Source organism: Mannheimia haemolytica (assembly GCF_004342115.1).
Lineage (GTDB): Bacteria > Pseudomonadota > Gammaproteobacteria > Enterobacterales > Pasteurellaceae > Mannheimia > Mannheimia haemolytica.
Genome location: NZ_SMAC01000007.1, coordinates 1 through 56,818, shown reverse-complemented (window position 1 = coordinate 56,818; position 56,818 = coordinate 1). Strand labels below are relative to the sequence as shown.

At 41.3% G+C, this 56,818-nt stretch carries 58 protein-coding genes and 10 tRNA genes (1 of these 68 cut by a window edge); 33 read left to right on the top strand and 35 right to left on the bottom strand.

Annotated features, from left to right (window positions below):
* The 3 genes from EDC41_RS03605 to EDC41_RS03595 form a co-directional block, all read left to right on the top strand.
* Positions 1-456, top strand: the 3' portion of a protein-coding gene (locus EDC41_RS03605; RefSeq protein WP_006252559.1) for an MIP/aquaporin family protein. Its footprint begins 330 nt before the window's first position; only the last 456 of its 786 coding nucleotides appear in the window; its start codon lies beyond the left edge, outside the window; the stop codon is at positions 454-456.
* A gap of 3 nt (positions 457-459) precedes the next feature.
* Positions 460-1,971, top strand: a complete 1,512-nt coding sequence (gene glpK, locus EDC41_RS03600; protein WP_006252560.1) for a glycerol kinase GlpK — start codon at positions 460-462, stop codon at positions 1,969-1,971.
* Positions 1,972-2,122: 151 nt separating this feature from the next.
* The gene (locus EDC41_RS03595; protein WP_006250820.1) at positions 2,123-2,665 is read left to right on the top strand and encodes a carboxymuconolactone decarboxylase family protein; all 543 of its coding nucleotides are present in this window, start codon (positions 2,123-2,125) and stop codon (positions 2,663-2,665) included.
* A gap of 110 nt (positions 2,666-2,775) precedes the next feature.
* Here the strand turns inward: EDC41_RS03595 and EDC41_RS03590 are convergent, their stop codons facing one another.
* From EDC41_RS03590 to EDC41_RS03555, 8 genes are all read right to left on the bottom strand, one after another.
* Entirely contained in the window at positions 2,776-3,834 is a 1,059-nt protein-coding gene (locus EDC41_RS03590) for an acyl-CoA dehydrogenase family protein (RefSeq protein WP_006250819.1), read from the bottom strand.
* A 154-nt stretch (positions 3,835-3,988) separates the two neighbouring features.
* The gene (locus tag EDC41_RS03585) at positions 3,989-4,732 is read right to left on the bottom strand and encodes an ABC transporter permease (protein ID WP_006248026.1); all 744 of its coding nucleotides are present in this window, start codon (positions 4,730-4,732) and stop codon (positions 3,989-3,991) included.
* A 16-nt stretch (positions 4,733-4,748) separates the two neighbouring features.
* Positions 4,749-5,915, bottom strand: coding sequence for an ABC transporter substrate-binding protein (locus EDC41_RS03580; protein ID WP_006252561.1), 1,167 nt, complete (start codon positions 5,913-5,915; stop codon positions 4,749-4,751).
* A 10-nt stretch (positions 5,916-5,925) separates the two neighbouring features.
* Entirely contained in the window at positions 5,926-6,717 is a 792-nt protein-coding gene (locus tag EDC41_RS03575) for an ABC transporter ATP-binding protein (protein WP_006252562.1), read from the bottom strand.
* A 194-nt stretch (positions 6,718-6,911) separates the two neighbouring features.
* Entirely contained in the window at positions 6,912-8,348 is a 1,437-nt protein-coding gene (locus EDC41_RS03570; RefSeq protein WP_006248025.1) for an HlyD family type I secretion periplasmic adaptor subunit, read from the bottom strand.
* 11 nt (positions 8,349-8,359) lie between these two features.
* Positions 8,360-10,486: a type I secretion system permease/ATPase gene (locus EDC41_RS03565; RefSeq protein ID WP_020831006.1), complete on the bottom strand. Its 2,127-nt coding sequence runs from the start codon at positions 10,484-10,486 to the stop codon at positions 8,360-8,362.
* A 74-nt stretch (positions 10,487-10,560) separates the two neighbouring features.
* Positions 10,561-13,422, bottom strand: a complete 2,862-nt coding sequence (locus EDC41_RS03560) for an RTX family hemolysin (RefSeq protein ID WP_061888577.1) — start codon at positions 13,420-13,422, stop codon at positions 10,561-10,563.
* 15 nt (positions 13,423-13,437) lie between these two features.
* Positions 13,438-13,941, bottom strand: a complete 504-nt coding sequence (locus tag EDC41_RS03555) for a toxin-activating lysine-acyltransferase (RefSeq protein WP_041447980.1) — start codon at positions 13,939-13,941, stop codon at positions 13,438-13,440.
* Positions 13,942-14,337: 396 nt separating this feature from the next.
* Between EDC41_RS03555 and EDC41_RS03550 the strand changes: the two genes are divergently transcribed.
* Complete coding sequence (locus EDC41_RS03550; protein WP_020831009.1) at positions 14,338-15,054, top strand: arginine ABC transporter substrate-binding protein; 717 nt, start codon at positions 14,338-14,340, stop codon at positions 15,052-15,054.
* Between the two features lie 59 nt (positions 15,055-15,113).
* Here EDC41_RS03550 and EDC41_RS03545 read toward each other — a convergent pair whose 3' ends face one another.
* The 6 genes from EDC41_RS03545 to gloA2 all read right to left on the bottom strand — a co-directional run bounded on the left by EDC41_RS03545 (position 15,114) and on the right by gloA2 (position 20,018).
* Complete coding sequence (locus tag EDC41_RS03545) at positions 15,114-15,992, bottom strand: VirK/YbjX family protein (protein ID WP_020831010.1); 879 nt, start codon at positions 15,990-15,992, stop codon at positions 15,114-15,116.
* Positions 15,993-16,067: 75 nt separating this feature from the next.
* Positions 16,068-17,393: an HslU--HslV peptidase ATPase subunit gene (hslU, locus tag EDC41_RS03540; RefSeq protein ID WP_172459177.1), complete on the bottom strand. Its 1,326-nt coding sequence runs from the start codon at positions 17,391-17,393 to the stop codon at positions 16,068-16,070.
* A gap of 51 nt (positions 17,394-17,444) precedes the next feature.
* Positions 17,445-17,966, bottom strand: coding sequence for an ATP-dependent protease subunit HslV (gene hslV, locus EDC41_RS03535; protein ID WP_006250810.1), 522 nt, complete (start codon positions 17,964-17,966; stop codon positions 17,445-17,447).
* A 60-nt stretch (positions 17,967-18,026) separates the two neighbouring features.
* Positions 18,027-18,740, bottom strand: coding sequence for a DNA/RNA nuclease SfsA (sfsA, locus tag EDC41_RS03530; RefSeq protein ID WP_006250809.1), 714 nt, complete (start codon positions 18,738-18,740; stop codon positions 18,027-18,029).
* Positions 18,741-18,755: 15 nt separating this feature from the next.
* Positions 18,756-19,625 (bottom strand): DMT family transporter, encoded by an 870-nt coding sequence (locus tag EDC41_RS03525; RefSeq protein ID WP_006250808.1) that lies wholly within the window; start codon positions 19,623-19,625, stop codon positions 18,756-18,758.
* Positions 19,626-20,018: an SMU1112c/YaeR family gloxylase I-like metalloprotein gene (gene gloA2 / locus EDC41_RS03520; protein WP_006250807.1), complete on the bottom strand. Its 393-nt coding sequence runs from the start codon at positions 20,016-20,018 to the stop codon at positions 19,626-19,628.
* 83 nt (positions 20,019-20,101) lie between these two features.
* Between gloA2 and mutY the strand changes: the two genes are divergently transcribed.
* The 8 genes from mutY (at position 20,102) to ffh (ending at position 24,976) form a co-directional block, all read left to right on the top strand.
* The gene (gene mutY / locus EDC41_RS03515; RefSeq protein WP_006252565.1) at positions 20,102-21,247 is read left to right on the top strand and encodes an A/G-specific adenine glycosylase; all 1,146 of its coding nucleotides are present in this window, start codon (positions 20,102-20,104) and stop codon (positions 21,245-21,247) included.
* Positions 21,248-21,250: 3 nt separating this feature from the next.
* Positions 21,251-21,520 carry an oxidative damage protection protein gene (locus EDC41_RS03510; RefSeq protein ID WP_006248012.1) on the top strand — a complete coding sequence of 90 codons (270 nt, stop codon included), beginning with the start codon at positions 21,251-21,253 and terminating at the stop codon, positions 21,518-21,520.
* 16 nt (positions 21,521-21,536) lie between these two features.
* A complete protein-coding gene (gene mltC / locus EDC41_RS03505; protein ID WP_006250805.1) occupies positions 21,537-22,628 on the top strand; it encodes a membrane-bound lytic murein transglycosylase MltC in 1,092 nt (363 codons plus the stop codon).
* Positions 22,629-22,765: 137 nt separating this feature from the next.
* Positions 22,766-22,841 (top strand) — tRNA-Phe (locus EDC41_RS03500).
* A 5-nt stretch (positions 22,842-22,846) separates the two neighbouring features.
* Positions 22,847-22,922 (top strand) — tRNA-Asn (locus EDC41_RS03495).
* Between the two features lie 170 nt (positions 22,923-23,092).
* Positions 23,093-23,168, top strand: a tRNA-Phe gene (locus tag EDC41_RS03490).
* Between the two features lie 5 nt (positions 23,169-23,173).
* A tRNA-Asn gene (locus EDC41_RS03485) sits at positions 23,174-23,249 on the top strand.
* Between the two features lie 335 nt (positions 23,250-23,584).
* Positions 23,585-24,976 (top strand): signal recognition particle protein, encoded by a 1,392-nt coding sequence (gene ffh, locus EDC41_RS03480; protein WP_020831011.1) that lies wholly within the window; start codon positions 23,585-23,587, stop codon positions 24,974-24,976.
* A 139-nt stretch (positions 24,977-25,115) separates the two neighbouring features.
* Here the strand turns inward: ffh and EDC41_RS03475 are convergent, their stop codons facing one another.
* A complete protein-coding gene (locus tag EDC41_RS03475; RefSeq protein WP_006249959.1) occupies positions 25,116-25,874 on the bottom strand; it encodes a DeoR/GlpR family DNA-binding transcription regulator in 759 nt (252 codons plus the stop codon).
* A gap of 173 nt (positions 25,875-26,047) precedes the next feature.
* Here EDC41_RS03475 and ltnD point away from each other — a divergent pair, with 173 nt between their 5' ends.
* The 9 genes from ltnD (at position 26,048) to EDC41_RS03430 (ending at position 35,709) form a co-directional block, all read left to right on the top strand.
* Positions 26,048-26,953, top strand: a complete 906-nt coding sequence (gene ltnD / locus EDC41_RS03470; RefSeq protein ID WP_006252566.1) for an L-threonate dehydrogenase — start codon at positions 26,048-26,050, stop codon at positions 26,951-26,953.
* Entirely contained in the window at positions 26,953-28,194 is a 1,242-nt protein-coding gene (otnK, locus tag EDC41_RS03465) for a 3-oxo-tetronate kinase (RefSeq protein WP_115262460.1), read from the top strand. The genes ltnD and otnK overlap by 1 nt, the downstream gene beginning before the upstream one ends.
* Complete coding sequence (gene otnC / locus EDC41_RS03460) at positions 28,191-28,823, top strand: 3-oxo-tetronate 4-phosphate decarboxylase (RefSeq protein WP_006252568.1); 633 nt, start codon at positions 28,191-28,193, stop codon at positions 28,821-28,823. The genes otnK and otnC overlap by 4 nt, the downstream gene beginning before the upstream one ends.
* Position 28,824: 1 nt before the next feature.
* Positions 28,825-29,601 carry a 2-oxo-tetronate isomerase gene (otnI, locus tag EDC41_RS03455; RefSeq protein WP_006252569.1) on the top strand — a complete coding sequence of 259 codons (777 nt, stop codon included), beginning with the start codon at positions 28,825-28,827 and terminating at the stop codon, positions 29,599-29,601.
* A 52-nt stretch (positions 29,602-29,653) separates the two neighbouring features.
* The gene (locus tag EDC41_RS03450) at positions 29,654-31,012 is read left to right on the top strand and encodes a GntT/GntP/DsdX family permease (protein WP_006252570.1); all 1,359 of its coding nucleotides are present in this window, start codon (positions 29,654-29,656) and stop codon (positions 31,010-31,012) included.
* Positions 31,013-31,073: 61 nt separating this feature from the next.
* On the top strand, positions 31,074-32,414 hold the full coding sequence (locus EDC41_RS03445) for a carboxylesterase family protein (protein ID WP_006252571.1): 1,341 nt from the start codon (positions 31,074-31,076) through the stop codon (positions 32,412-32,414).
* Between the two features lie 11 nt (positions 32,415-32,425).
* Positions 32,426-33,115, top strand: a complete 690-nt coding sequence (locus EDC41_RS03440; RefSeq protein ID WP_006250798.1) for a cyclase family protein — start codon at positions 32,426-32,428, stop codon at positions 33,113-33,115.
* 156 nt (positions 33,116-33,271) lie between these two features.
* Positions 33,272-35,089 (top strand): heme anaerobic degradation radical SAM methyltransferase ChuW/HutW, encoded by a 1,818-nt coding sequence (hutW, locus tag EDC41_RS03435; protein ID WP_020831012.1) that lies wholly within the window; start codon positions 33,272-33,274, stop codon positions 35,087-35,089.
* 2 nt (positions 35,090-35,091) lie between these two features.
* A complete protein-coding gene (locus EDC41_RS03430) occupies positions 35,092-35,709 on the top strand; it encodes an NAD(P)H-binding protein (protein WP_006249968.1) in 618 nt (205 codons plus the stop codon).
* 83 nt (positions 35,710-35,792) lie between these two features.
* On the opposite strand, the gene EDC41_RS03425 is transcribed toward EDC41_RS03430, so the two are convergent.
* Complete coding sequence (locus EDC41_RS03425) at positions 35,793-36,404, bottom strand: pentahemic C cytochrome (RefSeq protein ID WP_006249969.1); 612 nt, start codon at positions 36,402-36,404, stop codon at positions 35,793-35,795.
* A 194-nt stretch (positions 36,405-36,598) separates the two neighbouring features.
* On the opposite strand from EDC41_RS03425, the gene glyQ reads away from it, so the two are divergent.
* The 5 genes from glyQ to glyS all read left to right on the top strand — a co-directional run bounded on the left by glyQ (position 36,599) and on the right by glyS (position 41,841).
* Complete coding sequence (glyQ, locus tag EDC41_RS03420) at positions 36,599-37,507, top strand: glycine--tRNA ligase subunit alpha (RefSeq protein ID WP_006249971.1); 909 nt, start codon at positions 36,599-36,601, stop codon at positions 37,505-37,507.
* 79 nt (positions 37,508-37,586) lie between these two features.
* Entirely contained in the window at positions 37,587-37,847 is a 261-nt protein-coding gene (locus EDC41_RS03415) for a hypothetical protein (RefSeq protein ID WP_006249972.1), read from the top strand.
* A gap of 42 nt (positions 37,848-37,889) precedes the next feature.
* The gene (locus EDC41_RS03410; RefSeq protein WP_006252573.1) at positions 37,890-38,924 is read left to right on the top strand and encodes a PDDEXK nuclease domain-containing protein; all 1,035 of its coding nucleotides are present in this window, start codon (positions 37,890-37,892) and stop codon (positions 38,922-38,924) included.
* Positions 38,925-39,301: 377 nt separating this feature from the next.
* Positions 39,302-39,766: a hypothetical protein gene (locus EDC41_RS03405; RefSeq protein ID WP_006249974.1), complete on the top strand. Its 465-nt coding sequence runs from the start codon at positions 39,302-39,304 to the stop codon at positions 39,764-39,766.
* An 8-nt stretch (positions 39,767-39,774) separates the two neighbouring features.
* Positions 39,775-41,841 carry a glycine--tRNA ligase subunit beta gene (glyS, locus tag EDC41_RS03400; protein ID WP_006249975.1) on the top strand — a complete coding sequence of 689 codons (2,067 nt, stop codon included), beginning with the start codon at positions 39,775-39,777 and terminating at the stop codon, positions 41,839-41,841.
* Positions 41,842-41,945: 104 nt separating this feature from the next.
* Here glyS and EDC41_RS03395 read toward each other — a convergent pair whose 3' ends face one another.
* The 4 genes from EDC41_RS03395 to EDC41_RS03385 all read right to left on the bottom strand — a co-directional run bounded on the left by EDC41_RS03395 (position 41,946) and on the right by EDC41_RS03385 (position 45,236).
* Positions 41,946-43,247 carry an L-cysteine desulfidase family protein gene (locus tag EDC41_RS03395; protein ID WP_006249976.1) on the bottom strand — a complete coding sequence of 434 codons (1,302 nt, stop codon included), beginning with the start codon at positions 43,245-43,247 and terminating at the stop codon, positions 41,946-41,948.
* Between the two features lie 13 nt (positions 43,248-43,260).
* Entirely contained in the window at positions 43,261-43,554 is a 294-nt protein-coding gene (locus EDC41_RS13805) for an amino acid permease (protein WP_006252574.1), read from the bottom strand.
* 202 nt (positions 43,555-43,756) lie between these two features.
* On the bottom strand, positions 43,757-44,539 hold the full coding sequence (locus EDC41_RS13800; protein WP_006252576.1) for an SLC5/6 family protein: 783 nt from the start codon (positions 44,537-44,539) through the stop codon (positions 43,757-43,759).
* 28 nt (positions 44,540-44,567) lie between these two features.
* Positions 44,568-45,236, bottom strand: coding sequence for a helix-turn-helix transcriptional regulator (locus tag EDC41_RS03385; protein ID WP_006249978.1), 669 nt, complete (start codon positions 45,234-45,236; stop codon positions 44,568-44,570).
* 233 nt (positions 45,237-45,469) lie between these two features.
* Here EDC41_RS03385 and EDC41_RS03380 point away from each other — a divergent pair, with 233 nt between their 5' ends.
* Both EDC41_RS03380 and xerC read left to right on the top strand, forming a co-directional pair.
* Positions 45,470-45,760 (top strand): DUF5377 family protein, encoded by a 291-nt coding sequence (locus EDC41_RS03380; protein ID WP_006249979.1) that lies wholly within the window; start codon positions 45,470-45,472, stop codon positions 45,758-45,760.
* A 66-nt stretch (positions 45,761-45,826) separates the two neighbouring features.
* Complete coding sequence (xerC, locus tag EDC41_RS03375; RefSeq protein ID WP_006249980.1) at positions 45,827-46,738, top strand: tyrosine recombinase XerC; 912 nt, start codon at positions 45,827-45,829, stop codon at positions 46,736-46,738.
* Here xerC and EDC41_RS03370 read toward each other — a convergent pair.
* The 15 genes from EDC41_RS03370 to coaA all read right to left on the bottom strand — a co-directional run bounded on the left by EDC41_RS03370 (position 46,735) and on the right by coaA (position 55,969).
* Positions 46,735-47,106, bottom strand: coding sequence for a YbaN family protein (locus EDC41_RS03370; protein ID WP_006249981.1), 372 nt, complete (start codon positions 47,104-47,106; stop codon positions 46,735-46,737). The genes xerC and EDC41_RS03370 overlap by 4 nt on opposite strands.
* A gap of 155 nt (positions 47,107-47,261) precedes the next feature.
* Positions 47,262-47,351, bottom strand: a tRNA-Ser gene (locus EDC41_RS03365).
* Positions 47,352-47,429: 78 nt separating this feature from the next.
* Positions 47,430-47,519: transfer RNA gene (locus tag EDC41_RS03360), tRNA-Ser, on the bottom strand.
* 91 nt (positions 47,520-47,610) lie between these two features.
* Positions 47,611-48,702, bottom strand: coding sequence for a tRNA (uridine(54)-C5)-methyltransferase TrmA (gene trmA, locus EDC41_RS03355; protein WP_006252578.1), 1,092 nt, complete (start codon positions 48,700-48,702; stop codon positions 47,611-47,613).
* 64 nt (positions 48,703-48,766) lie between these two features.
* Positions 48,767-49,099 (bottom strand): MaoP family protein, encoded by a 333-nt coding sequence (locus tag EDC41_RS03350; protein ID WP_006249984.1) that lies wholly within the window; start codon positions 49,097-49,099, stop codon positions 48,767-48,769.
* Positions 49,100-49,278: 179 nt separating this feature from the next.
* Positions 49,279-49,527: an FAD assembly factor SdhE gene (locus EDC41_RS03345; protein ID WP_006249987.1), complete on the bottom strand. Its 249-nt coding sequence runs from the start codon at positions 49,525-49,527 to the stop codon at positions 49,279-49,281.
* Entirely contained in the window at positions 49,527-50,471 is a 945-nt protein-coding gene (ispH, locus tag EDC41_RS03340) for a 4-hydroxy-3-methylbut-2-enyl diphosphate reductase (RefSeq protein ID WP_006249988.1), read from the bottom strand. The genes EDC41_RS03345 and ispH overlap by 1 nt, the downstream gene beginning before the upstream one ends.
* Positions 50,472-50,481: 10 nt before the next feature.
* On the bottom strand, positions 50,482-50,961 hold the full coding sequence (lspA, locus tag EDC41_RS03335) for a signal peptidase II (protein ID WP_006249989.1): 480 nt from the start codon (positions 50,959-50,961) through the stop codon (positions 50,482-50,484).
* Between the two features lie 80 nt (positions 50,962-51,041).
* Positions 51,042-51,380, bottom strand: coding sequence for a nitrogen regulatory protein P-II (gene glnB / locus EDC41_RS03330; protein WP_006249991.1), 339 nt, complete (start codon positions 51,378-51,380; stop codon positions 51,042-51,044).
* A gap of 9 nt (positions 51,381-51,389) precedes the next feature.
* On the bottom strand, positions 51,390-51,995 hold the full coding sequence (gene mog / locus EDC41_RS03325; RefSeq protein ID WP_006249992.1) for a molybdopterin adenylyltransferase: 606 nt from the start codon (positions 51,993-51,995) through the stop codon (positions 51,390-51,392).
* On the bottom strand, positions 51,992-52,903 hold the full coding sequence (ccmI, locus tag EDC41_RS03320) for a c-type cytochrome biogenesis protein CcmI (RefSeq protein WP_006250786.1): 912 nt from the start codon (positions 52,901-52,903) through the stop codon (positions 51,992-51,994). Before ccmI ends, mog begins: the two co-directional genes overlap by 4 nt.
* Positions 52,900-53,388 (bottom strand): cytochrome c-type biogenesis protein, encoded by a 489-nt coding sequence (locus tag EDC41_RS03315; RefSeq protein ID WP_006250785.1) that lies wholly within the window; start codon positions 53,386-53,388, stop codon positions 52,900-52,902. Before EDC41_RS03315 ends, ccmI begins: the two co-directional genes overlap by 4 nt.
* Positions 53,388-54,326 carry a hypothetical protein gene (locus EDC41_RS03310; protein WP_235658917.1) on the bottom strand — a complete coding sequence of 313 codons (939 nt, stop codon included), beginning with the start codon at positions 54,324-54,326 and terminating at the stop codon, positions 53,388-53,390. The genes EDC41_RS03315 and EDC41_RS03310 overlap by 1 nt, the downstream gene beginning before the upstream one ends.
* Positions 54,327-54,340: 14 nt before the next feature.
* Positions 54,341-54,880: a DsbE family thiol:disulfide interchange protein gene (locus tag EDC41_RS03305; protein ID WP_006250783.1), complete on the bottom strand. Its 540-nt coding sequence runs from the start codon at positions 54,878-54,880 to the stop codon at positions 54,341-54,343.
* A gap of 138 nt (positions 54,881-55,018) precedes the next feature.
* Positions 55,019-55,969 carry a type I pantothenate kinase gene (gene coaA / locus EDC41_RS03300; protein ID WP_006249997.1) on the bottom strand — a complete coding sequence of 317 codons (951 nt, stop codon included), beginning with the start codon at positions 55,967-55,969 and terminating at the stop codon, positions 55,019-55,021.
* A gap of 246 nt (positions 55,970-56,215) precedes the next feature.
* Here coaA and EDC41_RS03295 point away from each other — a divergent pair.
* The 5 genes from EDC41_RS03295 to EDC41_RS03275 all read left to right on the top strand — a co-directional run.
* A tRNA-Thr gene (locus EDC41_RS03295) sits at positions 56,216-56,291 on the top strand.
* Positions 56,292-56,325: 34 nt separating this feature from the next.
* Positions 56,326-56,410, top strand: a tRNA-Tyr gene (locus EDC41_RS03290).
* A gap of 43 nt (positions 56,411-56,453) precedes the next feature.
* Positions 56,454-56,528 (top strand) — tRNA-Gly (locus EDC41_RS03285).
* Between the two features lie 3 nt (positions 56,529-56,531).
* A tRNA-Thr gene (locus EDC41_RS03280) sits at positions 56,532-56,607 on the top strand.
* 115 nt (positions 56,608-56,722) lie between these two features.
* Positions 56,723-56,818: GTP-binding protein (locus EDC41_RS03275; protein WP_001967706.1), on the top strand; the 96-nt coding region annotated here is incomplete at its 3' end.

Below are 56,818 nucleotides of genomic sequence, written 5' to 3'. Positions count from 1 at the left end.
ACTGCCGCCGAAGCCGCTCAAGGCATTACTCGGGGCGAAACTGTTGGCTTTGCCGGTGTGTTCTCCACCTATCCAAACCCTAATATTACATTGGTTACCGCCTTCATCGTTGAATTTGTGATTACTGTGGTGTTGATGTCCACTATTTTAGCGATTGGCGATGATAAAAACGGCTTGCCGAATAAAGCCTTAGCCGCATTACTCATCGGTTTATTGATTGCGGTAATTGGTGGAGCAACCGGCCCGTTAACCGGCTTTGCGATGAACCCGGCTCGTGATTTTGGTCCGAAACTCTTTGCTTATCTTGCCGGTTGGGGTGAAATTGCTTTAACAGGCGGAAAAGAAATTCCGTATTTCATCATTCCGATTGTCGCCCCAATCTGCGGTGCATTATTCGGTGCTTGGGGTTATAAAAACCTCATTCATAACAATCTTCCAGCAAATACTCAGGAGTAATCTATGGAAAAACAATATATCATCGCTCTCGACCAAGGTACAACCAGCTCTCGTGCGGTTTTATTAGATAAAAATGCCAATATGGTTGAAGTGGCTCAGCGTGAATTTACCCAGATTTATCCGCAAGCAGGCTGGGTAGAACATAACCCGATGGAAATTTGGTCAAGCCAAAGTTCCACCTTAAATGAAGTGGTGGCAAAAGCCGGTATTAAGCCGGATAGCATTGCCGCAATCGGGATCACAAACCAACGTGAAACCACGATTGTGTGGGAAAAAGAGACCGGTAAACCTGTTTATAATGCGATTGTGTGGCAATGTCGTCGCACATCGGATATTACCGATAAATTAAAAGCAGACGGACACGAGGAATATATTCGTAAAACGACAGGCTTGGTAGTCGATCCGTACTTCTCCGGCACTAAAGTGAAGTGGATTTTAGATAACGTAGAAGGGGCAAGAGAAAAAGCAGAACGAGGCGAATTGCTGTTCGGTACAGTTGATACTTGGTTAGTGTGGAAATTAACCCAAGGGCGGGTACACGTTACCGATTACACCAACGCTTCTCGTACTATGTTGTTTAACATTCACACCAAACAATGGGACGATAAAATGCTGGAATTGCTCAATATTCCACGCTCAATGTTACCTGAAGTGAAAAATTCATCAGAAGTTTACGGGCAAACTAATATCGGCGGTCAAGGCGGTGTGCGTATTCCGGTCGCGGGTATTGCAGGTGACCAACAAGCCGCTCTCTACGGTCATTTATGCGTGAAAGAAGGACAAGCGAAGAATACCTATGGTACAGGCTGTTTTATGTTGATGCACACCGGTAACACTGCGATTCAATCTGAAAACGGTTTATTAACGACCATTGCGTGTAACGCAAAAGGCGAGCCGGAATATGCGTTGGAAGGTTCAGTATTTATTGCCGGTGCGTCTATTCAATGGCTGCGTGATGAGCTGAAAATTGTTCACGATAGCTTTGACAGCGAATATTTTGCCACTAAAGAAGATGACTCTAACGGTGTTTATGTTGTACCTGCCTTTACCGGCTTAGGTGCTCCATATTGGGATCCGTATGCACGAGGCTCAATTTTCGGTTTAACCCGTGGGGCAAACCGTAACCACATTGTGCGTGCGACCCTAGAGTCTATCGCTTACCAAACCCGAGATGTGTTAGAAGCAATGCAGTCTGACTCCAAAGCGAAACTACAAGCGTTACGTGTGGACGGTGGTGCAACCGCAAACAACTTCTTAATGCAGTTCCAAGCCGATATTTTAGACACCAAAGTTGAGCGTCCGAAAGTGAAAGAAGTCACTGCTTTAGGGGCAGCTTATCTTGCGGGTATTGCTGTCGGCTTCTGGAAAGATTTGGAAGAACTGAAAGACAAAGCGGAAATTGAACGTACCTTCACACCGGACGGCGACCAAGAAAAACGGGCGAAACGCTATAAAGGTTGGAAAAAAGCCGTTCGCCGCTCATTAGAATGGGCAAAAGAAGACGCAGAAGAGTAAAAACGCAACCTGTGCATAAACAAAGGGAGTATAGGCAACTATACTCCCTTTAAGATCTTTTAGTTATATTAAATAGTGATTTTGATTTGTTCTAAATTAGCCTTTTCTTTATGATGAGCCACACCAATAAACAACCTGATAAGGAACATTTATGTCTCAATTTCAAATTCACACTATTGAATCCGCTCCTGAAACGGCACAAGAAGCCCTAAAAGCAGTGCAACAAGCAAACGGTTTTATCCCAAATCTGATCGGCGTATTAGCCAACGCCCCAACAGCACTGGAAACTTACCGCACTGTGGGTGGTATTAATAGTCGTAACAGCTTAACCGCTGAAGAACGTGAAGTGGTACAAATCACCGCAGCAGTGGTCAACGGCTGTGGTTTCTGCGTGGCAGGTCATACTAAAATCGCCTTAAAAGCATTAAAAATGCCTGAAGAAGTGGTAAATGCTTTACGTGCCACGGCTCGCATAGACGATAACAAATTAGACACTCTGGCTCGCTTCACCCTTGCAGTAATGTTACAAAAAGCCAAATTAACCGAAGCCCAATTAAACGAATTTTTTGCCGCAGGTTACAACCAACAAAATGCGATTGATGTGATTTTAGGCGTGAGCCTCGCAACCTTATGTAACTATGTGAACAACATTGCCGAAACGCCAATCAACCCTGAATTGCAGCCTTTTGCGTAATCGAAAATAATAAAATTTAGGGCGCTTAATGCGTCCTTTTTTATATTTACAAGCGGTTATTTTTATTCAATTTTTTGCAAATAAAAAGAGGCAATATTTGCCTCTCAGGTTTAACTATTTGCCAATACCATTCTCAGCTGCACCGCACTTGGTGTAACCACAGGTAAGAATGCGGCTTCTTTCCAACGGCGGCTGAAGCCTGAAGTATCGTTTTTCAAATAACCACGTCCACCGCTCGCTTGTAGTTCTAACAGAATGGTTTGGGCGACGACATTAACAATATCGATTCTGGCTTGGAACAGCTCTTTCGGGTTACGAACAAAATAGCCCTCTTCATTTAAGCCATTGAATAAACGGTTTTTGATGTCGTTTAACGCATCAACTTGGGATTGCCATTCAGACGTTAAAATTGCACGGAAGGAGAGCGATTTTTCAATTTCCGATAAACTTTTTTCTACCAAGCCAAAGGGTAAGCCAAACTGTAAGCCTAAGAACGCAGGGCGGGTTGTGGCTAAAAATTCGGGGGCATTATCGGACAAAATCCACTCCTCTTTTAATTCCACATTGTCAAACACTAAAGCAGTAGTATTCGTGCCTTGTAGCGACATAAATTCCAGCTCTTTAGTGCGGGTTAAGCCTTCGGCAGTTGAGGGAACGGCAATCACCAGCGGTTTGCGTTCATCTTGGAAGCCGGCAACAAAACTGGCAACAAAGCGGTATGAACGTAAATTGGTTACCCAAGGCAGGCGGCCATTTAAATAGCGTTTACCGTTTTCTTCACGAATATTCACATTCAACTCTTCAATGCCGGAGAGAAATTTCATTGCATTCGATAAACCTGTTCCTGCGGTTAAATTGCCATTTAGCAGATCCGCCAAATAGCTTTGGCGGGGAATAGGATTTTTTGAGGCGATAATATGCTCGATAAAGGTACGATGTCCCCACGAAACAAATGCCGCAGCCAGCGAGTGATTACCCAGTTCGGTAACGGCTTTGATCGCATCAACCAAAGTGCCACCGCTGCCGCCAAGCGTTTCCGGCACGCCGATTTTATATAGCCCTAGTGCGGCAATTTGTGGAATGAGTAAATCCGCTCGTTCGTTAGATTGATCTAAATTTTCGGCGTTCTGCTGAAGCCATTGAATAAAAGAAGATGAAAGAACCGACATTGTGTTTACCTCGTATAATTAGTTTACTTTGTCGCTATCTTAAATCGCTTTTTTATGCCCTAGAAATAAAATAAATTAAGGTAATATGCTTTTTTGGAATAAACAAGCGGTCGATTTTTTGCAAAAAAATGCAATTTTTCGACCGCTTGTCAATTTATCTGCCGCCTTTCGCTAAAGCCAAGCGGATTAAGCTATCCAACGCCCAGCCGATTAAGCCGATAATTATAATTACCGCCATCAGTTCGGAATAGGCTAATCGGTCTCGGGTGTCTAAAATAAAATAGCCGAGTCCTTGATTCACGCCTAGCATTTCGCACGGTACCAGCACCACCCACGCAATCCCAACCGCCACACGTAAACCGGTGAGAACGTGTCCGGTAATAGCCGGTACAACAATTTTGCACAGCAGTTCTTTGCGGGTAGCCGACATTACTCTACCCAGTTGTAACCATTGTGGATCAATGCTTTTTACCCCTGAGGTGGTGGAAATAATCAACGACCAAACGGTGGCAAACGCCAGTAAAAAATAAATCGGCAAATCGCCTACACCAAGTAACATCACGATAATCGGCATCCACGAAAGTGGCGAAATCATACGTAGTAGTTGGAATGACGGCGTGCAAAGCATTTCAAGGTGCTTGGAGAAGCCGAGCAATAAGCCCAGCGGTACACCAATCACTAACGCAGCGAGTAGCCCGACAGCAATGCGTTGCAAACTCGCCCATAAGTGCGGAAAAATTTCGCCGGAGGAAATCAGCCAAGTAAAACTTTCCCAGGTTTTTGCCGGAGCTAACATTGATGCCATCGGCAACCGTTGGCTTAACAAGGCTGTGCCAAGCTGCCAACCTAAAAGTAGCAGTAATAAACCGGCTAAGCCGTAAATATATTTCTGTTTCATCGTTCGTTCCTATCGCTTATACACTAATTTGCTCGGTTCTTGTCCAACCGGCTTGTAAATTAAAGGTTTCAACCCAACCGCCTTGCTCAATCGCTTTTCGCACAAAGGTCGGCTCGTTAATCGCTTTCGCTGCCTCTACCGGGTCAAGCTGTTGTAAAAACGCATTATTGCCGGCAATGTGGGTCTGTTTGAGCATTTTGACCAGCTCTTCCATATAGGAATCGAACGGATACGGTTGGAAACCGATTCGCTGTTGGTGCCACTGAGGGTTTTGAATTGCCCCTGTTTCGATATATTTATCCCACTGAGCTTGGGTTGGAGCCAGTACCTTTTCCAGCACTTTTTGATCGTGCGGCGTGTAGCCGCTGCCCCGTGCCAACAATTTTGCTGTTTCTGCCCGATTTTCCAGCGTATAAACCTGTGCTTCGGTTAAGGCATTTACCACTTTTTGCACCCAGTCGGGGCGATGCTGAATATCATATTCGTGCATTAGGGTTAAACAGCAGGCGTGATCTTTCCACACATCGCCACTAAAACGCAGCACTTTGCCCACACCTTTGGCTTCCGCCAACGCATTGAACGGCTCTGCCACAATAAAGCCTGAAATTGCCTCGCTTGCCAAGGCTGCTACCATATCTGACGGAGCCATCACACTTAATCGCACTTCGCCGCTGTTCGGCTCTTTTTCGGTGATTTTCAAGCCATTTTCTCGTAATAATCGTTGCAAAACGATATTATGAATTGAATACCAAAACGGAATTGCTACCGTTTTGCCGGAGAGTTCGGCAATACTGTTGATTTCAGGGCGAACCGTTAAAGCCGAACCTGCCAAGTGATTCCACATTACCGCTTTCACCGGAGCATTTGCTCCATATTTCGCCCACAAACTCATAGGCGAAAGCAGATGCACCACGTTCACATTGCCACTTAAAAAGGCTTCCACCAACTGAGCCCAGCTGCGAAACATCACCGGTTTTTCCACCTGCACACCGTGCTTTTCAAATAAGCCTTTGGCGTGAGCAACTAACAGCGGTGTGGCGTCGGTAATCGGCAAGTAGCCGATAACAAGCGGTCGATTTTCGGCATTTTTTTGCACCTGTTCGCAGGCTTGAATTAACGGTAAACTACCTGCAAGGGAAAACAGGCTGAGCAGTTTCATAAAATCTCTACGTTGCTGATCCATCACTTTCTCCTTAAATCACAAAATCAACTGTCTGCTCTTGCACCGCTCGCTGCTGAGCCTGTCTAAGCGTGTGTAAAATCTCGACTCGAATAGGGTTCAGACTCAATAAATCAGTACGGGGGAATGGAGCAGATAAATGCCATTTTCCAACAATATGGGCGGTATCTCCGCCAAGTAATAACACATCATCTGAAACCAATAAGGCTTCATCAATATCGTGCGTTACCATAATCGCTGCCGCATTATGGTGGCGGACAATATCGTGTAATAAGGTTTGCATTTGGCTGCGAATGACTTCATCAAGGGCGGAAAAGGGTTCATCGAGCAAAATCACTTTCGGCTGACGAGCCAATGCCCGAGCCAAATTCACCCGCTGTGCCATACCGCCGGAAAGTTCATGCGGCATAAGATCGATTGCCTCACGCAAGCCGACTTCCTCCAAAGCCGATTCCACCCTGTGCTGAATATCGGCTTTGCTGAGTGGTAAGCGGCATTGAAAATCTAAACCGAATGCCACGTTATTTCGCACCGAAAGCCAAGGCAACAAGGTCGCCGATTGAAACACAAAGCCCACATCGGGGTGTGGCTGATTGATTTTCTCCCCGAATAACGCCACCTTTCCGCTTAAGGGTTTATCTAACCCGCTGATCACCCGCAGCAGCGAGGACTTCCCCACCCCACTCGGCCCGAGAATCGAGGTTAAAGTGCCGCTTTCTACGTTAAAAGTGACATCGTGCAAAATGGTCTTGGTTTGCTGATTTTTGCGGTAGCCAAGAGAAAGATTCGTAATGCTTAGGCTCATAAATCCCCTTTTCTAGTTCAATGTTAATGAAATGAAAATAGAGGATTCGTCTTATAAAAGAAAAGAATTAGTAATTTTTAGTTAGAACAATTTGTTATAAAAGTGTAAAAAATTGGGCTTTTTTGACCGCTTGTGGACTAAAAAATAAAGCCATAAAAGCTCAAAATGGCTTTTATGGCTTTGTTTTGGTTCGATTAGCGTTCCCTTAAACTTTCTGTGACAGATTCTTCTAATGGGCTGAGTAAATAACTCATTACACTCCGTTCACCGGTTTTGATTTCAGCAGTTATTGTCATACCTGAACTCAAATCAATTTTTCGCCCATCAGGCGATGTTAGATTCTTCCTATCTATAGCTATAGTTGCATTAAAAACTAAGCCTACATTAGGTTGTTCAATCGCATCCGGGCTAATATGTTTAATTCGACCAGTTAGATAACCATAGCGTGTATAAGGGAAAGTTTCCACTTTAATAATCACCTCCTGCCCTGCTGCAACAAAGCCGATATCTTTGTTTGGAACCAGAGCGGTGGCCTCTAACACATCGTCTTCCGGCACAATGATCATCAAGGTTTCAGCAGTCGTAACAACACCACCTATAGTGTGAATTTTCAGTTGCTGAACCGTACCGGAAACCGGTGCTCTGATCATCGAGGCCTGTCTGCGTTGATTATTTTTTTCTAACTCGAGCCGAAGTTGGCGTTCATTTTCAATATGTTGCTTTAATTTTTCCAACACATCGCTTTTAAAGAATTGCGTGATCAATTCAAGTTCTTCTTTTACATTGAGTAGATCATTTTCTAATTCATTTAATTTTGAGCGATAAACAGCTAGCTCATTCTGAGCCTCAATTAATTTATTTTCTTGCGCAAGAAGTTCGTGCTTAGATAAAGACTTCTGTTTATAAAGTGCCTTAAAGTCTTTTAATTTTTCTTGTTCAATACGTGTTGCACCTTCATATTTACGGACATAGGCAAATATTGTTTGTTTTTCAGCCTCTTTACGCTTATACGCTAAAGTTTTCTGTGTTTTTTGTTTTTGCCAAGTGGTGTATTGCTCCTCAATTAAGTGTTTAATACGTAGTCGATCTTCTTCCGATGAATCTTTAAATTCGGTTCTAGATAAATCAATCACCGGCAAGGACTCTTTTTCAATGGCAGTAAGCAAAGTTTGGTAGCGATAGTTCTCCAGTTTAGCTAAAGAAAGTGAAGCCATGGTCTTTTTGATATCTGCATCAGAACCCAATGCAGTTAAGCTGACTAATAATTGCCCTTTTTCCACAAACTGCCCATCTTTAACGAAAATTTCTTGTACAATGGCGTTTTCAATCGGTTTAATTTCTTTACTTCTGCCACTAAAAGTTAATTTACCGGGAGCAGTCGCCACAATTTCAACTTTGCTTACACTGGCAAGCACAATTGCCACAACTAAAAATAGCATAATCAAATAAGCAATTAGACGTGGTTTTTTAGAAACCGGGGTTTCAATCAGTTCTAAATGTGCCGGTAAAAATTCACTTTCGTCTTTTTTTCTGTTTGGGTGGTCTAATTCTTTACGAATTTTCCATACTTCTGCCCAAATGTTTTTATAGCGTAGGAAAAATTCATAAATACCACTAAGCCATATTTTCATTGTTTTCCTTCTTAATTAAGTTGTAATTGGTGTAAGTAGGAATAAAGTCCGTTACTGTTTTGCAGTAATTCGTGGTGCTTGCCTTGCTCAACAATTTCCCCCTTTTCCATCACAATAATTCGATCCGCATTTTTGACGGTCGATAAACGATGTGCAATCAAAATCACGGTTCTGCCTTGGCATATTTTTTGCATATTTTGCATAATAATATGCTCAGATTCGTAATCGAGGGCACTGGTTGCCTCATCAAAAATCAGGATTTTCGGGTTGTTTACCAAAGCTCGAGCAATCGCAATCCGTTGGCGTTGCCCGCCTGAAAGCCCCGCTCCTTGTTCACCCACAATGGTGTTATAACCTTCACGCAATTCTGAAATAAAATCGTGAGCCCCTGCTAATTTTGCTGCATAAATTACTCGCTCCATTGGCATTCCTGGATCTGATAGCGCAATATTTTCTCGGATACTGCGGTTTAATAACACATTATCTTGCAGCACTACACCTATTTGACGGCGTAGCCAGTTTGGATCAGCTAAGGCTAGATCATGTCCATCAATCAAAACCTGCCCATTTTCAGGAATATAAAAACGTTGCAGTAATTTAGTCAGAGTACTTTTGCCTGAACCGGAACGTCCAACAATCCCAATCACTTCTCCTTGCCTAATTTCTAAATTCACATTATTTAAAATAGTTGGTGCATCTGGTTTATATCTAAAGCGGATATTTTTAAATGAGATATAGCCTTTTATTTCTGGTAGTGATAATTTGCCTTGATATTGTTCGGTTGGAGAGTTTAAAACATCACCTAAGCGAGTGACGGAAATCCCAACTTGTTGGAAATCTTGCCAGAGCTGAGCCAGCCGAATCACCGGTGCAATCACTTGCCCTGATAGCATATTAAAGGCAATTAATTGCCCAATACTAAGATCGCCTGAAATAACTAAGTGTGCCCCTAGCCAAAGGTTGATCACCATAACGGTTTTTTGAATAAGTTGTACACCTTGTTGCCCAATGGTTGCTAATACGGTGACACGGAAGCTTGATGAAACATAGCTTGCCAGCTGTTTATCCCATGTATCCGTCATTTGTGGAGCAACCGCCATCGCTTTAATCATATTGATGGCTGTTACCGATTCAACTAAGAATGCTTGATTGTCAGCACTTCGGGCAAATTTATCGTCTAAACGCCGTCTTAAAATCGGACTAATAAAAATTGACCATAAAATATAGCAGGGTAGTGAGCCGAGAATGACTAAGGTCAATTTCGGGCTGTAATACCACATTACGGCAAAAAAGATAAAAGAGAATAATAAATCTAATACCGAGGTTAATGCTTGTCCGGTAAGGAAATTTCGTATTTGATCCAATTCTCTGACCCGTGCAACTGTATCGCCAACACGTCTGTTCTCAAAATAAGAAATAGGTAACGATAATAAATGCCTAAATAATTTAGCGCCTAATTCCACGTCAATCCGACTAGTGCTATGGGAAAACACGTAGGTGCGTAAACCGCTTAAGACAATTTCAAAGATGATCACAATAGCTAAGGCAACCGTAATGATATTCAAGGTTGAAAAACCTCGATGCACCAGTACTTTATCCATAACAACTTGGAAAAATAGCGGTGTAATTAGGGCAAAAATTTGCAAAAAGATCGAAACAATCAAGGTTTCTAGAAAGATTTTTCGGTATTTGATCACCGCCGGAATAAACCAGGTGAAATCGAACTTTGCTAGTTGACCAACTACGGAAGCTCTAGATGTGACCAAAATTAATTGCCCTTGATAGCAGGCTTCAAATTCGTCTTGTGACAGAATTTGTGGGGCATCTTGTTCCAAATTGTAAGTTAAATAGCGGTTATTATCGGTATCCACTTTTACCAATAAAAAATGTTTACCGTTATCTTGCCAAACTAATGCAGGTAAATTCACCAAGTGTAAGCGAGAAATCTCTTTTTTAATGTGTTTCGCTTTCAACGCTAACGATTTTGCGGCTAAAAGCCAAGAGGTTAAAGAAAGCCCTTTTCCGTCAAGATCAAATTTATGTTTTATTTCTTCCGGATTAAGCGAAATATTATGGTATTGTGCCAACATAGTGAGGGCAACTAAACCAAGATCATTCCTTTGATGGTTAGCTTCCATATTGTCTCCTTTTATAAAATAAAACGGCAACTCCATAATGTGCGAAACAATATAGAGTTGCCAATCATTAAAAATTAAGCTGCTCTAGCAAATTGAATAGAAGATAAACTCGGATCCAACATTGAAGTTGGGCTCGCTAATACATTTCTCGAATCATTAGACGAGGTAAATGCACTTGCAGATGAGATTAACTTATCTAAACTGTTTGATGCATCTCGGCTATATTTGAGTAATTGATAGTTATCCACAACTTTTGTCAGTTCACTCTGAGCGATTTTACCGTTACCTTTTTCGATAAGTTCATCCACTTGCTTCGAGGTAATCCGTTCACCATTTTGACCGATAATCTCTTCAATTTTATCGTCTCTTGTTGCAACATAATTTTGAATTGTTTTTGCAAACTCTGCTTCACGGAACCAGTTTTGAATGGTGACTTTTTCCTGCTTGGTATTAGTAATCACAAGGTGGTGATTTACTTTCTCAAAGGTTAAATCTTTTAGATTTGAGTCAGAGAATGATAATTTATCATTACCTTCCGATTCAGTAATTGAATCATTACCATCGCCTTGACGGTGAACGAAAATATCATCACCTTTACCGCCGTGTAATAGGTCATTGCCTTTACCGCCATCGATAAAGTCATCACCATTTCCACCATCGATAATATCATCGCCTTTACCACCAAATAAGCGGTCATTGCCGTCGTTACCGTCAATAGTATCGACACCATCACCACCATTAAAGGCATCATTGAACTTACTACCTTTAAAAATATCGTTATGTGATGTACCGATAATTTCTTCAACAGCTTTCAAGGTATCTTTGGTGTAATAACCGGCATGGTGCTGGTTATTGCTATGACGATATTCAATTTTTTCTTCACGGTTGCCCACTAATGCGGTGTGAGTTGAAGTCACTTCGTGTAATGCTTTACCGCTTTCTACGAAACGATTTACGGTATAACTACCTTGCTCGGTCTCTTTGGTTGCATCAATAGTTAAAGCACCATAGTTTCCGCGGCTATAGTGAACTCGGTCGTAACCTTCACCGCCATCAATTTCCGTCGTACCAGAACCAACAAATACGTTGTCATCACCTTCACCAAGTTTGGCAATAATTTTTGTTTCTTTGGTTTTAGTTACATTTCCAGCATTGTCTAATTCAATACCAATACGCTGAACAACGTTAGTTAAATCAAAGGTAGAACTTGCTGCACCATCTGTAATTTTCCAGCTATCTACTCGGTTAATATGAAGTTTAGTAATATACTCATATTTACCCGTCTGCACTCGCTCGCGTTTTTCTGTTCCCGGAGTTAATAACGGTGTCCGGAATAAAATATGCTGTGTTTTCGCTTCTCCAGTGTTACTAACATCAATAATCCCTTTCGCAGAATCTAATTGCACTAATTTATCCGCTTTAAGATGTTGACCTTCTTCAAAGGCATCAACATAGGCTTTCCCGCTAAGTACTTTTTCACCTAGACGACTGATACCGGCTAAATCACCAATGTTGTTATCCCATTGCTGCTGAGTAATTGCAATAACACGTTCTGCCTGTAACTCTTTGTTTAAGTTCAGTAAGAATTTCATATTATCTTGTAAATTCGCAAGATAACGGGCATCGTAACCATTTTCAAAGTAGTTCTTACCTGGATTATTTTTTTCCCATTCTACAATTTTATTGTGAATTTTATTTGCAACGTGTTCAAACATTGCTTGTTTAGAGTACTGTAGAATAGTGGAAATCACACCGGTAATACCTGATACAAGTAGGGCAATTGGTGAAGCAACCACAGAGCCGGCAGCAGCGGCAGATACACCACCAGCAATAGCAGCCAATGCTGTATTGATTGCTGTTACTGAAGCATCAATAGTCCCTGTTCCACGTTGATATTCTGCTAATAAATTATCACCGTCATAGCCTAATTTTTTAAAACGTTCAGCATAGCTTTCTAAACTTTTTGCGTGATTAAATTTATCGGCAATACCGGCAAATGATAATGGGCTAATCGCAAGAGAAACGGTAGAAGCAATTAAGGCTGCCACAGGTCCGGTTGAAGATAAACCGGCTGCAACACGTTGGGCTAAAATGTAAGAAGAAACGGCTTTGGTAATATTACCAACAACTTGGTTTGCTAATTCAAAACCTGCACCCACTTTTCTTGATGTTGAAGCGTTTTTGTCTGCAAGTACAAGTGCAGCCGTTGCTCCCGACAGCAAGCCGGATACAATATCTAAACCAAGGCTGGTTTTATCAAAGCCACTCAGACCTTTTAGTTTTTCGCCAAGAGAGCTTAATCCTTTGACATTTTGCAGTTTTGAACCAAGTTGATTAATTTGATCACCAAAGGCGTCTAATGTTTTCACTGAGTTAGCAATATTTTCGATCAACGAGTTGGTTAACTCTAAACCAGCTTTAGCAAGTGTTAGCTCATTGCTGTTATTTTGTAATGCTTCATCTAAGTCCATACCGGCTAAGACAGAACCTAGAATAGATTGGATTCCAGATAATACTGTTTTTGCATTACTAAAACCTTTTGTAATATTTTCTGTAGAGCCAATCGCTTGACCTACTTTGGTTTTTTGAAGCAATTTATCAAGCTGAGGGGCTGACAAAACAATACCACGCTCAGTTAAACCCAATACATTGTGAATTGTGCCTAAACTGGTTTGTGCTTTTGCAATATCATTGCTCTCTTCTTTTTGCACTTCAATACCAAGCTCTTCAGCTGCCTTAACTAAATCCTGTAAACCATTACCTTTATCGGTATCATATTGGTAATCTTTTGGGATATAGAGGATGATTTTTTTTGCCCCTGTTTTTAAAGATTGCCCTGCTTTAGCTAATGATTGTCCTGTTCTATTTAAACCGGATTTAGCAGTCAACCAGGAACTTTTTAAATTTGTTGAAATATTAGTAAGTTTATTACCCATAAGGGATGTCTCCTTCTATTTTTTAATAAAATTAAATTCATTTTTAAGTGCTGTTGCCAGCTCTTCTTGATATGTATCAAAACGTTTTTTTGCTGTTTTTTTATCTAATTTACCTCCTTTGAAATAAGCAATTTTTCCTACTGATTTTTGATTTGGTTGGAAGCGTATAGATCTGACGAGTGTATCAGCATATTTCTGACACATTTTTTTATAAAGTAATTGAGAATGTCCGAATGGTGCTACCCAATCAATAATCCAACGTCTATCGCCAGACTGCCATTCCTCCGGTGTTAATGAACTAATATCCTTAATATATTTCACCTCAGTCTCAAGGTTTAAATCTGCCCAACTACAATAAGCGATCGGAATACCGTTATCTATAAGTAGCATATATTGTTCATTTTCAATTGCAGGAATCACATTGCGTGCTAGTAGTTCACAGCTCCATTCTTTGTGGAGGGAGGAGTTCATCCATAGCCAAGTAATGTTTCCTAGTAAGTTAAAATAAGATTGATTCATAATTTGCACTCGATAATTATTCTAAATTAGGTCAAAAATTATAGCATAATATAATCATTACTCGATCTTATTGTCGTATTTTTTGTTGTTTTTTTTAGCTTAAATTGTATTTTTTGTCTTTTATATAATCAGAAGAGAAAAAGGAGTGTTTTAAAGTTATACAAAATGTAGGGAAATTAAACAAAATAATTACATTGTAATATTAATGTAACATATACTTTTCTTTTTTCTTTTTGGTTGTTTTTTTGAGATAGAGGAATCAAGAGGATTGAGAAACTACATCTCAATTTGATGTGTTTGTATGACATAAAACAAACTTTATGAAAAGAAGACTTTTTTTAAGAAAGTAACTGCGTTAAAGTGGTAATCCTTATAATGAAAACACAGGGACTTTTTATGAAAAAAACACTTTTGACCCTTTTATTCGGGTGTGTGGTTACTGCGCAGGCACAAGATATCAAATTTGTGATGGAGCCAAGCTATCCTCCATTTGAAATGACCGACGAGAAGGGAGAAATTATCGGTTTTGATGTGGATATTGCAAATGCTATCTGTAAAGAGATGAATGCAAATTGTACATTCCATAGCCAACCTTTTGATAGCTTAATCCAAAGCCTAAAACAAAAACAATTTGATGCTGCAATTTCAGGTATGGGTATTGCGGAACCACGTAAGAAACAAGTATTATTTAGCGAGCCTTACTTTCCAAGCTCTGCTGCCTTCATTGCGAAAAAAGATATAGATTTTGCTAAGGTGAAAACGATTGGTGTGCAAAATGGGACTACTTACCAACACTATTTAGCAAAAGAGAAAAAAGAGTACAATGTGAAATCTTATGCCTCTTATCAAAATGCTATTTTAGATGTGCAAAATGGGCGAATTGATGCTATTTTTGGCGATGTGCCGGTATTGGCTGAGATGGCAAGAAAACACGAAGGGCTAGATTTTGTAGGGGAGAAAATCAATAATCCAAACTATTTTGGTGATGGTTTAGGCATTGCAACTCACTTGAAAAACCAAGTATTAGTTGATCAATTCAATGCAGCATTAAAAACGATTAAAGAGAATGGCGAATATCAAAAAATCTATGATAAATGGATGGGCGGCAAGTAACTTGTAAGCGGTCATTTTTTGCAAAGTTTTGCAGATTTTGACCGCTTGTATTCTTTGATTTACCCATTTAAGCCAGTATAAGTTTTAAGCATAAGCTCCATGGTCTGCTTTAAATTAGCTAGCATTTCATAACGCTTGCGATACATTGAGCGTTTTTTGCTTGGAATTTCATCTATTTTTTTACTTTCCAATTCAAGGGGTAACTGCCAATAATTTCCCGGCTTTCCGCCCGATTCCGCAAAAATAGCATCATAATCCACTACATAGCGCTTACTTTGCACCCAGCGGGATTTATTCTGGTATTTCTGTGGAATGCCTAGTAAACTCTGATAGCCAAGAACAGCCGTTAAAGCCTTCATCGTTTCAACCATTAAATAGGCCGGGCGTAAGCCGTGGCAACTTTTGGTTAATTGTTTCACCAGCTCTTTTGAATCTTCAAAATTCGGACCTTGAATTACGGCTATCAACAAGGCTTCATCTAACTTACCAAATGTTAATAAATAAACTAGCTGATTAGTCGGTCTGTGGCGAAGTTCTAATGCCCAAAAACCTTCCATCGGCTGATGTTCATTGATGTTAAGCCATAACTCAAAATCTGCAATAATTTCACCAAAATTGACCGCTTGTTCCCATAGAGGTGGTAAATGAGCCAATTTTTGCGGTAAAAACAGCAGGTTATCTGTGATTTTTTGTAAGCGTTGTTTTGCACTGAAACGCTTATCTAAAAAGCGGTGAGCCACGGGGTAGCTGTAATTTGGTCGAGCATTTAAGAGCGGAATCAGTTGTGGATTTTGTGTAACGAACTGCTCAAATTGCTTGATTTTGGAATGATGCAACCAAGAGCGAAGACGGTAACGAAAACGTTTCCCTGCGTAAGACTTCTTTCCCTGATTTGGATAAAGCGATTGTGCAGCAGGCCATTTGTATAGATTTTTCATTTTTACAACTAACAATATGAAAAGCGGCTAATTCGCAAGATTTTTCGCTAAAATAACCGCTTGTATAACTTAAAACTACAAAATAAAGCGACTTAAATCTTCGTTTTCCACCACGTCATTTAACGCTTCGGAAACATAGTTTTCATCAATGATGATTTTTTCACCACGGCGTTCGCTGGCATCGAACGAAATGCCGTCCATCAAACGCTCAAGCACGGTGTGTAAACGTCTTGCCCCGATGTTTTCGGTTTTCTCGTTCACACGGAATGCACTTTCTGCAATACGGCTGATACCGCCTTTAGTGAACTCAATCTCCACGCCTTCAGTTTTCATCAACTCACGATATTGCAAGGTTAATGAGGCATTCGGTTCGGTTAAAATACGCTCAAAATCTTCTTTGGTAAGCGATTTTAACTCCACACGAATCGGCAAGCGACCCTGTAATTCTGGGAGTAAATCAGACGGGCGAGCCACTTGGAATGCCCCCGAGCAGATAAACAGAATATGGTCGGTTTTCACCATACCGTGCTTGGTATTTACCGTTGAGCCTTCAATGATTGGAAGTAAATCACGCTGAACACCTTCACGAGAAACATCTCCACCCGAATGCTCGCCTTTTTTACAGATTTTGTCGATCTCATCAATAAAGACAATACCGTGCTGTTCCACCGCTTCAATCGCTTGCTGTTTCAGCTCTTCAGGATTTACTAATTTCGCCGCTTCTTCATCAAGCATCACCTTTAACGCATCTTTGATTTTCATTTTGCGTTTTTTGGTTTTGCTTGGCGACATTCCCTCAAACAGCGATTGTAATTGCGAGGTCATCTCTTCCATTCCCGGCGGGGTCATAATCTCAACGCTCACTTGAGCTGCCACGTCAATTTCAATCTCTTTATCGTCTAATTGCCCTTCACGCAATTTTTTGCGGAAAGTTTGGCGGGTAGAATTATTGTCGGATTCCTGCACATTTCCCCACTGATCTTTCGCCGGTGGCAATAATACGTCTAAAATGCGATCTTCCGCTGCATCTTGTGCACGCATTTTATTTTTTTCGACCGCTTGTTGGCGGACTAATTTCATCGACACATCAGCTAGATCACGGATAATCGAATCCACTTCTTTACCCACATACCCCACTTCAGTGAATTTGGTTGCCTCAACTTTGATAAAAGGGGCATTGGCAAGCTTCGCCAAACGGCGGGCGATTTCGGTTTTACCCACACCGGTCGGACCGATCATTAAAATATTTTTGGGGGTCACTTCTTGGCGGAGATCTTCCGGCAACTGCATTCTTCTCCAGCGGTTACGCAAAGCAATTGCTACCGCACGTTTTGCATCTTTTTGTCCGATAATGTGTGCGTCTAATTCTGAGACGATTTCACGGGGTGTCATTGACATAATGTTATTCCTTAAATTAATTACCCTCTCCCACAAGGGGAGAGAGTTATTTAACTAAACTTCTTCAATCACGTGCTTGTGGTTACTGTAAATATCAATATCGCCGGCAATTTTTAACGCTTCCGCAACGATTTCTTTTGCAGATAAATTATTTTCGGTGCGTAATAACGCAAGAGCAGCGGCTTTCGCATAGTTACCGCCTGAACCAATCGCCAGTACATCTTGCTCCGGCTCAATCACATCGCCCGAACCTGAAACCAATAAAAACTCGCTGTCATTGGCGACAATCATCATCGCTTCTAAACGGCGTAAAGCACGCTCGGTACGCCACTCTTTTGCCAGTTCCACTGCCGATTTCACTAAATGCCCTTGGTGTAACTCCAATTTTTTCTCGAATAAATCACGCAAAATAAAGGCATCAGCGGTCGAGCCGGCAAAGCCTGTCACCACTTTGTCTTTATACAAACGGCGAACTTTCCGCACCGTGCCTTTCTCGATACAATTTCCAAGCGTTGCCTGACCATCACCACCGATAGCCACTTTTCCGTCTTTACGCACGCATACAATCGTTGTCATACTAAATCCTTCTTTTTAAAAACTTTGGCTTATATGGGGATATGCTGTGTGTTTTCAAGCTTAAAACTCACATTTCTTTGTTAAGGTTGTCGCAATAGGTTGCCCGTTTTCCAATGAAATTGCCATTTTATAGGAGAGAACTTGCACTTTTTGTGCAATGGCTTGAGCGAATAATTCGGCATATTTGGGGTCTATCTGCTTTGCCACTTCAAACCGTTCAATACCTGTGTGCAAAATAGCGAAAAAAATGACCGCTTGTAAGCCCTGTTCAGCGATTTTCGTCAGCTCCCGCAAATGTTTTTGCCCCCGCTCGGTTTTGGCATCGGGGAACATTCCCACACCGTTTTCGGTTAAAAGGGTGGTAGATTTCACTTCCACAAAACAATCCGGCAGAAGGTCCGATTTGAGCAAAAAATCAATCCGACTGTTTTCACTGCCATATTTTTGTTCAGGCAGAATGTGCTGATAATCCGCAAGCTCGCTAATCCATTGATTTTCCAAGGCTTCTTGTACAAGCTGATTGGCTCTCAAGGTATTGACACAAATAAAATCCCCCGCTTGGGTTTGGGTTAGTTCCCAAGTGTGAGCATATTTACGTTTGGGGTTATGAGAGGTGGAAAACCAAACTGTATCACCGGGGTTGGCACAGCCTGTCATCGCACCGGTATTTGGGCAATGGAGGGTAATTTGTTCGCCATTTGGCAACTGAATATCGGCAAGAAAACGTTTATAACGGCGAAGTAAAATGCCGTGGGAAAGAGGGGGAAATTTCATTTGCAAAAAATCCTGTTAAATTAACCGCTTGTATCTTTTCATCATCGGTAGCAAAACGGAGAGTAAGGCGGTGCAAATAACAATAATAATCCCAACCCAAGTCACTAAACTGAGCTGTTCTGATAAAAAGACCAATGCCATTAGCAGTCCGAATACCGGTTCAAGTGCGAGTAGAATACCTGCAAGAATAGGCGAAGATTGGCTGATGCCTTTGTTCCATAACAATATTGCCAAGCTGGTACAAATAATGCCTAAATATGCTACGCTCGCCCATGCTGAGAGACTGGTTGGCAGTTGCCAATTTTCTGCAAAGAGTAAGGTAATAGGTAAGGCGGTAATTGCCCCTTGCACCAGCGTGATCTTGGTTAAATCGATCACTTTTACTGATTGCAGAATCTCTTTGCTGAGGTACATTCCCACAATAAAACTTAAACTGCCTAAGGTTACAAGCAATAATCCTAATACATTGATTGAACCGCTATCATCGCTACCCGATGCCATAATTAAAATCCCCAAGCAGGCAAATAAACTTAGGATAAAATCGAGCCTGGTTGCCTGTTTTTTGAAACAAAAATAGCTGACTAACACAGTTAAAAGCGGGTTTAGCCCGAGTAGTGCCACGGCACTTGCTGCGGAAGTTAATTTCAAGCCGGAAAATTGTAAGATCACGCACAGAGGAAAAGTGAGAAAACTAATCAGCCAGACTTTAATGTGCTGATTTTTCTGGATTTTTTTATACGCAGGAATAAAAAACGGCAGAGCGATAAACGCCGCTAACGTCAGCCGAATTTGCATAATTTGGACAGGGTCAAAGGCTGAAATCGCCACTTTACCTACAATGAATGAACTCGCCCAAATCAGGGTTGCAATCAGTAAATATAACATTTAGACCTCGTAAAACTCTAACGGCAGATCGTCCGGATCTCGGAAAAACGTGAAGCGTTTGCCGGTGATCTCATCAATTCGGATCCCTTCATGCGGTAATTGATGTTGTTCTAAAAATGCGATGGCATATTCAATATTTTCCACTCGAAATGCCAAATGGCGAAGCCCGCAGGTTTCGGGCGAGGTGAAACGAGGCGGCGTTTCAGGAAAACTGAATAATTCAATTTGTGAGCCATCTTTAAAGCGTAAATCTAATTTATAGCTGGCACGTTGCTCTCGGTAGGTTTCTGCGATGATCTCTGCCCCTAAAATGCGGGTGTAGAAATGTTTGGATTTTTCGTAATCGGAAACAATTAATGCAATGTGGTGGAAACCTAAAATGGGCGATTTCATCTTTTTTCCTTAATGTGTAAAATTTTTGGTAAAACTGACCGCTTGCAGTATGATAATTTATTTTTCGGATTTCAAGATTTTTAATGAACAGCAATTCCCCATTTCCTTTAGCGAAAGCAAAAGCTTCTGATCCGTTTGCCAAAGCTGTTTTAGCTTGGTTTGAGCAATATGGGCGGAAACATTTACCTTGGCAGCAAAATAAAACGCTGTATCAGGTTTGGTTGTCGGAGGTAATGTTGCAACAAACTCAAGTAGCGACCGTTATTCCTTATTTTGCACGTTTTATGGAACGATTTCCCACCGTAATTGACTTAGCTAATGCCTCGATTGATGAAGTATTGCATTTGTGGACAGGGCTGGGTTATTACGCTCGGGCAAGAAATTTGCATAAAGCGGCAATTCAAATTCGAGATGAGTTTGGCGGTGAATTTCCTACCCGATTTGATGATGTGTTGGCATTAACCGGAGTGGGCAGAAGTACTGCAGGGGCGATTTTGTCTTCTGTGTTAGATGCCCCACACCCGATTTTAGATGGCAATGTCAAACGGGTGTTAAGCCGCTATTTTGCAGTAGAAGGCTGGGCGGGTGAAAAAGCGGTGGAAAATCGCCTTTGGCAATTAAGCGAAAGTGTGACGCCTGATACCCAAGTGGCAGACTTTAACCAAGCGATGATGGATTTAGGGGCGATGATTTGCACCCGTACAAAGCCTAAGTGCTTGCTCTGCCCGCTACAAGAAAATTGTAAAACGAATGCAATGCAAGCGTGGGATAGCTTCCCTGCCAAGAAACCGAAAAAAACCTTGCCGGAGCGTCAAACCTATTTTTTAGTGCTGAGAAGCGGCTCGAAAGTGCTGTTACAAAAACGGGAAGCAAAAGGCATTTGGGGGGGCTTATTTGCGTTTCCGCAATTTGAGAGCTTAGAGGCTCTCAAGCGGTCTGATTTTATGCAAAATTTGCAAATTTCACAGCAATTAACTGCATTTAGGCATACTTTTAGCCATTTTCATTTGGATATTACCCCGGTTTTAGTAGAAACCGATTTGAAAAAAACAAGTGAAAATTCACCGCTTGTTGTCGAAGAAAAAGCAGGAAATTATCTTTCTAAGGTATCTTCAAATGCGGATTATTGGTATGATTTGCACCAACATAACGAAGTGGGTTTAGCAACGCCGGTTAAACGTATTTTAGATGAGCTGGCATTCAGTGTGAAAAATGAGATTAAGGATTAAATTATGGCTCGTACCGTATTTTGCGAATATTTAAAACAAGAGGCAGAAGGTTTAGATTTTCAACTTTATCCGGGGGAGCTGGGTAAGCGTATTTTTGACTCAATCAGCAAGCAAGCGTGGTCTGAGTGGATTAAAAAACAGACAATGATCGTCAATGAGAAAAAACTCAGTATGATGAACCCCGAACACCGTAAACTGCTCGAACAAGAGATGGTCAATTTTTTATTTGAAGGTAAAGAGATCATCATCGAAGGCTATAAGCCGGTCGAATAATAAAGGTTAAATCACAATGAAAAAATATGCTAAATATTTGCCGATGTTGGCAATTATTCCGTTTCTTATTGCTTGTGGGAGCAATAAATCGACTAAGAAGCCAAAATCTACCCGAGTAGATTATTCTAAAGATACCAATGGTTTGGATATTTTGGCAGGGCAGTTTTCTCACAATATTGATGATATTTGGGGAAGTAACGAGCTGTTAGTTGCCAGTAAGAAAGATTATGTGAAATATACGGATAAGTTTTACACCCGTAGCCATATTTCGTTTGAAGAAGGGGTGATTACGATTGAGACTTTAGGGAATCAGAATCATCTACGCAATTCGATTATTCATACTTTATTAATGGGCAGAGACCCGAAAGGGATTGATTTATTTGCCTCAGGCGATGCACCGATTAGCTCTAACCCTTTCCTAAACGGACAGGTTGAAGATCAATTCGGGCGAAATATTACCAATGTTGCCATCGCCAATGATTTTGCGACTTATTTGTTGCAAAATAAGGTGCAAACACGCCGTTTGAAAAATGGTCAAACTGTGAGCTTTGTAACGATTAAAATGGTGGCAGGACACATTGAAGTACGTGCCAGACAATATTTACCGCTGGTGCGTAAAATGGCGAAGCAGTATGGTATTGAGCCAAGTTTGATTTTAGGGATTATGGAAGTCGAATCAGCATTCAACCCTTATGCCATCAGCTATGCCAATGCGATTGGCTTAATGCAGGTTGTACCTCGTACCGCCGGGCGTGATATTTTTGCCCGTAAAGGTATGGGAGGGCAGCCAAGTCGTGAATATCTTTATAATCCATCAAATAACATTGATGCAGGTACGCTTTATTTGACTATTTTGCGTGATGAATACTTAGATGGAATTGAAGATCCTGTGGCTAAACGCTATGCAATGATTTCTGCATACAATAGCGGAGCAGGTGCGGTATTACGAGTGTTTGATTCAGACCGATACTCTGCGATTGATAGAATTAACGATCTTTCGCCTGATGCGGTTTATCGAATTTTAACCACTGCTCATCCATCTTCTCAAGCTAGAAATTATTTAAGAAAAGTAACCACCGCCAGAGAGAAATATCGCAATATTCGTTAGTGTGTGAATTATGCTGTTTTTTAGCCGAAAAGTATAAAAAAAGCACATTTGAGCAGCGGTTTTTTTAAATTTGCAAAAAAACGTTTGACGTTGCAAGCTGAAATCAGCATAATGCACCACGCAACGACGTTGACGTTGCCTCGATAGCTCAGTCGGTAGAGCAGGGGATTGAAAATCCCCGTGTCGGTGGTTCGATTCCGCCTCGAGGCACCATCAATTCCTCCTTAGTTCAGTCGGTAGAACGGTGGACTGTTAATCCATATGTCGCAGGTTCGAGTCCCGCAGGAGGAGCCATATTCTGAAGCCCTGATGAGTAATCATCAGGGTTTTCTTTTTGAGCTTTCCGGCTAACTACTAAGAAATTGCTCAATTTTTAGTATTATGCGTTCAAAAACGCTAAATTTTTGAGAATTGTATTTGACGAAGCCCGAAAAAATCAGCATAATGCACCACGCAACGACGTTGCCTCGATAGCTCAGTCGGTAGAGCAGGGGATTGAAAATCCCCGTGTCGGTGGTTCGATTCCGCCTCGAGGCACCATCAATTCCTCCTTAGTTCAGTCGGTAGAACGGTGGACTGTTAATCCATATGTCGCAGGTTCGAGTCCCGCAGGAGGAGCCATATTCCGAAGCCCTGATGAGCAATCATCAGGGTTTTCTTTTCGCTCTTATTTTTTCAAACAATAATATCCCCTTTAATTTTGTAATTTACCTCTCATTTCTAACATAAATTTGAAAATATCACTTCACTTTTATACGCAATTCGGAGTATTATGATCGCACAATATAACTAAATAATGATTCCTCGAATATCGTCAAATTTTACGGCATAGTTTAATCGCTATGCCGTTTTTTTATTTCCCTATAACCGTAACGCTTTTTTTTGTATAATGGCGGCAACTTTCCGCTCACAAGCGGTACTTTTTTCCTAAAATTTTGCAAATTGAGAAAGCTGATATGTTTGAAAACCTCTCTGACAGACTGTCTAAAACGCTGCGTAACATTACGGGCAAAGGTCGCCTAACGGAAGATAATATTAAAGATACCCTGCGTGAAGTTCGTATGGCATTGTTGGAGGCGGATGTTGCCCTCCCTGTTGTGCGTGATTTCATCAACAAGGTCAAAGAGCGTGCGTTAGGGGTTGAGGTAAACAAAAGCCTCACGCCGGGGCAAGAGTTCTTAAAAATCGTACAAAGCGAATTAGAAACGGCAATGGGAGAAGCCAACGAGGAGCTGAATCTTGCGGCCCAACCGCCTGCGGTAATTTTAATGGCAGGTTTGCAAGGTGCGGGTAAAACCACCTCTGTCGGCAAATTGGCAAAATTCCTGAAAGAACGCCACAAGAAAAAGGTGTTGGTAGTTTCTGCCGATGTTTACCGCCCTGCCGCTATCAAGCAGCTACAGACCCTTGCTGAAACGTTAAAAGTGGACTTCTTCCCGACCGAAACCAGCCAAAAACCGGTAGCGATTGCAGAAGCGGCACTGAAGCACGCTAAGCTTAATTTCTTTGATGTATTGATTGTGGATACTGCCGGTCGTTTACACGTTGATGGCGAAATGATGGAAGAGATCCAACAAATCCACGCTGTGCTGAATCCGATTGAAACGCTATTTACGGTTGATGCGATGACCGGTCAAGACGCCGCCAACACCGCAAAAGCCTTTAACGAAGCGTTGCCGCTTACCGGTGTTATTCTTACCAAAGTCGATGGTGATGCCCGAGGCGGTGCGGCACTTTCTATTCGCCAAATCACCGGTAAACCGATTAAATTCTTAGGTGTGGGTGAAAAAACTGATGCCCTTGAGCCGTTCCACCCTGACCGTGTGGCTTCCCGCATTTTAGGTATGGGCGATGTAATGTCTTTAATTGAAGATATTCAACGCTCGGTTGATCAAGAAAAAGCGGAAAAAATTGCCGCCAAATTCAAAAAAGGCGATGAATTTACCTTGGAAGATTTCCGTGAGCAGCTTATCGAAATGAAAAAAATGGGTGGAATGATGTCGATGCTCGATAAACTACCGGGGGCGAAAAACCTGCCTGACCACGTTAAAAGTCAGGTTGATGATAAAATGTTCATGAAAATGGAAGCCATCATCAATTCTATGACCTTAAAAGAGCGGGCAAATCCGGATATTATTAAAGGCTCACGCCGCCGCCGTATCGCACTTGGCTCCGGAACACAGGTGCAAGATGTAAATAAGCTGCTCAAGCAGTTTGATGATATGCAACGTATGATGAAAAAAATGCGTAAAGGCGGAATGGCAAAAATGATGCGTGGTGTTAAAGGTATGATGGGTGGTGGTCTAGGCGGTCTCGGTGGCTTAGGCAGTATGTTTGGTAAACGTTAATATTCCTATTTTATTAGTACCAGCCGAAAATCAGTTAACAATCCGTTGCTAGGATTGTTAACTTTCCCTATTAATATCTTATTTGCAAAAATAATACTTTTTGATTGCTTGTCGTTCTCAGAAAAAATTGGTAAGAAGATTATCCTAAATCTAATTTAATACTTAGCCCTTTCAGTGCGTCTCGTACATTCTCAAATAATCCTTTATCACAAATAATCTGGTCAAATACAGTAAGAGGGCAAACAAAAAAAGTTGCGACTTTTCCATATTTTGAAGAGTCTGTCACTAAAATGTTTTGCTTTGATGCCTCTAAAATTGCTTTTTTAACGGGGATTTTATTTTCGTTCGGCGTTGTTAGACCTTTTAAATTCCAGGATGAAGTAGATATAAATGCCATATCGATTGATAGGTTTTTCAGAAATTCTGCTGCAAGTGAACCAGTTGTCGATAGGTTTTCTTTACAGACACTTCCTCCTATATGAATTAAATCACATTTTCCTGAATTACTAAGATAGTGAGCAATAACAAAATCGTTTGTTACAACTAGTAAGTCATTTCTATCGATTATCCGATGAGCTATTTCTAATGTAGTAGTTCCAGCATCAAGATAAATAGTTGTGTTTGAGGGAATTAGCTGTGATGCTAAAGATCCTATAGCTGATTTCTGCTCTTGGAATAACATTGATTTATCATCGTGTGGTAATTCCATGATTAATCGTTCAAGAGATTGAACTCCACCAGATACTAGGGATACCTTACCTTGCTCTTCCAGCTTTTGAATATCACGGCGAATTGTCATATGTGATACTTTTAGCTGTTCTGCCAGAAAATTAATACTTGCGACACCATTATTATTAATAAGTCGTAGTATTTCTCGTTGTCTCTCTAAGGGGATCATTTTTTAACCTATTTTAATTGTTAAAAGAGATTATATCAGATTTAGCTTCCAAAATTAAAATCACAAAAATTCACATTTATTGTTAATATTTGTGATCTTCATCACAGATTTTATCTTTTCTATTGGTTAATATACCGCCATCAAGTTCATTAATTTATTTGAGGGAATAAACAATGAGTCAAAAATATAGCGTAGCCGTCATCGGCTTAGGAGCAATGGGTATGGGAGCAGCAAAATCTTGTATCGCTGCCGGATTAGACACATACGGTGTGGATCTTAACCCGAATTATCTGGAAACCTTAAAAGCAGCAGGTGCTAAGAAAGTCGGCACAAGTGCGGTCGATTTTGCCGCTGAATTAGATGCGGTGTTGTTATTGGTGGTTAATGCCAACCAAGTGAATGCTGTGTTATTCGGTGAAAACGGCTTAGCCCAACATTTGAAACAAGGCACGGTGGTGATGGTGTCTTCCACCATTTCTGCACAAGGTGCAAAAGATATTTCACAGAAATTAACAGATTTAGGCTTGGTGATGTTAGATGCTCCGGTTTCCGGTGGGGCAGCAAAAGCGGCACAAGGTGAAATGACCGTAATGGCATCAGGCTCAAGTGAAGCGTTTGAGAAACTAAAACCTGTTTTAGATGCTGTTGCAGGAAAAGTTTATAACATCGGCGAAGAGATCGGCTTAGGTGCAACGGTGAAAATTATCCACCAATTATTAGCTGGTGTGCATATTGCCGCAGGTGCAGAAGCGATGGCATTAGCCGCTCGTGCCGGCATTCCGTTAGATCTGATGTACGATGTGGTAACTAATGCAGCAGGTAACTCTTGGATGTTTGAAAACCGTATGAAACACGTTGTTGATGGCGACTACACCCCGCTTTCAATGGTAGATATTTTCGTCAAAGATTTAGGCTTAGTGAATGACACAGCGAAATCATTACGCTTCCCACTTCATTTAGCAAGCACAGCGTACTCAATGTTTACTGAAGCAAGCAATGCAGGTTACGGCAAAGAAGATGATAGTGCGGTCATCAAAATTTTCAGCGGTATTGAGCTACCAAAAAAGGGAGACAACTAATGTTAGGCATTATTGCAGATGATTTTACTGGTGCGAGCGATATTGCCAGCTTCTTAACCGAAAACGGGCTAAAAACGGTGCAAATGAATGGTGTGCCGAAAACTACACTTAACAGTCAAGTTGATGCGATTGTGATTAGCCTGAAATCTCGCTCTAACCCTGTGGAAGAAGCAATCCAACAATCATTACAAGCCTTAGATTGGCTGAAACAAAATGGTTGCTCGCAATTCTACTTTAAATATTGTTCCACTTTTGACAGCACGGAGAAAGGCAATATCGGGCCGGTAACCGATGCCCTAATGGCGGCATTAGATACCGATTTTACCGTAGTCACACCGGCTCTGCCTGTCAATGGCAGAACCATTTTCAACGGCTATTTGTTTGTGGGCGATGTGCTACTGAATGAATCTGGTATGCGTAACCACCCGATTACCCCGATGAAAGATGCCAACTTGGTGCGTTTAATGGATGCACAATCTCAAGGCAAAACCGGCTTGGTTGCCTATGCTGATGTGATTCAAGGGGCAGAGTGTGTGAAAGCCCGTTTTGCTGAATTGAAACAGCAAGGCTACAAATATGCGGTAGTAGATGCTGCCGATAATTCACAACTTGCGGTGCTTGCCGAAGCGGTTGCCGATTTTCAATTAGTCACAGGCGGTTCAGGCTTAGGGGCTTATATGGCGGCTTACCGTTCAGGCGGCAAAAAAGGCACGAATGCGTTTGTACCAAGCAAAGGCAAAACCGTTGTGCTTTCGGGTTCTTGCTCGGTAATGACCAATACCCAAGTGGCGGCTTACCAGCAAAAAGCCCCAAGTTATTTCTTAGAAGCGGAAAAAGCCATTCAGGATCCGAACTATGTAGAAACGCTTTATCAATGGGTGATTGCAAACCTAGACGGTGACTTTGCCCCAATGGTTTATGCCACCGTTCCCCCTGAAAAATTGAAAGAGATTCAAACCCAATTCGGCGGCGATAAAGCCAGCCACGCCATTGAAAATACCTTTGCCAAATTAGCCGAAAAATTACAAGCCGCAGGCGTAACTAACTTTATTACCGCAGGCGGTGAAACTTCGAGTATTGTGGTTCAGAAACTTGGATTCAGCGGTTTCCACATCGGCAAACAAATTGCACCGGGCGTGCCGTGGTTACAAGCGGTCGAAAAACCGATTTTTCTTGCATTGAAATCGGGTAACTTCGGTAAAGAAGATTTCTTCAGTTTTGCTCAGGAGATGTTTGTATGACAGAACAAGAACAAAAGATTGAAATGGTCAATCTTGCCCGCTCGCTGTTTGAGCGGGGTTATACCGTTGGCGGAGCGGGCAACCTCTCTGTGCGTTTAGATGAAAATCGCATTTTAGTTACCCCAACCGGCTCATCGCTCGGGCGTTTAGAGGCAGACCGCCTTTCCGTATTGGATATGCAGGGTAATGTTCTTTCAGGAGATAAGCCTTCAAAAGAATCAGTATTCCACTTAGCGATGTATCAGAAAAACCTGGCTTGCCAAGCGATTGTGCATCTACATTCCACTTATTTAACCGCACTTTCTTGCTTGGAGAATTTGGATACCGACAACGCTATGCGTGCTTTCACCCCTTACTATGTGATGCGGGTGGGAAAATTGCCGGTCATTCCTTACTACCGCCCAGGCGACATCAACATTGCCCGAGAGTTGGGGGAACGAGCCTTGGACGGTAAAGCCTTTTTACTGGCAAATCACGGGGTTGTAGTTACAGGTTCAGACCTGCGTGATGCGGTGGATAATACCGAAGAGTTGGAAGAAACCGCCAAACTCCATTTTATTCTACAAGGTCAAAAAGTCCGTTATCTCACCGATGACGAAGTCAATGATCTGAAAAACAGAGGAAAATAAAATGCCTAAATTTGCAGCAAACCTGACGATGATGTTTAACGAAGTGCCGTTTTTAGATCGTTTTGAAGCGGCTGCCAACGCTGGATTTAAATATGTAGAGTATTTATGGCCTTACGATTATCCGGCAGCAGAACTGAAAGCCAAACTTGAGCAATATGGCTTAAAACAGGTGTTATTCAATACCGCAGCCGGCGATGTTGCTCAAGGGGAATGGGGCGTTTCCGCCATTCCGGGGCGTGAAGCCGATAGCCATCGTGACATTGATTTGGCGTTGGAATACGCCCTCGCATTAGGTTGTAAAAATGTGCACGTGATGGCAGCGGTCGTGCCAGAAGGCGAAGATCGTGAAGCCTATAAACAAACCTTTATCGAAAACGTGCAATATGCCGCCGATAAATTCAAACCGCACGGCATTAACGTTTTGCTTGAAGCCCTAAGCCCGGAAGTGAAACCGAATTATCTGCTTAAAAGCCAGTTTGATACGCTAGAAATTGTGGAAGCGGTAAACCGAGACAATGTGTTTGTACAGCTTGACTACTTCCACGCACAGAATGTGGACGGCAACTTATCTCGCCTAACCGACAAACTCAAGGGTAAATTTGCCCACATTCAAATTGCCTCTGTGCCAGATCGCCACGAACCGGACGAAGGGGAAATTAACTACCAATATATCTTCAACAAACTCGATGAAATCGGGTATGAAGGCTATGTAGGTTGCGAGTATAAACCACGAGCGGAAACCACCTCAGGACTAGGTTGGTTTGAGCAGTATAAATAACCACGATGATTAGCGGATAAATACGTGAATACAACATTTAGAAGGAAACTTTATGTCAAATGAAATGTTAATTTTGATTGGATTAGCAAGCGTAGTTGCTCTTCTGGTCATTATGATTAAAGGTAAAGTACACCCATTCTTAGCATTGGGATTAGTAAGTATCGCAGTTGCCTTAACTGCAGGTATTCCAATGAATAAAGTAATCCCAACCTTGATTTCAGGGATGGGGAGTACTCTAGGAAGTGTTGCTCTGATCGTTGGTTTAGGAGCAATGTTAGGGAAAATTATCGAAAAATCTCACGGTGCGGACGTATTAGCAAATTGGTTGTTACAGCGTTTTGGTGAGAAAAATGCTCCCTTTGCATTGGGTATGACTGGCTTTATCTTCGGGATACCGGTTTTCGTTGATGTTGGTTTTATCGTATTGATCCCGATTATTTTTAGTGTGGCGAGACGTTTAGGTGGAAATATTTTGGTTTACTCACTACCTATCGGGCTTTCTATGTTATTGGTTCACGTTTTGCTTCCGCCTCACCCGGGAATTGTGGCGGGTGCACAGAACTTAAACGCTGATATTGGCTTTGTATTGGGAATTGGTTTAGTTGCAGCACTGCCGGCATATTTAATCGGTCAGAAGTTTATTCCATTCTTTACGAAAAATTACTTTGTAAAAGTAGTGACTTCAACCGATCTTTTACAGCACCAAAAAGATTTGATTAAAGAGAAAGGGATTGAATTACCTTCTTTCGGTAAAGTATTGGCAATGATTTCTTTCCCTTTGATCCTGATTATGTTAGGTACGGTAACGGCAACAACCTTGCCGAAAGAACATATCGTGCGTGAAGTGTTCAGTATGGTAGGAAGCTCTCCGTTTGCCTTATTTGTGGCTGTTTGTCTTTCTGCTTATGTACTAGGCTTTAGATACGGTTGGACTAAGCATAAATTAGAAGAAATGCTGGATTCTGCGTTAGCACCGATTGCCGGGATTATTTTAATCACTGGTGCCGGCGGTATGTTCGGTAAAGTGTTAGATGCCAGTGGCGTAGGTAAAGCATTGGCAGATGTATTAGCCAACACAGGTTTACCATTACTGGTTCTGGCTTTCATTCTGTCTGCTTTACTGCGTGCCGCACAAGGCTCGGCAACAGTTGCAACCATTACTACTACAACGATTTTAGCTCCGGCAGCCGCAGCAGCGGGGTACACTGAATTACAGCTTGCATTGCTCACTTGTGCTATCGGAGCTGGTTCAATGACCTTATCCCACGTTAATGATTCACTCTTCTGGGTATGGACGAAGTTCTTCAATGTTCCCGTATCGGTAGGCTTAAGAACTTGGACGTTTTTAACCACTATTTTCGGTGTAATCGCCTTTGCTGTTGTTGGCATTATTTGGATGTTATTCGTTTAATATCACTCTGTTACTGCTTAAAATCCGCCTCTTATGAGGTGGATTTTTTTAGGAGAAACCTATGCTGAAAAAATCGCTTTTATGTATGCTATTAATCTCTTCCGCCCTTTATGCGGAGGATAGAGTTCAAGAAAATCAATTAACCAATATCACGCTGCTTGCCGAAATCACCGCTCAAGGTCAAAAAATTAACGGCGTGGCATTGGAATATCCTGATAATGTATTATCGGGTAGCGATCTTCGCCAACTGTATCAGGTCAAAACGGCATTAGATAGTGCGGAGAAAGAAAACCGTTCGGTACTCAAAGCCTATGTCAATAATGAGCCAAAAGTGACCGCACTTCCGCAAGCCGGTAAATTTGTAATTATTGAATTGGATACGGCAGATAAAAATGCGGCAACTTATAGCGTAAAAGATGCCAATAAAGCACCGATGAAGTTTAAATCCAAAGATGAAAACGGCAACATTGTCGAAACCGAGAAAGTACAAGCGGTCAAAATTCCCGAATTTTTTGCAAATCGCCTAATCTATTCGGTGGAACAAAAAGGCTTGCTTAAATTAACCAGCGGCACAACTCTAGGCAAGGCTGAATGGACACAAACCGCTGAACCCGACAAAATCAAAACCCCTTATCTCGATGATTTTGTCGCAAAACAAGTGAGCTTAGACAAACCTGAAAATAAGCTGAACTACCGCTTCTATTCGCCTTTGCAAAAAAATGGTGAAAAATACCCGCTTGTGATTTTCCTACACGGCTCAGGGCAAGTCGGATCGGATAATTTGGCTCACCTGCTTTCCAGTAAAGGGGCGATTGCTACCCTGCCTTATGCCCCAAGTTTTGTGCTTGCTCCTCAATACGACCAAGTGTTTGACCCATTTGATAATGCCGCCAAGGGGCAAAAAGGCGGTATTCACTGGCAAACGGAAAATCGTATCAATCTCGTGTTAAAAATGATTGATGAAACCCTCAAAGCCAATCCTCAAATTGATACCACACGCATTTATATCAATGGTTTATCTCGAGGTGCAGAAGGGGGCTTAAATCTGTTGTTGGCTCGCCCGAATTTCTTTGCCGGAGCATTATTAATGAGCGGTCGTGAAGCCTACACCAACGAATGGGTGGACGGCAATGCCACCAAAACGAATTTGGCGGCAATTAAACATATACCGATTTGGTTTTTCCATAGTAAAGAGGACAAAGTCTCGCCGGTAAAAGGTTCTCGCATTAACTACCGCATTCTCAAAGATGAGTTAAATGCCCCCAATGTGAAATATACCGAATTCACTTTTGAACAAGCCGGCGACAACGGCATTGTCAATAATAACCCTCATAATACTTGGGACGCTGTGTATCACAGCCCTGAGGTGATTGGGTGGTTACTTCAGCAAAAACGCCACTAAGGAGGCTCACTATGTTTATGTATTTGTCTCACCCGTTAGATCCTAAAGATTTAGCTTGGCCGGGAGAACCTGTTGTTGAGGTGACTCGCTGCACAGACGTAGGTGAAGAAACGCCATTTAGCAGTTTTATCACGAAACTACCGAATCATTGCGGCACACATATGGACGCTCCTCGCCACTTTGTGAAAGACGGTTTAAGTATCAATGAATTGCCGATAGAGTATTTCTGCCATAAAGAGGTCGCTTTAATTGAAATTCCCAAAGGAGAGGCAGAAGGGATCACCAAAGAAGATTTATTGCCTTATGTCGATATTCTCTCCAAGGTGTCTTTTGCCTTTTTACGAACGGGGTTTGAGAAATATAGAACCGAGAACCCTGCTATTTATCAAAATGAATGCCCCTATATTTCAACCGGTGCCGGGCAGTATTTATCTGATACTTTCCCGAATTTGAAAGGAGTAGGCATTGATTTCTTGGCACTAGGGTCTCCTTCTTCCCGAGTGCCTGATGCGGAAAACCCTAAAAATTGCCATCGAGCGATTTTAGGCTACTATACCGGCAGGTTTACCACTGTGATTGAAGATATGCACTTAGCGGAACTCCCTAAAAATGCCAACATTAAGCAGTTTTTTAATGCACCGTGGCGAATTAAAGGGTTAGATTCCAGTCAAGTGACTTGTATTGTGGAATTACAGCAATAAACCATAGCTATATTCATTTTAGGAGAGGCTATTTACTATAGTAAGCATAACTCAATCATTAATTGAAAATAATTATTATTTGATTTTAATCAAGTCATTCATAACTTAATTTTGTTATAAATATGACCTTGTTTATAGCACTATTTTGTTTCGATAATGATTATAAAAGATACACACTGGACATCTCAACAAACCTCTCCAAATGCTTTCCCAGAACGACAAGCACTTATGCCTATTTGGGGTGGGAAAAATATTGAACGCAATCAATGGCAATCTTTATGGCTGGAACAAGCACCAAATGCGTTATTACAGGATGGTTTAGCTTATTTCCATATTCCGTTTTGTGCTAGTCATTGTATTTTTTGTGGTTTTTATCGCAATGCTTGGAAGGAAAATTATAGCCAGATTTATACTGATCGTGTGATTAGTGAACTTCGATATGAATCTTCACTATGGCGAGGACAAGGTAAGATTCATGCCGTTTATTTTGGTGGAGGAACGCCAACAGCGTTACATACAGAAGATTTAGTACGATTGATTCGAGCTTGTTATCGTTATTTGCCACTCGCTGAAGACTGTGAATTTACTATTGAGGGTAGAATTAGCCATTTTGATATAGATAAGGCTAAGGCTTGTATTGAAGCAGGCGTGAACCGTATTTCTATTGGTATTCAGACTTTTAACTCCGAAATTCGCAAACGTTTAGGGCGCAAACATAGTGGCGAAGAGGCTCAAACTTATTTAAAAGCCTTATCGGAATTAAATGCTGTGATTGTTGCTGATTTAATTTTTGGCTTGCCAAACCAAACAGATGATATCTGGCAAAACGATATTGAAATTGCGACTAGTTTACCGATCTCAGGCTTAGATATTTACGCCTTTAATAATTATCCTTTCCTGCCTATTAATCGCTTAATTGAACATGGAAAATTACCTGCGCCCGCAGGGTTTGACACCCAAAGCTTACACTATGCTTATGCAGTAGAGAAGTTAAAAGCACAAGGTTGGCAGCAAGTGAGCAATAACCACTTTGCTTTTCCAAATCGAGGTGAACGCAATCGCTATAATACTTTGGTTAAATCGAATATGCCTTGTTTGGCATTTGGTTCCGGTGCGGGGGGAAATTTTGGTGGGCTGAGTTACCAAGTACAATCTGATTTAAAGACCTACTTAGATTCGCCTCTTGATCAGAAAAGCCTTTCTTTTTTGAGTAAACATGGTGAACATAAAGCACTGCTTGGTGTGATACAACATAGCATGGAATTGGGTTACTTAGATACAACGCCTTTTGAACAAAATGCGAAAGCTGAAAAATTATTGCAACAATGGGAAGCGCTTGATTTACTGAAGCGTGAAAAAAATCAAGTATATCTCAATACCAGTGGTCGTTACTGGTCACCAACATTAATTCGTAAACTAATGTTAACACTTCCTCAATCAAGTAAGGATAACAACATGATAACGCCATTAACTAAAGAATTAGAAAATAAATTGCGGACAAATTTAAAAGAAAACCCAGGGCAAATTTTAGAAATGCTGGCAGGAATGAATCAATGTAGCTTGGAATCGGTAATTAACTGTCTGCCCAAAGAAATGGTAATGCAAACAGGTGGTGAGCGTTTTGTGGAAATTATGCAGGCAATTGCTGGTTGGAATGAAGCTGTGACTTTTATTATTCATACGCCTGATGCGATTGCAGAGGTAACTGCTAAATTGCCACAAGGTAAAATTGGGCGAGGCTTTTATAATTTTGAACATGGTGTAGATGGAGGAATTCACGGTCATTTACGCTATGAAAATTGTGCTGCTATTTACTTACTTGATCGCCCATTTATGGGAAAAAGAACGGTGGCGTTAACTTTTATCAATCAAAGCGGTGAGGCGATGTTTAAGATTTTTGTTGGGCGTGATGAACAAGGTCAATTACGAGAAAATCAGATTCAAGCCATGCGGAAATTAATTGGAGGATGCTAGTCATGATTTTGGTTTGTGGGGCAAATGGGTTGTTAGGACGAGCAATCTGTGACAAATTACCTAGAGAGAAAACGATAGCCGTCTTACGAAAAGATGCTATGGATACGTTTTTCAGCGAACGAAATATAGCAGTAGAAATAGCAGATTTATTAGATTTGGAATCCTGCAACGCCTTGTTACAAAAAACACAACCGGAAATCTTGATTACGGTAGTAGGAGGAAAAAATGAACAAGGTATTCGTAGCGACAAAACAGCAAATATTAATTTGATAAAAGCAGTTGAAAAATATTCACCAACTACGAAAGTAGTTTTAGTTACTAGTGTTGGGTGTGCAGAACAATGGGATTTAATTAGCCCATTAGCACAGCAAGCTTTAGGTGAAGCACTAAAAGCCAAGACGGAAGCTGAAGCTTATTTACAGCAAACAGCATTAAATTGGCTGATTATTCGACCCGGTGGGTTAAATAATGATGAAGTAAATGATGAGTATCAGATTGTGCGTGATTTACCTAATGAACGGAAAATGTATGTAAGCCGTAAATCTGTCGCAACAGGCATAGTGCGTTTACTGGATAGTACGGAAAATCATCAAATCTTCTCTATTATTAATAGGGGATAGTATATTTCAACGAAGGCAAGCGGGCATATTTTATGGTTATTTTGCAACTATAAAACAGACCGCTTGTGAGATCTTTTTCTATTTTATTGAGAACTGGATGCCGCATTCATCTGCAAGTAGCGAAGCACCTTTTTCTGGGTAGCTTCGTCCATATCGGTAAAACCGACCATTCCGTTAAATACTGCAATCCATTCGTTTGCATCATGCATTTTAGGATCACGTTGTTTATGGCACACGCTGCATTCTGTTTTATAGGTATTTTTGGTGTTCGCCCAAAAGTTAGTGAGATCTTGGGTAAATTCGGCATTTTCCACCCACACGTTCATTTTCACTTTTTGCCATACCAAGCCGGTGTTCGGATCTTCCTTGCTCTCTACAATCTCTAACAGTGGGTTGTTGCTGATAAAAGATTTCTCAAATACCGCATCGGTAATATTTTTACTGAAAGAATGATACCAAATCCGCCCGAAACCTTTGCTTTTTCGCCATAAATTCAGCTCAATTTCAGCGGCTTTTGCGGTTGTTTGCACCAATTTAATTTCTGCTCCGGCTTCTAGCTGCCCGATTTTCTGTGTCAAATTTTCATCGGCAAATAAAGGGATTGTTTCCGTGGTGTAACTGTTTGAACCGGCAAAACAAAATGTTGGCATGATGAATGCCAAGAAACAGAAAGCGATTTTCGATAATGATTTCATCATAAACCCCACAAATTAGATGAGAAATTAGGTTATATGTTACACAAATTGAGCAAAAAAGCGTTGATTTACATCATAAAACTGATTTTATGTCGATTTCTTAATTTTTTGCAAAAAAATCCCAAAAAATGACCGCTTACAAGCTATAATAACCAGTATTTTTCGACCATTTTTCAAATTCAAGAGAAAATAAAATGAGTACAAAATTCAACGTAAAAACCTTTCAAGGAATGATTTTAGCCCTGCAAGACTACTGGGCAAGCAAAGGTTGCACCATTGTGCAGCCGTTCGATTTAGAAGTGGGGGCAGGCACCTCGCACCCAATGACCTGCCTGCGTGCGCTTGGCCCTGAGCCAATGGCGTTTGCCTATGTGCAACCATCTCGCCGCCCGACAGACGGTCGCTACGGCGAAAATCCGAACCGTTTACAGCACTACTACCAGTTCCAAGTGGTGATTAAACCTTCGCCGGATAACATTCAAGAACTTTACCTCGACAGCCTGAAAATGCTCGGTTTCGACCCAACCCAAAACGACATTCGTTTTGTGGAAGACAACTGGGAAAACCCAACGCTTGGGGCGTGGGGCTTAGGTTGGGAAGTGTGGCTGAACGGAATGGAAGTGACCCAATTCACCTACTTCCAGCAAGTCGGCGGCTTGGAATGTAAACCGGTGACAGGCGAAATCACCTACGGCTTAGAGCGTTTGGCGATGTACATTCAAGGCGTGGACAGCGTGTACGACCTCGTGTGGTCTGACGGCGAACTCGGTAAAACCACCTACGGCGACGTATTCCACCAAAACGAAGTGGAGCAATCCACCTACAACTTTGAATACGCTGATGTGGACTTCCTGTTCCAATGCTTCGAGCAGTACGAAAAAGAAGCCCAATACCTGTTAGGCCTAGAAAAACCATTGCCATTGCCGGCATACGAACGCATTTTAAAAGCCGCTCACAGCTTTAACTTATTAGATGCTCGTAAAGCGATCTCGGTAACTGAACGCCAACGCTACATTCTACGCATTCGTGCCTTAACCAAAGGCGTTGCTGAAGCGTACTATGCCAGCCGTGAAGCGTTGGGGTTCCCGGGGTGTAAAAAATAATCGTAGGGACGCCATGCTTGGCGTCCGTCAATAAATTACAAAACGGACACGAAGCATCGTGTCCCTACAAGGATTTACGATGAAACCGATTTTATACTTCGCCGATTGGTGTCCGGATACCGCCCCATTTGTGGCAGAACTAGACCGCTTGGGCATTGAATATGAGCCGTGCGACATCACCAAAGGAGGCTCAACACTTAAACCATTTTTGAAACTGCGAGACACGCATTCTGCCTTTGACCACGCCAAAGCCAACGGCTATATTGGCATTCCGGCATTGCTGATCGAAGGCGAAAAAGTCGTGCTGGATTTGGCTGAATTAGAGGGTATTTTCGGCTAACAAGCGGTTGAATTTGGCGGAAATGTTGCAAAGGAGCCAATAATGAAGACAGTAATAGCAGATAATTCGGCTGAATTTGTGAATGAAATTTCACAACTTATTCAATCGAGTAAGCAACGAATGACCGTTGCGGTTAATGCAGAATTAACCTTGCTTTATTGGCATATCGGAAAACGGATCAATGACTATATTTTGCAGGGTGAACGTGCGGAATATGGGCAAGAAGTGGTGAAAAATCTTGCTCAAAGTCTGACGGAGCAATTTGGTAAAGGTTGGAGTAAACGCCATTTAAATTATACAATGCAATTTGCTACAACTTTCCCTAATTTGGAAATTGTGCACGCACTGCGTGCACAATTAAGCTGGACACATTTTAAGCAGATTATTCATATTGATGATCCAACAAAGCGAGGGTTCTATGCAACAATGGCTGCACAGGAGCGTTGGAGTACAAGGACATTAGAAGATCGCATTGGCTCATTATTGTTTGAACGCACGGCAATTTCCAAAAAGCCCGATGAAACCATTATCGCTGAATTGAGTTTGCTACGTGAAAAAGGCGAATATAATCAGTCAATGGTGTTGAAAGATCCCTATATTTTGGATTTTCTCGACCTTAACGACCGTTATATGGAACGTGATCTCGAAGATGCGATTCTACGAGAGATCGAACAGTTTTTACTGGAACTTGGGGCGGGTTTTACCTTTGTCGCCCGCCAAAAAAGGATTCAGATTGATAATGATGATTTCTATATCGATCTGCTGTTTTATAACCGTAAACTCAAACGCCTGATTGCGATTGAACTAAAAACCGAAAGCTTCAAACATTCCCACAAAAGTCAAATGGAACTCTATTTGGCGTGGCTGGCGAAATACGAGCAAGAAGCAGACGAAAACCCACCGCTTGGAATGATTCTCTGCACCGGTAAAAAGCAGGAGCAAGTGGAATTGTTGGATTTGAAAAATTCCGATATTCATATTGCGGAATATATGACCGTGTTGCCGAGTAAAGTGGTATTGGAACAACGGTTGCATTTGGCGGTGGAAAGGGCGAAAGAGCGGTTTTTACTAAAATAGCAAGCGGTTAAAATCAGCGGAAATGTTGCAAAATGAAAGTGTGATGGAAACGATTTGGTTGCATATTCCGTTGGTGGGTGGTTAGAGATTTTCAAATCTCCCCCCTCCCCCTCTTTGGCTAAAGAGGGGGCGATCATTTAGTGAGTAATTTTAATTCATCTGACTATTTACAATCTTAATGAAGAAAGATGAATTATAAATTTACGAAGATCAAATTCCCCTTTTTAGCAAAGAGGGGCTAGGGGAGATTTAGCAGAAGTGAAAACGTAGTGAGAGATTGATTAGTCTAGTACTTTTTTGCAAGTTAATCATAAAGTTGCTCTCATTTCTTGATAAGTACAATAAAAGCAAAGAAAAGGATATAATAAAGGAAATATATGTCAATTAAAAAATTATTATCTACAACTATAGATCAACTTGAGAATATAATACAAGTATCGGGCGAAAGTTTCGAAAAAATTACAAGTGACTTAGCAGAAAAAGCAAAAGAATTAAATTCAGAATATAATATTAAATGTGAAAAATTGGGATACGCCATAACATTATTTGAAAAAAACTCGGAAATAGAAAAACGCTACATATCATTATTATCTGACTTTGATATGGATACAAGTATAAAAGGATTTGAAAAATTGTCTCTACTAATGAATGGCAAGAATGATAATGCTAGAAAAGAAGCTGAAGAACATTTTAATGAATTACAAAATGGGCTATTAGAAGCTCAAGATTATAAAAAAGATTTAGACATCAAAATTAGGAAATTAGCTAGAGAGCTTTATAATGAAAATATAGCACAATTAGAAATAGAAGAAATCAAAGAACATTTATATAAAAATTGGTAATTTAAACAATGACAACACAAAACTTCCTTGCCGAGATCGGCACAGAAGAGCTGCCACCGAAGGCACTCAAAAAATTAGCGACCGCATTTGCGGAGAATGTAGAAAACGAATTAAACCAAGCAGGTCTTTCGTTTGAGAAAGTGGAATGGTTTGCTGCTCCTCGCCGTTTGGCGGTGAAGGTGTTGAGCCTTGCGGAAAGCCAGCCGAGTAAAGAGGTTGAGAAACGAGGGCCGGCGGTGTCGGCAGCGTTTGATGCCGAAGGCAAGCCGACTAAGGCAGCGGAAGGCTGGGCGAAGGGCTGCGGGATTACCGTAGAGCAAGCTGAGCGTATTGCCACCGACAAAGGCGAATGGTTGGTGCATCGTGCCGTGATTGAAGGTCAGCCGACTAAAAATCTGTTGGTCGATATTATCGCCAAATCGCTGGCGAACTTGCCGATTCCAAAAACGATGCGTTGGGGCGATAAAACCGAGCAGTTCGTCCGCCCTGTGCATACCGTGACACTTTTATTCGGGGCGGAGTTGATCGAAGGTGAGATCTTAGGCGTGAAAAGCGGCCGTACTATTCGTGGTCACCGTTTCTTAGGTGAACGTGAGTTCCAAATTGAGAACGCCGATCAATATCCGCAACTGTTGAAAGATCGTGGATCTGTGGTAGCAGATTTCAATGAGCGTAAAGCCTTAATTCTTGCAAAATCACAGGAAAAAGCAACCGCTTTGGGTGGCGTTGCCGATATTGAAGAAGATTTGCTGGACGAAGTGACCTCGTTGGTGGAATACCCGAACGTACTCACCGCCAAGTTTGAAGAGCGTTTCCTTGCTGTGCCGGCGGAAGCCTTAGTTTACACCATGAAAGGCGACCAAAAATACTTCCCGATTTATTCAAAAGACGGCAAATTGTTACCGCACTTTATTTTTGTGTCGAACATCAATCCGGAAGACCCAAGCAAAATCATCGAGGGTAACGAAAAAGTGGTTCGCCCACGTTTGACCGATGCGGAGTTCTTCTTCAAAACCGACTTAAAACAGAAGTTGGAAGACCAACTGCCACGCCTTGAAACCGTGTTGTTCCAGCAACAGCTTGGCACATTGCGTGATAAAACCGCTCGCATTGAAGCGTTGGCAGGTGAAATTGCGAAGCAAATCGGGGCAGATGAAACCAAAGCGAAACGTGCAGGTCTCCTCTCAAAATGTGACCTGATGACCAATATGGTGTTTGAATTTACTGATACCCAAGGCGTGATGGGTATGCACTATGCCCGCCACGACGGTGAAGATGAAGAAGTGGCGGTGGCGTTAAACGAGCAGTATATGCCACGTTTTGCTGGCGATAACTTGCCAAATTCATTGGTGGCTTGCTCGGTGGCGTTGGCGGACAAATTTGACACGCTAACAGGGATTTTCGGCATTGGTCAAGCCCCGAAAGGCAGTGCCGACCCGTTCGCCCTACGCCGTGCGGCACTTGGCTCGTTGCGGATTATTGTGGAGAAAAATTTACCGCTTGATTTAACCGATTTAGTGGCGAAATCTGCTCAATTATTTGGCGATAAACTCACCAACAAAGACGTGGTTGAGGACGTGGTGGACTTTATGCTCGGCCGCTTCCGTGCGTGGTATGAGAGCGAAGGCATTGCGGTGGACGTGATCCAAGCCGTTCTCGCCCGCCGTCCGACCAAGCCTGCCGACTTCGATGCCCGTGTGCGTGCCGTGTCTCACTTCCGCACCCTTGACAGTGCCGAAGCCTTAGCCGCAGCGAATAAACGGGTGAGTAACATTCTTGCCAAAGCCGATATTGCAATTGGCGACATTGATGTTTCAGCTTGCGTAGAGCCAGCAGAAAAAGCATTAGCCGAGGCGGTTATTGCGTTGAAAGCCGAAGTTCAACCGCTGATTGCACAGGGCGACTACACCGCTGTGCTGGATAAATTAGCGAACCTCCGCCAACCGGTTGATGCCTTCTTTGACGGAGTAATGGTAAATGCAGAAGACCAAAAACTGCGTCAAAACCGCCTCGCCATTTTAAGCACGCTACAAGGCTTGTTCCTGCAAGTGGCGGATATTTCGCTGTTGCAATAACAATAAGTTTGCAATAATTGCAAAATTTTAATGAAAATAGACCGCTTGCAGTAATTGTGATCTGCAAGCGGTCTTTTTTGCTTGAAATTTTACCAAAGGCGGGATTATTTAAGTTTTGGTTTATTCACCATAATCTCGATGACTTGGCGGTCTGTGTATTGCATACTACGAGAGGCAATGCTGCATAAGTTATTAATTGAACGATCAATATCGTGTTCGACAATTCCTTCGTTGCCTGTTACTTGGCTATTATCCATAGACATCAGAATGGATTTATAGCTTGATGTTACGCTGGTGGAGACTTTCATCGCACAACTGTTTGAAGCACCATCACAGATAATACCGCTAATATCGCCGATCATACTACTAATTGCCATACTGATATTCTCAAATTTCCCTGTGAGCAGCCACGCTATGCCGGCACAGCTTCCCATAGCCGCGGTTGTTACGGCACAGAGTGCAGATAATTTCGGTAACTTGCTGTGAATATAAATTGCCATGAGGTGTGATAAAAAGAGTGCTCTAATGCGTTGCTCATCAGTGACATTTAAATGGCGGGCAACGACAACAATCGGCATAGTTGCTGTAATTCCTTGATTACCTGAACCCGAATTGCTCATAGCAGGTAAACTTGCACCGCCCATTCTAGCATCAGAGGCAGAGGTGGTTTCTATAACAATGCGATTAAGCAAATCATCACTGATTAGACCTAGACCAATCTGTTTTTGCAATGTCCTTCCGATATGTAGCCCATAATCGGCACGTAATCCTTCTTGTGAGAGTGCGGAATTTAATTGTGCTGCTTGCTCAATAAAGCGAATTTTTTCCAATTCGATTTGCATAGAAAAATTAAATATATCTTTTGCCGAAAGTGAAGCAAAGATCTCAGTAGTATTATCGTTATTGACGGCACAAGGTTTGCTTAAAATAGTTTGCCCGTTTTTTTCAATGTAAATGACATTGGTATGGTGTTCAGCAATACGAACACATACTCGATTCGCTTGGTGAAATAGTGTTGCTTCAGAATATAGAATATGTTCTGTTTCGAAAATAGAGACAGACACTTTATCGGTATTTAACATAGCTTTAGCTTGCTTAACCTGTTCTGGCGTAATATTTTTTAATACTTCTAATCCACCATCAGGCTCCCCTCCGATTGCCCCAATAGCTGCCGCCATAGGCAATCCGACGGTTGCAGTTCCCGGTACTGCTACTCCCATCCCATTTTTCATCAAGTTAGGGGAAACTTTTGCCTCAATACGTTCTGGTAAATGACCTAAATATTGGCGTGCAATGGCGGATGCAAGGGCGAGAGAAATAGGTTCTGTACAGCCTAATGCAGGGACAACTTCATGGTTGACTGCATGTAAAATGGATTGTACTAATTTTTCGCAGTGAATATTCATAGATAAAACCTTATTACTCTAAAAATGTGAGGAATGGAGAAATACATAATAAAATGCCGGTAATGATAATAATATTGAGTGCTAGCCCTTTATATTTGAATAATGCAGGCACTTTATAGACTAAATAGGCCGGAATCAAGCACCCAACTAAGCCAAAAATAGGACTACAGATTGAGGTAAAGCTTAAAACCGGTGCATTTAATACAATCGCACTCCAAGCCAGCAGAATGGAAAATAACATAATCCCTTTCTGCACATAATTAGGATTGATTTTTTCAGCCGGGAATTTTCTTAATAATAGGTTCATCACAATGCCTTGAGTGGCTTCTCTAAAACCTAAAATATACCCCGAAAAAGGCTGTCATAACGGCAAAAATATTTAATGCAACACCTACATAGGTTGCCCAACTACCAGGGAAAAATTGGGCTGCAATTGCTAATGCGGAAACATTTTGCTCGTATGCTTTGAGCGCTTCTTCTCTCCCCATTGCAAGTGTAAAAGAGACAGCTTAAAAGAAAACGGTAATAAATAAGATAGCAAATGCAATATTCATCGCTCGTAGGGCTTTATAGCGCGCAACTTCACGAGACTGTTCTTTAGCACGGTAAGAAATTACCATTGGGCTGAGAGTTTGCAAGAAGAGTATAGAGGTTAGGGTGAAAGGAAGGGTAATGATGGCATCTTTTATAAGTTTGCCGAAAGGAGGCATTGCACCGATATTATGGAGTTGCCACATTCCAATCATTGCAAGCCCTAAGGCGGCAACGACAAATAGCTTAGTTAATACCATAAATGTAGATATTTTAAACAGTAGCTTTTCGCCTCGAGAAGATAAGGCAACTAATATACAGATTAGCACTAAGCCATAAAATGGATTATCAGAGAGTAGTGTATTGGTAATGCCGAAGGTAAGAAGATAGGAGGCACTGTCGTTTGTAATTGCGGTAGAATAAACAAACATCCAAATCACTAACATAATAAAATAAAGTACACCTAAAAAGATTCCCCAGTTTTTGCCCAGGTAGCCACTAATAACGGTGGGGTAATCTTTGCATTCCGGAGATTCTGCTAAAGTATTAATGAACAGACGCTGAAAAAGGTACATCGCCGGGTATCCGATAATAGAAGAAAGTAGAAAAACCCACATGCCCATAAGTCCTACTTGTACCGGTAAAAAGACGATGCCTGCCCCGATAGCCATACCAATACTCATAATGATCCAGCCGAAGTCGGTAGAATCAAATTTTGTTGCTTGTTTAAATTCGGCAGGCGAGAGTTTTTGAGTATCCATAGAGTCTCCTTAAATCGTAACAGTATAATTAAGTGTTATTTTTGAATTCTCTTAAATGTTTATAAATTGCGTGGCTGGTTAGGGAGAGTTTTTCTGCCACAATAGGTACTGCCTCTTTTAGCTCAAAGATGCCATTTTCAAACAAATAGAAGATAATGGATTTCTTATAGAGTTTTGAATGTTTGGTAGTGTGTTGCTCAATGTGAGTAACTGCTTTTAGAAAGGTTTCTTCAATAAGTTCTTTTGGGTGAGTAATAAAGTTTTCACTTTTATAATGAGGCGGAATAGGATCGTAATTCATAAAAGAGCTAACGGTTTTATCTAATGGTGTCGATAAATTTAAATTAATACAAAATAATCCGATAGGTTTGCCCTCATGCCCGATAATAATATGCGTGGTGGACTTAACTAAGTTACCGTTATTTAACCGTGAAAAGTAAACCAGCTCAGTATTAGATTGATCTTTTTGGTAACATTTTAGTAACTGTAATCCTTTATCTGTAATAGGCGAACCTATTTTTCGGTTAGTATGATGTCCGTTAATGATTTTAATAACGGATTTTTCATAGGCATTCAATGAATGAATAACCACCTCACAGAATTCTCCTAATAACCCTGCTATTGCTTCACTTAATGAGAAATAAGACAGCATAATTTCTTTGTCTAAATCATGAAGATACTCTAATTTATCTGGCATAACTTTTACTCCAATTTTTGTGAATTATAAGAATGAGTAAATTTTAAAGTCAATTATATTTAACTTTATTAAGAGTTAAAAGTCAGTATTTTTTGACCAAGATCATATTTTGAGGGAAAGATATAAGAGGACAAACCAAATAAGATTTGCCTCGATTCTGACTAGGAAAAGTGGCAAATTCAATCTATCTTGATTAAAATAATGTACGTACTTATAGGAAGAAGGAAAACACAATGTCAGTAAAAACCGAAGTTTTATTTAGTAATCATTGGAATGTTCGAGTGAGTGATCCGGGCTTTGAAGGCTCGCCAAGCCACTATTTTGAAACCGTATATTTAACGCTGGAAGCCTTTATTAACGGCGAAAATGTACATTATGAATTTACTCGTAAAGTGGAGCAAGAAGTGAAAACTCATCGCAGTTTTACTGATGTGAATGAATTGTTTGAATTTCTCGGCGAATATTTAAGCCCTGTTGCACTTGGTAATGTTGGCGTGCGTATCGGTCAGTTGGGGCTAGCCTAATCTCAAAGGGCAAATCTTTTGCCCTTGCAACATTTTCCTAAAAATTAACCGCTTGTTATTACGTTTATGACCACTTCCAACCCTCTTTTCCAACAAACCCGCCCCTATTGGGATTTCTTACGCATTGAAAAGCAAGTTAGCCCGCATACCTTAAGCAATTATCAACGCCAATTAATGGCGGTGAGCGAGCTTTTTTCGCAAGCAGGCATTGAAAATTGGGAAGAGGTCGAAAGTAGCTCGGTGCGTTGGATGTTAAGCCAAAGCCATAAGCAAGGGTTGAGTGCGAAAAGTATCGGCTTACGCTTGGTGGCGTTACGGCAATGGTTTGTCTATTTGATTAAAATCGGGCGAATGTCGGCAAACCCGACTTTAGGGGTGAAATCGCCGAAAGTAGGTAAGCATTTGCCGAAAAATATTGATGCGGAGCAGGTCGGGCAGTTGCTGGCGATTGAGAGTGATGAGCCGAGCGATATTCGAGATATTGCGATGATGGAGCTGATGTATAGTTCCGGCTTGCGTTTATCGGAATTACAAGGGCTGGATTTAGGCGATATGGATTTATCGGCACGAGAAGTACGGGTGCAAGGTAAGGGTAGCAAAGAGCGAATTGTGCCGATTGGCTCGCAAGCGTTAAAAGCGTTAAATCGCTGGTTAGAAATGCGTTTGCAATTTAAGCCGCAAGATAATGCGGTGTTTCTGAATAAGCGAGGTGGGCGGTTATCTCATCGTTCCATTCAGTTGGCAATGAAGAAATGGGGTGAGCGACAAGGGCTGGAAAGCCATCTGCATCCACATAAATTACGTCACTCTTTTGCGACTCATATGTTAGAGGCAAGCGGTGATTTGCGAGCGGTTCAGGAATTATTGGGTCATAGTAGCCTGTCCACCACTCAAATTTATACGCATCTGGATTTCCAACACTTAGCTAAAATTTATGACTCTGCCCACCCAAGAGCAAGGCGGAAGCAGGAAGATTAGGCATTCTCCGGTTCAAGGGTTTTCATTTTGCAGAAGAAATACCAATATTGAATTATCACTAACACTACTAACGCAATTTTCCCACCGATATGGGGCAGTGCAAAGAAAGCAAATAGTGTAAACGGAAACGAAATCGCTAAAATCGTGATTTTTTGCTTCATCGTCATTGCCCGTTTCTCATCATATTCTTGCAGATATTTTTTGTATAATTTGGTTTGAATAAACCACTGGCGGATTCTCTCCGAGCCTTTAGTAAAGCAGAACAGAGCCAAAAGTAAGAACGGTGTGGTCGGCAAGCCCGGTAATACTGCCCCGATGATGCCTAAACCAATACAAATAAAACCACAGATAATATAAAGGTATTTCATAATAATTAAGTTATTGATAATGAATCGCAATTATCCTAAAGCAACTTTAGGCTGATTTCAACCAGTTTATAGCGATGGATTCAAGCGGTGGTTTTATCTGATTTTCTTGCAAATGAAATAAAAAAACCTGCTGATTGCTCAACAGGTTTAAAGACTGGCGGAGGAAGTGAGATTCGAACTCACGGAGGGCGTTAACCCTCGCCGGTTTTCAAGACCGGTGCATTCAACCGCTCTGCCATTCCTCCGGGTTGAATTTGATTTTAGATTGTGTGTTCTCTTAAACGAGAAAATCTGCTGATATATATCAGCAGACTTAAATTTGATGGCGGAGGAAGTGAGATTCGAACTCACGGAGGGCGTTAACCCTCGCCGGTTTTCAAGACCGGTGCATTCAACCGCTCTGCCATTCCTCCGTTGAAAATGTTGCAATAATAGAGATTATTGCGAACATCGTCAAGTAATAAATCTTAAAAGCTGCTTATTCGTTCTTTTTTTCAGCACAATTTATTTTCTAATTAACCAAACGCCACTTTCAATATGGTGGGTGTAAGGGAATTGGTCAAAAAGAGCGGCTTTTTCAATCCGATGGGTTTGGCTTAATTGTTGTAAATTCTCGGCAAGGGTTTCCGGATTGCAAGAGATATAGAGAATCCGCTCATACGCTTGCACCATATTTAATGTAGCTTGATCTAACCCTGCACGAGGTGGATCAACAAAAATGGTATTGCATTCGTAGGCGTTTAAATCAATCCCTTTTAAGCGATAAAAGGCTCGCACACCGTTCATCGCTTGGGTAAATTCTTCTGCCGACATTCGGATAATTTGTAGGTTAACAATGCCATTTTTTTCAATATTGTATTGAGCCGATTGCACTGAAGATTTTGAGATCTCGGTTGCCAGCACTTTGCGGAAGTTTTCCGCCAAGGCAATCGAAAAATTGCCGTTGCCGCAGTAAAGCTCAAGCAAATCGCCTTCACTATTTTTTGTGCAATTTCTCGCCCATTCCAGCATTTTAATATTCATTTCCGCATTCGGCTGGGTAAAGCTGTTTTCCACTTGGCGATACACATAATTTTTGCCGTGTACCGGTAGAATTTCTTCCACATAATCGCAATCCAGTGCGATTTTTTGTTTATTGGCACGCCCGATAATTTGCACTTTGAAACCTTGTTGCTCTAAACGGCTTTTTAAGGCGTTTGCCTGTTCAACCCATTCTTCATTCAGGCTTTTGTGGTAAAGCATTGAGACTGCAATTTCACCGCTTAAGGTGCTTAAATAATCGATCTGGAACAGCTTGCGAGTCAGTAGTTCATTGCCTTTAATTTCCGCCAATAATGCGGTCATCATATGGTTAATCAGCTCACTGGCAATAGGGAAGCTATCCACCCGATAACGAGCTTTGGTTGCAGGGTTGAACATAATGTGGTACAGCTCGCCTTCCTCGTGCCACACTCGAAATTCTGCCCGCATACGGAAATGGCTTGGCTTTGAGGCAAATACCTCAATCGCAGGCGGGTTAAACGGCTTGAGTAAAGCGGTCAAATTTTCGGTTTTTTTTGCAAGAAGATCGGAATATTGTTCGATAGGAAGAGTCATTTTTTACCACAAATAGCAAATGAAAAAACAAACCACGAATTACTTCGTGGTTTTAAATTAGAAATTATTCAGCAGCACTGAAGTCATCGCCGGCATCGCTACCTGCATTGCCTGAAAGGGTGTAGATGCGTTTTGTTTTACTAGTTAATGTGCGGTATTTTAACCACGCTTTTTCAATGTCAGTTTCTGCTACCTCTTCGCCTTTCATTACCGCAACGAAACGTTTTTCTTCTTGAGTTGCCGGCTTACGTTCACCACTTTCTAAAGCCAAGCAAGCTTGACCGAATTGTTCTAAAGTTTGTGATTCACGAATGGTGTAATCGCCGTGGCGAGAGAAACCACGTGGATAATTTTTATCGTCAAAAAAGCGGCGCGTAACGCTGAAACTGTCTGCCATAATAATGCCTCGTTGTTTGAAATTAGGGAAAATAAAATCGGCATACATTAAACAAAAACAGCGAATAAATCAATGCCTTAATGTAAAAAAGCGGTCAAATTTAGCGAATTTTTTGCATTAACGCCCAATATGCAAAGTTTATGCAAAAAATCACCGCTTGCAAGTTGCAAGCGGTGGGGCTATGTTTCGATTTTATCTCGCATTAACCTAATCAATTCAGCGATTTCTTCGGTTGGGGCAGGTGCTTGCAGCATTACCCAGCGAAACAGTTCCGGGTCGCTGTAATTGAGCATTTCAACGAAAGCTTGCTGTTGGGTTTCATTGAGTTCATTAAAATGATTTTGGTAAAACGGCATAATCATTTTGTCTAACTCACGCATACCACGTCGGCACGCCCATTCTAATTTAAAGCGGTTGATTTCTGTCATTATTTTACCTCTTTGATGCGTAACTCTTTCGGGACTTCAAACACCACGTCTTCTTCGTTGCCGACTAAGGTTTCAACTTCGGTTACGCCAAGGGTTTTTAAATGCGAAATTACTGATTGCACCAACACTTCAGGAGCGGAAGCACCGGCGGTAATACCGATAGTTTCAATACCCTCCAACCAAGTTGGATCAATATCTTGCGGACCATCAATCAGTTTTGACATCACACCCATTCGAGAGGCGAGTTCCGCCAAACGATTTGAGTTCGAGGAGTTTTTTGAACCTACCACTAACACTAATTGTGATTGTTCTGCCAGTTCCCGCACTGCGTGTTGGCGATTGGTGGTAGCATAACAAATATCATTTTTGCGAGGGCCTTGAATTGCCGGATATTTCTCTTTTAACGCCTCAATCACGCCAATGGTATCGTCAATGGAAAGTGTGGTTTGCGTCATAAAAGTTAATTCATCGTTGTTGGAAACCGGCAAGTTGGCAATATCTTCCACCGATTCTACCAAATAAATGCCACCTTCTTGGTTATTGTATTGTCCCATTGTACCGATAACTTCAGGGTGACCTTCGTGACCGATTAAAATTGCTTTTGTCCCTTTTTTACTGGCTCGGGCAACCTGCATATGCACTTTGGTCACGAGTGGGCAAGTGGCATCAAACACTTTTAAGCCACGATTTTTGGCTTCTTGGCGAACTACTTGCGACACCCCGTGGGCTGAGAAGATCACGATAGCATCGTCCGGCACTTCGTGTAGCTCCTCAACAAAAATAGCCCCTTTGGCTTTCAAGCCATCCACCACAAATTTGTTATGTACCACTTCGTGGCGAACATAGATAGGTGCACCGTGAATTTCTAAGGCTAATTCAACAATCGAAATGGCTCGATCCACGCCGGCACAAAAACCGCGTGGGTTTGCTAATAAAATTTTCATTTAATCACTCTTATTTTTTCGGTTCTTTTTTGGTTATAAAGGCTTCTAAAATCAGTAAGCCTGCACCCACACAAATCGCAATATCGGCAATATTAAACACAGGGTAGTGATAAATATCCCAATAAAAATGAAGGAAATCAACTACATAGCCGTTGTAAGCACGGTCAATGGCATTCCCAATCGCTCCACCAATAATTAAGGCATACGCAATATTTTCTAATTTTTTGACCGCTTGATTCTTCCAAAGAGCCACCACTAAAGCACTGGAAATCACTACCGCCAGCCCTAAAAAGAAATATTTTTGCCAGCCGGAATGGTCGGCAAGGAAACTAAAGGCAGCCCCGTAGTTTCGGGCGTAAGTGAAGTTAAAAATCGGCAAAATATTAATGCTTTCACCAAATTCAAAATGTTGCACTACAATGTATTTTGACCAAAGGTCAATGATGATTACAATTAAACTCACCCAAAGAAATTTTAAGCCTGTTTTCATTTAATATCCAAAATTTAATGTAAAAAGAGTAGATGGAAATCCCCCTGCAAGCGGTCGTTTTTGCCGGATTTTTTGCAAAACTAAATCGCCTCTTCATTTTCTTCGCCGGTACGAATGCGGATCACCCGCCCGACATCATACACAAAAATCTTGCCATCGCCGATTTTGCCGGTTTGGGCGGTTTCCATAATTGCTTCAATGCACTGTTCTTCCAACTCGTCGGGAATCACGATTTCGACTTTCACTTTCGGTAGAAAATCAATCGCATATTCCGCCCCACGATAAAGCTCGGTATGTCCTTTTTGTCTGCCAAACCCTTTGATTTCGGTAATACTCATTCCGCTGACACCCACATCGGTTAAGGCTTCACGCACATCGTCTAATTTAAAAGGTTTAATAATTGCTTCTATTTTTTTCATTTTTTAGCCTTAATTTTCTCGTCTTGCCGATTTGGGTCTGAAACTTTCGCAAATGGCTGCGTGGGTTTCGACATAAATTTCGCTTAAAAGTTGTAAACAGTATGGCACGGCACTAAAAATACCTTTAACCAATACTTTGCCCTGTTCATCTTTCACACCTTCCAGCGTTTCTTTAATTGCTTTCGGTTGCCCCGGCAGATTTAAAATCAGACTGTCGTGGCGAATTACTCCCACTTGGCGAGAGAGAATGGCGGTTGGCACGAAGTGAAGGCTCACTTGTCGCATCTGTTCGCCAAAGCCGGGCATTTCTCGGTGGGCGACAGCAAGGGTGGCATCTGGGGTGACATCACGTTTTGCCGGGCCGGTGCCGCCGGTGGTTAATACCAAATGGCAAGCGTGAGCATCGACTAACTCGATTAAGGTTTGCTCAATAATGGCTTGCTCATCGGGAATTAAGCGGGTTTCCAGCTCAAACGGCTCGGTTAAGGCAGATTCAAGCCACGCCCTTAATTCGGGAATGCCTTGGTCTGAATAAACCCCCTGCGAGGCTCGGTCTGAAACCGACACCAAGCCGATTTTCAACTTCTCTTTGCTAAGTGGTTTACAAGCGGTCATTTTTTCTCACCTTTTTGCAATTCTTGTTTTTCCGCCTCACTTAAATTGGATAACGCCATATTAAAACTGCGTTCTACCGTTACTTTGCGAGGATCTTCATCAGGCAGTAGTTTTAACATCATTCCCCACGTCATTGCCGCCATTTTGAAATCTTCTTTTTCAAAGGAGTGGAACGCCAATAAACTTAACGCATTAAAGTTTGTGTGGTCTTGGCGGATAATCTCTTTTAACAAGGTTTCACCCTGTTTTTTGTCTTCCTGTGCTTCGGAAAAGAGCAGCAGTTGGGCGTGGCTGAGTTTGTAATCTAAGTTATCCGGCTTGAGTTGAGCCGCTTTGCTAAAGGCATCGTGTGCAAGCTGACCATCATCTAACGCCATCCCGATTTGACCGAGCATATACCATTTTTTGTCGTCATTCGGATTACTTTGTAAATCTACCCGTAATGCCATCGCAAATTGGTTCATTTCCTCTTGTGAGAGCGGATTGGTCTCTTCGGTTTTTAAACGCTCATAGAAGCTGTCTAATTTTTGGTGAGTGGTGTCTAACATTGAGTTGGAGAACCAAGAACCGACATTGCTGTAAATCGCAAAGCTGATACCGCCGACAAATAAAATCAATGCCACAAACCACGACTTGCCGAGCGTTAATTTTTCACTTGTGGCACTTTGTGTGCTGTGTGGAATATCATCAAGCAAGTTTTTTTGTAGCTCTAATTTGGTTTGTTCAGGGTCATCAATCACCCCTTCATTCGCTTCGTTTTCCACTTCTTTTAAGCGGTCAAAATAGAAGGCTTTGTTTAAGCTGTCTCGCTTGGTGTTATCGATTTGCTTGTTCTTTTTAAGTAACGGATAAAACGCCACGCCACATACAATCAGTGTAACGAAAATAATTGCCAGCCAGAAATTCATTTTTCTTCCTTATTGAGAATTTGGTTAAGACGTTCTTGCTCATCTTGAGCGAGATGAGTGGTCGGTTTTGCAGTATTTTGCTCAAAATTGACCGCTTGTGGTTTGTTTTTCTTTCTACGCAACACCACCCCCAGCCCTAAGGCAATTAAAATTAACGGCAACAGCCATAACATAATGGTTGCCGGTGTGAGAGGCGGGTCGTAAGTGACGAAATTGCCGTAGCGTTCAATCATATAATCCACCACTTCGTCTTTGCTTTTGCCTTGTTTGAGCAATTCTAAGGTTTTTGCCCGCATATCGGTGGCAATAGTCGCATTGGAATCGGCGATATTATTATTTTGACACTGCGGGCAACGCAGTTCTTGAATTAAGGCACGATAGTCCGACTCTTGTTTCGGGCTGTCGAATTGGTGAAGCTCAACAGGGGCAGCAAAGGCGGTATTGCTAATTAATAGTAAAGGGAAAATGTGTTTTTTTATATTCATTAATTAGAGTCCTCTAGTTTAATGTTTTCTTTATCTATAACTATTGATTCATTATATAATTTCCCTTTTTCTAAGAAAATAAATTTTTCTCCTTGGTTTAATAAAATCTTACCTGTCATATAATATTGTTTATTAATTATATAATTTTTATCAATTTTTTCTTTTACTCCTATAAAAGACATTACAAGAGGGGTCATGTTAAAAACAGTACAAATCCATAGTAAGATGATAATTAAGGTAAGGGCTATGTTGATTGTCTTTGAATTGTCAAATATGATCAGGTATGTAGTTATGATTAGTATAATTAAAGGAGTAAGCCAGAATAAAAAGATAGCTTCCCAAAAAGAGATGTTATTTTCACTATTAATTCCTATAGATAGTACAAATATAGGTTGCAATAGACAACTAATTAAAGATAGGCATTCTATAAACATCCCCTCAATTGTTAAGGATAAATCTTTTTGTCTATACCACCACCATCTTAAATAGATGAATAGTAGAACCATGTATATTCCTATAAATCCATTGAATAAATATAGGCACTTATCCCACTCATTTCTTTCTATCTTTAGTAGAGATGTATAAAAAACAAAAAACATCATTGTTATGTTAATAACAATGATATCTAATATAAATAGCCATTTTGTTTTTTTTGAAATATGGGTCTTACATTTTTCTTTGAACCAAATTGATGGTGGTGTTGAGTATAATATAAATGTAAGAATTATGCATAATGATGTAAGTGTTAATGCATGTAAAAGTTTATCATTCAGTAGGTTGATAAATAAGAATGATTTGTCTAATTTTTTAAGATATATGAAAAGGAATATACCTCCTAAAATAAGGCTGAAAATAATTAATAGAGTTACAATCAAAGAAATGCTTGCTAATATATTATATTCCCTGGTAAAAGAGGATTTTACTTTCTTCTGTTTCAAAAAGTATTTCATTTTTATTTTAATTTCTCATAAATCGGTTTAAGCACCTGGTTCCAGACTTGGTCGTTTACATCGCCGGCGTGGCGGTATTGAATCACGCCGTTACCGTCAATAATAAAGGTTTCGGGTGCACCATAAACACCTAAATCTAAACCAAGTGAACCTTTCGGGTCAAAAATAATGGCTTTATAAGGGTTGCCGTAATTGGCTAAGAATTTGATGGCTTTTGGGCGTTCGTCTTTATAATCAATACCGACAATTTCCACCCCTTGTTTTGCCAAAATGGTTAAGTATTCGTGTTCGGCATAACAAGTCGGACACCAAGTTGCCCACACGTTAAGCAGGCGAGGTTTACCGGTTTTGACGATACTTTGGTCGATTGTCTGTTTTTCATCTAATACCGATTCTAAATTAAAGCTCGGAACTGTTTTGCCGATTAAGGCTGATTCTAATTTTTTCGGATCGTCGCCTTGCGAGTTGCGAGCGAGTTGAACCAAAAATGCCACAGATAACGCTAAAAAGAGAATTAAAGGAAGTAGAAATTTTTTGTTCATTGTATATGCCTAATATCAATCACTTTCAAAGTCGTTAGCTTACCAAAAAATAGTTGAATAAGCATTGATTTAAATAAAAAATCCGTTGAGTGGTATTCAACGGATTTTAAGGTATTACAAGCGGTCGAAAAAGTTAAATTATTTGCGTAATTTTACCGTTTCAATGGCGTGGTCTTGCCCTTTGATTAAAATAAGGTTAGCACGCTCTCGGCTTGGGAGAATATTTTGGCGTAAATTTAAGCCATTGATCTCTTCCCAAATCGTTGAGGCGGTTTCAATCGCTTCTTGCTCGGACAAACTCGCATAATGGTGGAAATAGGAGTTTGGGTCGGCAAAGGCACTGCGACGGAATTTCAAGAAACGGTTGATATACCATTTTTTCAGCAAACTTTCTTCGGCATCCACATAAATAGAAAAATCCACAAAGTCCGATACAAATACATTATGTGGGCTGGATGGGTAGTTCATTCCACTTTGTAACACGTTTAGCCCTTCTAAAATCACAATATCGGGTTGATCCACCGTATTAAATTGATTTGGGATAATATCGTAGGTTAGGTGCGAATAAATCGGGGCTTTCACATTGCGTTTGCCGGATTTAATATCAGATACAAAGCGAATCAGGCTGTGAATATCATAAGATTCCGGAAAGCCTTTTTTCTTGAGTAAGTTCTTTTCGGTTAGCGTTGCAAGTGGATATAAAAAACCGTCGGTGGTAATTAAATCCACTTTTCGCTCTTTAGGGTAATGGGAGAGCAGAGCTTGCAGAATACGGGCAGAGGTACTTTTCCCAACCGATACGCTGCCGGCAATACTAATAATGTAAGGGACTTTTGGCGGTTCAATGCCGAGAAAGCGATGTAAGACTGTCTGGCGTTTTAAGTTTTCTTCTATATAGTATTGAATTAAACGGGCAAGCGGTAAATAAATAGTGCGTACTTCTTCTAATGAAAGATCTTCATTAAAGCCTAAAAGCGGTTTTAGGTCTTGCTCGGTCAGCTTCAATGGAACGGATTTGCGTAAATCAGCCCATTGTTGGCGATCAAAAGTGAGAAAAGGAGTAATTTTGCTGGTTTTTTCAAGGCTCATAGCCAAAATCTCAATTTTTTGCTGGAATATTAAGGTAATTAAATACCAAATTAAGGGCGTAACTATACAATATATGCACTTATTTTGCCGTAGTTATGCAGAGAAAATCCGTTGTATTTTACAAAAAATAGTCATTTTGTATATTTAAAAATCGAAAGAACGCTTTTTTTAATATTTTTTTAAAAAACACTTGCACGCTGTTAAAATTTCCCTATAATGCACATCACTTGCTTACGACACAGCAACGCCGACTTAGCTCAGTAGGTAGAGCAACTGACTTGTAATCAGTAGGTCACCAGTTCGATTCCGGTAGTCGGCACCATTAACTCAGGCGTAAATAAGTATTCAATTATCGTGGAGGGGTTCCCGAGCGGCCAAAGGGGGCAGACTGTAAATCTGTTGGCTCAGCCTTCGAAGGTTCGAATCCTTCTCCCTCCACCATCTCTGATATTTTGAATCGCGTAGGTCAGACGAATTTAGAACAGCGGGCATCGTATAATGGCTATTACCTTAGCCTTCCAAGCTAATGATGCGGGTTCGATTCCCGCTGCCCGCTCCAAGCGCTGATATAGCTCAGTTGGTAGAGTGCACCCTTGGTAAGGGTGAGGTCGGCGGTTCAAATCCGCCTATCAGCACCACTTCTCTAAATTCTATCTTTCTCACGCAAATTTTTATTGGTATTAATTTCTACATTATGGTTAATGGGTTCTTTTGTTCCATTGTAACCGTTTTTGTTTAAGAGGCTTTTAGAAAATGTCTAAAGAAAAATTTGAACGTACAAAACCGCACGTTAATGTGGGTACAATCGGCCACGTTGACCATGGTAAAACAACTTTAACAGCAGCAATC

What these genes read in the sequence shown, in the direction of transcription:
- trmA (WP_006252578.1), bottom strand. Translation starts at nt 48,702, where the DNA reads ATGACTCTTCCTATCGAACAATATTCCGATCTTCTTGCAAAAAAAACC.
- EDC41_RS03405 (WP_006249974.1), top strand. Translation starts at nt 39,302, where the DNA reads ATGTCAATTAAAAAATTATTATCTACAACTATAGATCAACTTGAGAAT.
- EDC41_RS03560 (WP_061888577.1), bottom strand. Translation starts at nt 13,422, where the DNA reads ATGGGTAATAAACTTACTAATATTTCAACAAATTTAAAAAGTTCCTGG.
- EDC41_RS03450 (WP_006252570.1), top strand. Translation starts at nt 29,654, where the DNA reads ATGTCAAATGAAATGTTAATTTTGATTGGATTAGCAAGCGTAGTTGCT.
- glnB (WP_006249991.1), bottom strand. Translation starts at nt 51,380, where the DNA reads ATGAAAAAAATAGAAGCAATTATTAAACCTTTTAAATTAGACGATGTG.
- sfsA (WP_006250809.1), bottom strand. Translation starts at nt 18,740, where the DNA reads ATGAAATTTCCCCCTCTTTCCCACGGCATTTTACTTCGCCGTTATAAA.
- EDC41_RS03565 (WP_020831006.1), bottom strand. Translation starts at nt 10,486, where the DNA reads ATGGAAGCTAACCATCAAAGGAATGATCTTGGTTTAGTTGCCCTCACT.
- EDC41_RS03445 (WP_006252571.1), top strand. Translation starts at nt 31,074, where the DNA reads ATGCTGAAAAAATCGCTTTTATGTATGCTATTAATCTCTTCCGCCCTT.
- EDC41_RS13805 (WP_006252574.1), bottom strand. Translation starts at nt 43,554, where the DNA reads ATGAACCTATTATTAAGAAAATTCCCGGCTGAAAAAATCAATCCTAAT.
- EDC41_RS03430 (WP_006249968.1), top strand. Translation starts at nt 35,092, where the DNA reads ATGATTTTGGTTTGTGGGGCAAATGGGTTGTTAGGACGAGCAATCTGT.
- hutW (WP_020831012.1), top strand. Translation starts at nt 33,272, where the DNA reads ATGATTATAAAAGATACACACTGGACATCTCAACAAACCTCTCCAAAT.
- EDC41_RS03425 (WP_006249969.1), bottom strand. Translation starts at nt 36,404, where the DNA reads ATGAAATCATTATCGAAAATCGCTTTCTGTTTCTTGGCATTCATCATG.
- coaA (WP_006249997.1), bottom strand. Translation starts at nt 55,969, where the DNA reads ATGAGCCTTGAAAAAACCAGCAAAATTACTCCTTTTCTCACTTTTGAT.
- glyS (WP_006249975.1), top strand. Translation starts at nt 39,775, where the DNA reads ATGACAACACAAAACTTCCTTGCCGAGATCGGCACAGAAGAGCTGCCA.
- EDC41_RS03315 (WP_006250785.1), bottom strand. Translation starts at nt 53,388, where the DNA reads ATGAATATAAAAAAACACATTTTCCCTTTACTATTAATTAGCAATACC.
- gloA2 (WP_006250807.1), bottom strand. Translation starts at nt 20,018, where the DNA reads ATGAAATCGCCCATTTTAGGTTTCCACCACATTGCATTAATTGTTTCC.
- ispH (WP_006249988.1), bottom strand. Translation starts at nt 50,471, where the DNA reads ATGAAAATTTTATTAGCAAACCCACGCGGTTTTTGTGCCGGCGTGGAT.
- EDC41_RS03415 (WP_006249972.1), top strand. Translation starts at nt 37,587, where the DNA reads ATGAAACCGATTTTATACTTCGCCGATTGGTGTCCGGATACCGCCCCA.
- ffh (WP_020831011.1), top strand. Translation starts at nt 23,585, where the DNA reads ATGTTTGAAAACCTCTCTGACAGACTGTCTAAAACGCTGCGTAACATT.
- EDC41_RS03555 (WP_041447980.1), bottom strand. Translation starts at nt 13,941, where the DNA reads ATGAATCAATCTTATTTTAACTTACTAGGAAACATTACTTGGCTATGG.
- EDC41_RS03595 (WP_006250820.1), top strand. Translation starts at nt 2,123, where the DNA reads ATGTCTCAATTTCAAATTCACACTATTGAATCCGCTCCTGAAACGGCA.
- EDC41_RS03475 (WP_006249959.1), bottom strand. Translation starts at nt 25,874, where the DNA reads ATGATCCCCTTAGAGAGACAACGAGAAATACTACGACTTATTAATAAT.
- mutY (WP_006252565.1), top strand. Translation starts at nt 20,102, where the DNA reads ATGAACAGCAATTCCCCATTTCCTTTAGCGAAAGCAAAAGCTTCTGAT.
- otnK (WP_115262460.1), top strand. Translation starts at nt 26,953, where the DNA reads ATGTTAGGCATTATTGCAGATGATTTTACTGGTGCGAGCGATATTGCC.
- EDC41_RS03370 (WP_006249981.1), bottom strand. Translation starts at nt 47,106, where the DNA reads ATGAAATACCTTTATATTATCTGTGGTTTTATTTGTATTGGTTTAGGC.
- EDC41_RS03550 (WP_020831009.1), top strand. Translation starts at nt 14,338, where the DNA reads ATGAAAAAAACACTTTTGACCCTTTTATTCGGGTGTGTGGTTACTGCG.
- EDC41_RS03580 (WP_006252561.1), bottom strand. Translation starts at nt 5,915, where the DNA reads ATGGATCAGCAACGTAGAGATTTTATGAAACTGCTCAGCCTGTTTTCC.
- EDC41_RS03395 (WP_006249976.1), bottom strand. Translation starts at nt 43,247, where the DNA reads ATGAATATTCACTGCGAAAAATTAGTACAATCCATTTTACATGCAGTC.
- EDC41_RS13800 (WP_006252576.1), bottom strand. Translation starts at nt 44,539, where the DNA reads ATGGATACTCAAAAACTCTCGCCTGCCGAATTTAAACAAGCAACAAAA.
- hslV (WP_006250810.1), bottom strand. Translation starts at nt 17,966, where the DNA reads ATGACAACGATTGTATGCGTGCGTAAAGACGGAAAAGTGGCTATCGGT.
- EDC41_RS03440 (WP_006250798.1), top strand. Translation starts at nt 32,426, where the DNA reads ATGTTTATGTATTTGTCTCACCCGTTAGATCCTAAAGATTTAGCTTGG.
- EDC41_RS03590 (WP_006250819.1), bottom strand. Translation starts at nt 3,834, where the DNA reads ATGTCGGTTCTTTCATCTTCTTTTATTCAATGGCTTCAGCAGAACGCC.
- mltC (WP_006250805.1), top strand. Translation starts at nt 21,537, where the DNA reads ATGAAAAAATATGCTAAATATTTGCCGATGTTGGCAATTATTCCGTTT.
- otnI (WP_006252569.1), top strand. Translation starts at nt 28,825, where the DNA reads ATGCCTAAATTTGCAGCAAACCTGACGATGATGTTTAACGAAGTGCCG.
- otnC (WP_006252568.1), top strand. Translation starts at nt 28,191, where the DNA reads ATGACAGAACAAGAACAAAAGATTGAAATGGTCAATCTTGCCCGCTCG.
- EDC41_RS03385 (WP_006249978.1), bottom strand. Translation starts at nt 45,236, where the DNA reads ATGCCAGATAAATTAGAGTATCTTCATGATTTAGACAAAGAAATTATG.
- xerC (WP_006249980.1), top strand. Translation starts at nt 45,827, where the DNA reads ATGACCACTTCCAACCCTCTTTTCCAACAAACCCGCCCCTATTGGGAT.
- EDC41_RS03510 (WP_006248012.1), top strand. Translation starts at nt 21,251, where the DNA reads ATGGCTCGTACCGTATTTTGCGAATATTTAAAACAAGAGGCAGAAGGT.
- lspA (WP_006249989.1), bottom strand. Translation starts at nt 50,961, where the DNA reads ATGAAAACAGGCTTAAAATTTCTTTGGGTGAGTTTAATTGTAATCATC.
- EDC41_RS03575 (WP_006252562.1), bottom strand. Translation starts at nt 6,717, where the DNA reads ATGAGCCTAAGCATTACGAATCTTTCTCTTGGCTACCGCAAAAATCAG.
- ltnD (WP_006252566.1), top strand. Translation starts at nt 26,048, where the DNA reads ATGAGTCAAAAATATAGCGTAGCCGTCATCGGCTTAGGAGCAATGGGT.
- EDC41_RS03305 (WP_006250783.1), bottom strand. Translation starts at nt 54,880, where the DNA reads ATGAACAAAAAATTTCTACTTCCTTTAATTCTCTTTTTAGCGTTATCT.
- EDC41_RS03350 (WP_006249984.1), bottom strand. Translation starts at nt 49,099, where the DNA reads ATGGCAGACAGTTTCAGCGTTACGCGCCGCTTTTTTGACGATAAAAAT.
- ccmI (WP_006250786.1), bottom strand. Translation starts at nt 52,903, where the DNA reads ATGAATTTCTGGCTGGCAATTATTTTCGTTACACTGATTGTATGTGGC.
- glyQ (WP_006249971.1), top strand. Translation starts at nt 36,599, where the DNA reads ATGAGTACAAAATTCAACGTAAAAACCTTTCAAGGAATGATTTTAGCC.
- mog (WP_006249992.1), bottom strand. Translation starts at nt 51,995, where the DNA reads ATGACCGCTTGTAAACCACTTAGCAAAGAGAAGTTGAAAATCGGCTTG.
- EDC41_RS03570 (WP_006248025.1), bottom strand. Translation starts at nt 8,348, where the DNA reads ATGAAAATATGGCTTAGTGGTATTTATGAATTTTTCCTACGCTATAAA.
- EDC41_RS03545 (WP_020831010.1), bottom strand. Translation starts at nt 15,992, where the DNA reads ATGAAAAATCTATACAAATGGCCTGCTGCACAATCGCTTTATCCAAAT.
- EDC41_RS03525 (WP_006250808.1), bottom strand. Translation starts at nt 19,625, where the DNA reads ATGTTATATTTACTGATTGCAACCCTGATTTGGGCGAGTTCATTCATT.
- EDC41_RS03585 (WP_006248026.1), bottom strand. Translation starts at nt 4,732, where the DNA reads ATGAAACAGAAATATATTTACGGCTTAGCCGGTTTATTACTGCTACTT.
- EDC41_RS03410 (WP_006252573.1), top strand. Translation starts at nt 37,890, where the DNA reads ATGAAGACAGTAATAGCAGATAATTCGGCTGAATTTGTGAATGAAATT.
- EDC41_RS03380 (WP_006249979.1), top strand. Translation starts at nt 45,470, where the DNA reads ATGTCAGTAAAAACCGAAGTTTTATTTAGTAATCATTGGAATGTTCGA.
- EDC41_RS03345 (WP_006249987.1), bottom strand. Translation starts at nt 49,527, where the DNA reads ATGACAGAAATCAACCGCTTTAAATTAGAATGGGCGTGCCGACGTGGT.
- glpK (WP_006252560.1), top strand. Translation starts at nt 460, where the DNA reads ATGGAAAAACAATATATCATCGCTCTCGACCAAGGTACAACCAGCTCT.